The 57,671-nt window shown below is 41.3% G+C and carries 51 protein-coding genes, 1 tRNA gene, 2 pseudogenes and 1 riboswitch (1 of these 55 only partly in view); of the genes and pseudogenes, 46 read left to right on the top strand and 8 right to left on the bottom strand.

Translation table 11 applies throughout. The features are described 5' to 3' along the window. Both HMPREF2607_RS07580 and HMPREF2607_RS07575 read left to right on the top strand, forming a co-directional pair. On the top strand, nt 1–38 hold the 3' end of the coding sequence (locus HMPREF2607_RS07580; protein ID WP_070476552.1) for an ABC transporter ATP-binding protein. The gene continues 1,699 nt to the left of window position 1, outside the view; only the last 38 of its 1,737 coding nucleotides appear in the window; the start codon falls outside the window, past its left edge; the stop codon is at nt 36–38. Nucleotides 39–50: 12 nt separating this feature from the next. After that, a complete protein-coding gene (locus HMPREF2607_RS07575; RefSeq protein WP_070476550.1) occupies nt 51–1,838 on the top strand; it encodes an ABC transporter ATP-binding protein in 1,788 nt (595 codons plus the stop codon). Nucleotides 1,839–1,934: 96 nt separating this feature from the next. Here HMPREF2607_RS07575 and queA read toward each other — a convergent pair whose 3' ends face one another. Next, nucleotides 1,935–2,978: a tRNA preQ1(34) S-adenosylmethionine ribosyltransferase-isomerase QueA gene (gene queA / locus HMPREF2607_RS07570; protein ID WP_070476548.1), complete on the bottom strand. Its 1,044-nt coding sequence runs from the start codon at nt 2,976–2,978 to the stop codon at nt 1,935–1,937. Between the two features lie 150 nt (nt 2,979–3,128). Between queA and HMPREF2607_RS07565 the strand changes: the two genes are divergently transcribed. The 16 genes from HMPREF2607_RS07565 (at nt 3,129) to fni (ending at nt 19,725) form a co-directional block, all read left to right on the top strand. After that, entirely contained in the window at nt 3,129–3,830 is a 702-nt protein-coding gene (locus tag HMPREF2607_RS07565; RefSeq protein ID WP_070476564.1) for a glucosamine-6-phosphate deaminase, read from the top strand. A 189-nt stretch (nt 3,831–4,019) separates the two neighbouring features. Further along, entirely contained in the window at nt 4,020–5,003 is a 984-nt protein-coding gene (locus tag HMPREF2607_RS07560) for an oxygen-dependent tRNA uridine(34) hydroxylase TrhO (protein WP_070476546.1), read from the top strand. Nucleotides 5,004–5,120: 117 nt separating this feature from the next. Further along, the gene (locus HMPREF2607_RS07555; protein ID WP_002890291.1) at nt 5,121–5,804 is read left to right on the top strand and encodes a VIT1/CCC1 transporter family protein; all 684 of its coding nucleotides are present in this window, start codon (nt 5,121–5,123) and stop codon (nt 5,802–5,804) included. Between the two features lie 132 nt (nt 5,805–5,936). Further along, a complete protein-coding gene (locus HMPREF2607_RS07550) occupies nt 5,937–6,656 on the top strand; it encodes a 16S rRNA pseudouridine(516) synthase (protein ID WP_038675531.1) in 720 nt (239 codons plus the stop codon). A 246-nt stretch (nt 6,657–6,902) separates the two neighbouring features. Continuing rightward, entirely contained in the window at nt 6,903–8,042 is a 1,140-nt protein-coding gene (locus tag HMPREF2607_RS07545; protein WP_070476544.1) for an amidohydrolase, read from the top strand. A 453-nt stretch (nt 8,043–8,495) separates the two neighbouring features. Next, nucleotides 8,496–9,608 carry an alanine dehydrogenase gene (ald, locus tag HMPREF2607_RS07540; RefSeq protein WP_070476542.1) on the top strand — a complete coding sequence of 371 codons (1,113 nt, stop codon included), beginning with the start codon at nt 8,496–8,498 and terminating at the stop codon, nt 9,606–9,608. Nucleotides 9,609–9,785: 177 nt separating this feature from the next. After that, nucleotides 9,786–10,427 carry a hypothetical protein gene (locus HMPREF2607_RS07535; RefSeq protein ID WP_045768994.1) on the top strand — a complete coding sequence of 214 codons (642 nt, stop codon included), beginning with the start codon at nt 9,786–9,788 and terminating at the stop codon, nt 10,425–10,427. A gap of 4 nt (nt 10,428–10,431) precedes the next feature. Beyond that, complete coding sequence (locus HMPREF2607_RS07530) at nt 10,432–11,466, top strand: hypothetical protein (protein WP_045768993.1); 1,035 nt, start codon at nt 10,432–10,434, stop codon at nt 11,464–11,466. Between the two features lie 14 nt (nt 11,467–11,480). Next, nucleotides 11,481–12,848, top strand: a complete 1,368-nt coding sequence (locus HMPREF2607_RS07525) for an AAA family ATPase (RefSeq protein ID WP_045768992.1) — start codon at nt 11,481–11,483, stop codon at nt 12,846–12,848. 131 nt (nt 12,849–12,979) lie between these two features. After that, nucleotides 12,980–13,342, top strand: coding sequence for a hypothetical protein (locus tag HMPREF2607_RS07520; protein ID WP_070476540.1), 363 nt, complete (start codon nt 12,980–12,982; stop codon nt 13,340–13,342). A 35-nt stretch (nt 13,343–13,377) separates the two neighbouring features. Continuing rightward, nucleotides 13,378–14,178, top strand: coding sequence for an alpha/beta fold hydrolase (locus HMPREF2607_RS07515; protein ID WP_070476538.1), 801 nt, complete (start codon nt 13,378–13,380; stop codon nt 14,176–14,178). 141 nt (nt 14,179–14,319) lie between these two features. Beyond that, the gene (locus HMPREF2607_RS07510; protein ID WP_070476536.1) at nt 14,320–15,636 is read left to right on the top strand and encodes an FAD-containing oxidoreductase; all 1,317 of its coding nucleotides are present in this window, start codon (nt 14,320–14,322) and stop codon (nt 15,634–15,636) included. A 242-nt stretch (nt 15,637–15,878) separates the two neighbouring features. After that, entirely contained in the window at nt 15,879–16,757 is an 879-nt protein-coding gene (gene mvk / locus HMPREF2607_RS07505) for a mevalonate kinase (protein WP_070476533.1), read from the top strand. After that, nucleotides 16,739–17,683 carry a diphosphomevalonate decarboxylase gene (gene mvaD / locus HMPREF2607_RS07500; RefSeq protein WP_070476531.1) on the top strand — a complete coding sequence of 315 codons (945 nt, stop codon included), beginning with the start codon at nt 16,739–16,741 and terminating at the stop codon, nt 17,681–17,683. Before mvk ends, mvaD begins: the two co-directional genes overlap by 19 nt. After that, nucleotides 17,676–18,671 carry a phosphomevalonate kinase gene (locus HMPREF2607_RS07495; protein ID WP_070476529.1) on the top strand — a complete coding sequence of 332 codons (996 nt, stop codon included), beginning with the start codon at nt 17,676–17,678 and terminating at the stop codon, nt 18,669–18,671. Before mvaD ends, HMPREF2607_RS07495 begins: the two co-directional genes overlap by 8 nt. Before the next feature lie 49 nt (nt 18,672–18,720). Then, nucleotides 18,721–19,725, top strand: coding sequence for a type 2 isopentenyl-diphosphate Delta-isomerase (gene fni / locus HMPREF2607_RS07490; protein WP_070476527.1), 1,005 nt, complete (start codon nt 18,721–18,723; stop codon nt 19,723–19,725). On the opposite strand, the gene HMPREF2607_RS10545 is transcribed toward fni, so the two are convergent. Continuing rightward, nucleotides 19,709–19,855, bottom strand: coding sequence for a hypothetical protein (locus HMPREF2607_RS10545; RefSeq protein ID WP_186821388.1), 147 nt, complete (start codon nt 19,853–19,855; stop codon nt 19,709–19,711). The genes fni and HMPREF2607_RS10545 overlap by 17 nt on opposite strands. Nucleotides 19,856–20,047: 192 nt before the next feature. Here HMPREF2607_RS10545 and HMPREF2607_RS07485 point away from each other — a divergent pair, with 192 nt between their 5' ends. From HMPREF2607_RS07485 to HMPREF2607_RS07425, 13 genes and pseudogenes are all read left to right on the top strand, one after another. Continuing rightward, the gene (locus HMPREF2607_RS07485) at nt 20,048–20,509 is read left to right on the top strand and encodes a hypothetical protein (RefSeq protein ID WP_070476525.1); all 462 of its coding nucleotides are present in this window, start codon (nt 20,048–20,050) and stop codon (nt 20,507–20,509) included. Between the two features lie 299 nt (nt 20,510–20,808). Continuing rightward, a riboswitch (M-box (ykoK) riboswitch) is annotated at nt 20,809–20,962 on the top strand. A 225-nt stretch (nt 20,963–21,187) separates the two neighbouring features. Further along, on the top strand, nt 21,188–23,848 hold the full coding sequence (gene mgtA, locus HMPREF2607_RS07480; RefSeq protein WP_070476523.1) for a magnesium-translocating P-type ATPase: 2,661 nt from the start codon (nt 21,188–21,190) through the stop codon (nt 23,846–23,848). A 285-nt stretch (nt 23,849–24,133) separates the two neighbouring features. Then, a pseudogene (glmU, locus tag HMPREF2607_RS07475) lies at nt 24,134–25,516 on the top strand (bifunctional UDP-N-acetylglucosamine diphosphorylase/glucosamine-1-phosphate N-acetyltransferase GlmU). A gap of 79 nt (nt 25,517–25,595) precedes the next feature. Beyond that, a complete protein-coding gene (locus HMPREF2607_RS07470) occupies nt 25,596–26,144 on the top strand; it encodes an NUDIX domain-containing protein (RefSeq protein ID WP_002886219.1) in 549 nt (182 codons plus the stop codon). A 3-nt stretch (nt 26,145–26,147) separates the two neighbouring features. Then, entirely contained in the window at nt 26,148–26,408 is a 261-nt protein-coding gene (gene macP, locus HMPREF2607_RS07465; RefSeq protein WP_002886128.1) for a cell wall synthase accessory phosphoprotein MacP, read from the top strand. A 66-nt stretch (nt 26,409–26,474) separates the two neighbouring features. After that, nucleotides 26,475–27,167: a 5'-methylthioadenosine/adenosylhomocysteine nucleosidase gene (locus HMPREF2607_RS07460; RefSeq protein ID WP_002886153.1), complete on the top strand. Its 693-nt coding sequence runs from the start codon at nt 26,475–26,477 to the stop codon at nt 27,165–27,167. A gap of 392 nt (nt 27,168–27,559) precedes the next feature. Further along, nucleotides 27,560–30,586, top strand: coding sequence for a Spy0128 family protein (locus tag HMPREF2607_RS07455; protein ID WP_021144522.1), 3,027 nt, complete (start codon nt 27,560–27,562; stop codon nt 30,584–30,586). Nucleotides 30,587–30,716: 130 nt separating this feature from the next. Continuing rightward, nucleotides 30,717–31,715: an LTA glycolipid anchor biosynthesis glycosyltransferase, IagA/BgsA family gene (locus HMPREF2607_RS07450; RefSeq protein ID WP_021144521.1), complete on the top strand. Its 999-nt coding sequence runs from the start codon at nt 30,717–30,719 to the stop codon at nt 31,713–31,715. After that, a complete protein-coding gene (locus HMPREF2607_RS07445) occupies nt 31,716–33,038 on the top strand; it encodes a glycosyltransferase family 4 protein (RefSeq protein ID WP_021144520.1) in 1,323 nt (440 codons plus the stop codon). 458 nt (nt 33,039–33,496) lie between these two features. Then, nucleotides 33,497–33,889, top strand: coding sequence for a hypothetical protein (locus HMPREF2607_RS07440; protein WP_021144519.1), 393 nt, complete (start codon nt 33,497–33,499; stop codon nt 33,887–33,889). A gap of 48 nt (nt 33,890–33,937) precedes the next feature. Further along, nucleotides 33,938–35,884: a threonine--tRNA ligase gene (gene thrS, locus HMPREF2607_RS07435; RefSeq protein ID WP_002890325.1), complete on the top strand. Its 1,947-nt coding sequence runs from the start codon at nt 33,938–33,940 to the stop codon at nt 35,882–35,884. Nucleotides 35,885–35,933: 49 nt separating this feature from the next. Continuing rightward, nucleotides 35,934–36,872 carry an alpha/beta fold hydrolase gene (locus tag HMPREF2607_RS07430; protein WP_070476521.1) on the top strand — a complete coding sequence of 313 codons (939 nt, stop codon included), beginning with the start codon at nt 35,934–35,936 and terminating at the stop codon, nt 36,870–36,872. Nucleotides 36,873–36,901: 29 nt separating this feature from the next. Then, a complete protein-coding gene (locus HMPREF2607_RS07425; RefSeq protein ID WP_022495921.1) occupies nt 36,902–37,960 on the top strand; it encodes a DUF3114 domain-containing protein in 1,059 nt (352 codons plus the stop codon). A 73-nt stretch (nt 37,961–38,033) separates the two neighbouring features. Here HMPREF2607_RS07425 and HMPREF2607_RS07420 read toward each other — a convergent pair whose 3' ends face one another. The 5 genes from HMPREF2607_RS07420 to HMPREF2607_RS07400 all read right to left on the bottom strand — a co-directional run bounded on the left by HMPREF2607_RS07420 (nt 38,034) and on the right by HMPREF2607_RS07400 (nt 42,009). Then, nucleotides 38,034–38,225 (bottom strand): PspC domain-containing protein, encoded by a 192-nt coding sequence (locus HMPREF2607_RS07420; protein ID WP_070476519.1) that lies wholly within the window; start codon nt 38,223–38,225, stop codon nt 38,034–38,036. A gap of 56 nt (nt 38,226–38,281) precedes the next feature. Continuing rightward, on the bottom strand, nt 38,282–38,959 hold the full coding sequence (locus tag HMPREF2607_RS07415) for a PAQR family membrane homeostasis protein TrhA (protein WP_002886236.1): 678 nt from the start codon (nt 38,957–38,959) through the stop codon (nt 38,282–38,284). Beyond that, on the bottom strand, nt 38,952–39,401 hold the full coding sequence (locus tag HMPREF2607_RS07410) for a DUF1836 domain-containing protein (protein ID WP_002885964.1): 450 nt from the start codon (nt 39,399–39,401) through the stop codon (nt 38,952–38,954). The genes HMPREF2607_RS07415 and HMPREF2607_RS07410 overlap by 8 nt, the downstream gene beginning before the upstream one ends. Before the next feature lie 168 nt (nt 39,402–39,569). Then, nucleotides 39,570–40,841 carry a hydroxymethylglutaryl-CoA reductase, degradative gene (locus HMPREF2607_RS07405; protein ID WP_070476518.1) on the bottom strand — a complete coding sequence of 424 codons (1,272 nt, stop codon included), beginning with the start codon at nt 40,839–40,841 and terminating at the stop codon, nt 39,570–39,572. Nucleotide 40,842: 1 nt separating this feature from the next. After that, a complete protein-coding gene (locus HMPREF2607_RS07400) occupies nt 40,843–42,009 on the bottom strand; it encodes a hydroxymethylglutaryl-CoA synthase (protein ID WP_070476516.1) in 1,167 nt (388 codons plus the stop codon). A gap of 471 nt (nt 42,010–42,480) precedes the next feature. Between HMPREF2607_RS07400 and HMPREF2607_RS07395 the strand changes: the two genes are divergently transcribed. From HMPREF2607_RS07395 to HMPREF2607_RS07360, 9 genes are all read left to right on the top strand, one after another. Next, the gene (locus HMPREF2607_RS07395; RefSeq protein WP_070476514.1) at nt 42,481–43,341 is read left to right on the top strand and encodes a thymidylate synthase; all 861 of its coding nucleotides are present in this window, start codon (nt 42,481–42,483) and stop codon (nt 43,339–43,341) included. Nucleotides 43,342–43,448: 107 nt separating this feature from the next. Beyond that, nucleotides 43,449–43,952, top strand: a complete 504-nt coding sequence (locus HMPREF2607_RS07390) for a dihydrofolate reductase (RefSeq protein ID WP_013990945.1) — start codon at nt 43,449–43,451, stop codon at nt 43,950–43,952. 4 nt (nt 43,953–43,956) lie between these two features. Further along, the gene (locus HMPREF2607_RS10395; RefSeq protein ID WP_002886174.1) at nt 43,957–44,127 is read left to right on the top strand and encodes a hypothetical protein; all 171 of its coding nucleotides are present in this window, start codon (nt 43,957–43,959) and stop codon (nt 44,125–44,127) included. 17 nt (nt 44,128–44,144) lie between these two features. Further along, a complete protein-coding gene (clpX, locus tag HMPREF2607_RS07385) occupies nt 44,145–45,371 on the top strand; it encodes an ATP-dependent Clp protease ATP-binding subunit ClpX (RefSeq protein WP_002890340.1) in 1,227 nt (408 codons plus the stop codon). A gap of 9 nt (nt 45,372–45,380) precedes the next feature. Then, entirely contained in the window at nt 45,381–45,980 is a 600-nt protein-coding gene (gene yihA, locus HMPREF2607_RS07380; protein ID WP_002885996.1) for a ribosome biogenesis GTP-binding protein YihA/YsxC, read from the top strand. 129 nt (nt 45,981–46,109) lie between these two features. Next, on the top strand, nt 46,110–47,486 hold the full coding sequence (locus HMPREF2607_RS07375) for an amino acid permease (protein ID WP_070476511.1): 1,377 nt from the start codon (nt 46,110–46,112) through the stop codon (nt 47,484–47,486). Between the two features lie 11 nt (nt 47,487–47,497). Further along, a complete protein-coding gene (mmuM, locus tag HMPREF2607_RS07370; RefSeq protein WP_070476509.1) occupies nt 47,498–48,448 on the top strand; it encodes a homocysteine S-methyltransferase in 951 nt (316 codons plus the stop codon). Between the two features lie 112 nt (nt 48,449–48,560). Continuing rightward, a complete protein-coding gene (locus HMPREF2607_RS07365) occupies nt 48,561–48,815 on the top strand; it encodes a DUF1912 family protein (RefSeq protein ID WP_002886199.1) in 255 nt (84 codons plus the stop codon). A gap of 74 nt (nt 48,816–48,889) precedes the next feature. Continuing rightward, complete coding sequence (locus HMPREF2607_RS07360) at nt 48,890–49,267, top strand: helix-hairpin-helix domain-containing protein (protein ID WP_002885939.1); 378 nt, start codon at nt 48,890–48,892, stop codon at nt 49,265–49,267. Nucleotides 49,268–49,384: 117 nt separating this feature from the next. Here the strand turns inward: HMPREF2607_RS07360 and plsY are convergent, their stop codons facing one another. Further along, nucleotides 49,385–50,026, bottom strand: coding sequence for a glycerol-3-phosphate 1-O-acyltransferase PlsY (gene plsY / locus HMPREF2607_RS07355; protein ID WP_013990943.1), 642 nt, complete (start codon nt 50,024–50,026; stop codon nt 49,385–49,387). A gap of 137 nt (nt 50,027–50,163) precedes the next feature. Between plsY and parE the strand changes: the two genes are divergently transcribed. The 6 genes and pseudogenes from parE to HMPREF2607_RS07325 all read left to right on the top strand — a co-directional run bounded on the left by parE (nt 50,164) and on the right by HMPREF2607_RS07325 (nt 57,570). Next, entirely contained in the window at nt 50,164–52,113 is a 1,950-nt protein-coding gene (gene parE / locus HMPREF2607_RS07350; protein ID WP_013990942.1) for a DNA topoisomerase IV subunit B, read from the top strand. A 155-nt stretch (nt 52,114–52,268) separates the two neighbouring features. Beyond that, nucleotides 52,269–52,817: a hypothetical protein gene (locus tag HMPREF2607_RS07345; RefSeq protein WP_037602101.1), complete on the top strand. Its 549-nt coding sequence runs from the start codon at nt 52,269–52,271 to the stop codon at nt 52,815–52,817. Between the two features lie 618 nt (nt 52,818–53,435). After that, the gene (parC, locus tag HMPREF2607_RS07340; protein ID WP_021144501.1) at nt 53,436–55,892 is read left to right on the top strand and encodes a DNA topoisomerase IV subunit A; all 2,457 of its coding nucleotides are present in this window, start codon (nt 53,436–53,438) and stop codon (nt 55,890–55,892) included. 156 nt (nt 55,893–56,048) lie between these two features. Then, nucleotides 56,049–57,080 (top strand): annotated as a pseudogene (locus HMPREF2607_RS07335) (branched-chain amino acid aminotransferase); the annotation flags it as partial. 118 nt (nt 57,081–57,198) lie between these two features. Next, the gene (locus HMPREF2607_RS07330) at nt 57,199–57,429 is read left to right on the top strand and encodes a DUF2969 domain-containing protein (protein ID WP_002886057.1); all 231 of its coding nucleotides are present in this window, start codon (nt 57,199–57,201) and stop codon (nt 57,427–57,429) included. 60 nt (nt 57,430–57,489) lie between these two features. Continuing rightward, nucleotides 57,490–57,570: transfer RNA gene (locus HMPREF2607_RS07325), tRNA-Tyr, on the top strand. Nucleotides 57,571–57,671 lie beyond the last annotated feature (101 nt).

Here is a 57,671-nt window from a genome sequence, read left to right as displayed (position 1 = left end):
ATTCACAATTGAATCAAAAGAGTCTTACGGAAGACTAGAAGGAGGTCAAAATGAAGAAAAATAAAATGAAAACAAGTCATTCCTCAAGTTTTGGCCGCCTTTGGTCCTACTTGCAGGCTTATCGTTTCCCACTTTACCTAGCCATTTTCCTGAAAATTGTTAGTGTTATCATGAGTGTCCTTGAGCCAGTGGTCATTGGTTTAGCTATTACCGAGTTGACTAAAAATACGCTGGCCATCATGAAGGGTGTCGAAGGTGCTCATATTAACGTTTACTATGTTGGTTGGGTTCTGGTTGTTTATCTCTTGCGTGGTCTTATTTATGAGTTGGCTGCCTACTATTCCAACTATTTCATGACCAATGCTGTGCAAGCAACGGTTCAAGATATGCGAAATGAGATGACCGAGAAAATCAATCGTACCTCAGTGTCATACTTTGATAAGCACCAGTTTGGAGACCTCTTGGGACGCTTTACCAGTGACGTCGAGACAGTATCTAATGCCTTGCAGCAGTCATTCTTGCAGGTTGTTAATGCCGTCTTTACTCTAGCCTTGGTAATTGGAACAGTGCTTTACCTTAATCTTCAATTGGGAGCTATAGTTGTCATCACTATTCCGATTACATTCTTTGGTGCCCGCTATATCATGAGTAAGTCTCAGCCCTACTTTAAACAACAAGCTGATGCTCTAGGTACTCTTAATGGTTTTGTTCAAGAAAATCTGACCGGCTTCAATGTGCTTAAGCTATTTGGCCGTGAGGATAGATCCTTGGACGACTTTAAGAAAATTACGGAAGACCTTCAGAAGGTAGGCTTTAAGGCTAACTTCATTTCAGGACTCATGATGCCAGTTCTTAACGGTTTATCTGACTTGACCTATCTAATTGTCGCTGTTTTGGGTGGTCTGCAAGTTTTGGCTGGTCGCTTGACGATTGGTAATATGCAGGCCTTTGTTCAGTACGTTTGGCAGATTAACCAACCTATTCAGAACTTGACTCAGTTGGCTGGACAATTGCAGAGTGCTAAATCCTCTTTGGACCGTATTTTCCAACTGATGGATGAACCAGACGAGGCTAATGATGCTACTGAAGTGCTAGAGGGAGATTTGACTGGCCAAGTTAGCTTTAAGCATGTGGACTTCCAGTATGTGGCCGATAAACCTTTGATTCGTGACTTTAATCTTGAGGTTAATCCTGGTGAAATGGTCGCCATTGTCGGCCCAACTGGTGCCGGAAAATCAACGATTATCAATCTTCTCATGCGTTTCTATGATGTGACGGCTGGTTCTATCTCGGTTGATGGTCATGATATTCGTAACTTATCACGTCAGGATTATCGTAAACAGTTTGGTATGGTGCTTCAGGATGCTTGGCTCTTTGAAGGAACTATCAAGGAAAATCTTCGCTTTGGTAATCTTGAGGCGACTGACGAAGAAATTGTTGAAGCTGCTAAGGCAGCCAATGTGGACCACTTTATCCGTACACTACCTGGTGGTTACAACATGGAAATGAACCAGGAATCAAGTAACATCTCACTAGGACAAAAGCAACTTTTGACCATTGCGCGTGCGCTTTTGGCTGATCCTAAAATCTTGATTTTGGACGAGGCAACCTCATCGGTTGATACCCGTCTGGAACTCCTGATTCAAAAAGCCATGAAGACCCTTATGCAAGGTAGAACAAGCTTTGTCATTGCCCACCGCTTATCAACGATTCAAGAAGCAGACAAGATTTTGGTCCTTAAAGATGGTCAAATCATCGAACAAGGGAACCATGAATCCCTCCTTGCAGATAAAGGCTTCTATTACGACTTGTATAATAGCCAGTTTGCAGAGAAATAAATAAAAAATCCATCAGTTCATAGCTGGTGGATTTTTTCTGAATTTGACGAGCAATAAAAGAGACTTCTCCTATAGGGAAAAGTCTCAAAATCAATATTATTTCTCAGCAGGTCGTGTGACGAACATGGCATCTCCGAAACTGAAGAAGCGGTAGCGTTCTTGGACGGCGTGTTTATAGGCATCAAGGACGAATTCACGGCCAGCAAAGGCTGAAACCAACATCACCAAGGTTGATTTTGGAAGGTGGAAGTTGGTTGAAAAGGCATCTACGACTGTGAATTGGTAGCCTGGTTTGATAAAGATATTGGTCCAGCCTGAGTCGGCTTGGAGTTGACCATCGTATTTATTGCCGATTGTCTCAAGTGTTCGTATTGAAGTGGTTCCTACTGCAATGATGCGGCCTCCAGCGGCTTTGACGCTATTAAGGGTATCGGCAGCGTCTTGGCTGAGGGTGTAAAATTCTGAGTGCATCTCATGTTCGTCGACATTATCGACAGAAACAGGTCGGAAGGTTCCCAGTCCAACGTGAAGGGTGAGGTAGACCAATTTTACACCTTTAGCTTCAATCTTTTGAAGTAATTCAGGAGTGAAATGGAGGCCAGCTGTAGGAGCAGCGGCAGAGCCATTTTCCTTGGCATAGACCGTTTGGTAACGGTCGCGGTCTTCCAATTTTTCATGGATATAAGGTGGCAATGGCATCTCACCCAAGCTTTCCAAAACCTCAAGGAAGATACCGTCGTAGCTAAATTCTACGATACGGCCACCGTGATCCAGTTCCTCAGTAACAGTGGCGGTCAAGCGTCCATCACCAAAACTAACTTTAGCACCTACTTTAAGGCGTTTGGCTGGTTTGGCTAAAACTTCCCATTGATCGCCTTGGGTATTTTTCAAAAGGAGAAATTCCACATGGCCGTGGGTATCAGGCTTTTCACCGTAGAGGCGGGCAGGAAGCACGCGCGTATTGTTCATGACCAAGGCATCGCCAGGGTTAAGCTGATCGATGATGTGGTCGAAGTGGGTGTCAGTCATTTCCTTAGTTACAGGATCAATGACCAAGAGTTTAGAGGCGTCACGTTGCTCCAATGGGGTTTGAGCAATCAGTTCCTCTGGCAATTCAAAATCAAAATCGTTTGTATTCATTTCTTTCCTCGTTTAAAAATTTTCAGCCTTTTTATTATAGCACGATATAGGGCGACCGTCATTAAAGGAGTTGAGTGAAAGCGCTTGACAAAAAAGATAAAAAAGGAGATAATAAAGAAAATGGTATATACCAATATTGAGGTGAATAGAATGAAAAAGATTTTAGTTAAGAATCAAGTTGAGGGAGGCAAAGTTGCCCTTGATCTTCTTAAAGAGAGCCTTGCAGCAGGTGCTCAAACCTTGGGATTGGCTACAGGTAGTTCCCCTATCGCCCTTTACCAAGAGATGGTTGAGAGTGACGTGGATTTTTCAGAACTTTACAGCGTCAATTTGGATGAATACGTCGGACTAGCACCAGACCATGAGCAGAGCTACCATGCCTTTATGAAGGCTCAACTCTTTGATGCCAAGCCATTTAAGGAGAGCTTCTTGCCTGACGGCATGGCTGAGGACTTGGAGCAGGCGGCTAAGGATTACGATGACGTTTTGGCACAACATGCTATTGATTTGCAAATCCTAGGAATCGGAAGTAATGGGCATATTGGTTTTAATGAGCCAGGTACGCCTTTTGATAGTCAAACTCATGTGGTCGACTTGACTGACAGCACCATTGAAGCCAATAGCCGTTTCTTTGCTAGTCGTGATCAGGTTCCTACTAAGGCTATTTCGATGGGAATTGCTTCTATTATGGCTGCTAAGAAGATTATCTTGTTTGCCTATGGCGACAAGAAGGCAGATGCCATTTTCAAGATGGTCAAGGGTCCGGTGACAGAGGAAGTACCAGCTAGTGTTTTGCAAAATCATCCAGATGTGACTCTCATCTTAGATGAGGCAGCTGCTGCGAAATTGTAATACTATCTTTTGAAAAACAATCTTACGAAACTCAGGTTGAGGCATTTGACACTCAGCCTTTTTCTTTTGTGAAAATGTGCTTCCAAACAAATCAATTGCCTAGCCCTCTTTGATAGCGCTATAATAGTTAAGTTGACTTTGACTATCAAACAACAGATATAGATATTTCATAAAGAAAGAGGATATACAATGGCAAAACCTATTCGAGTATTGCTTTATTATAAATACCTTCCCATCGAAAACGCTGAGCAATTTGCGGCAGACCACTTGGCTTTCTGTAAGTCAATCGGTTTGAAAGGACGTATCTTGGTGGCTGACGAGGGAATCAATGGAACGGTTTCTGGCGACTACGAAACCACTCAAAAATACATGGACTACGTTAACAGCCTTCCAGGGATGGAAGACCTCTGGTTCAAGATTGATGAGGAAGAAGAGCAAGCCTTTAAGAAGATGTTTGTGCGTTACAAGAAGGAAATCGTTCACCTTGGCTTAGAGGATGATAACTTTGACAGCGACATTAATCCGCTTGAAACAACGGGTGCTTACTTGTCACCAAAAGAGTTTAAAGATGCCCTTTTAGATGAGGACACTGTTGTCCTTGACACACGTAATGACTATGAGTATGACCTTGGTCACTTCCGTGGAGCCATTCGTCCAGATATTCGCAACTTCCGTGAATTGCCACAATGGGTTCGCGACCATAAAGAAGAGTTCATGGACAAGCGCGTGGTTGTGTACTGTACTGGTGGTGTCCGCTGTGAGAAATTCTCAGGTTGGATGGTCCGTGAAGGCTACAAAGATGTTGGTCAATTGCACGGTGGTATCGCGACTTACGGTAAAGATCCAGAGGTTCAAGGGGAGCTTTGGGATGGTAAGATGTATGTCTTTGACGAGCGTATTGCCGTTGACATCAACCATGTAGACCCTGTCGTTGTCGGTAAGGATTGGTTCGATGGGACGCCTTGCGAACGCTATGTCAACTGCGGTAACCCATTCTGTAACCGTCGTATCCTTGCCTCAGAGGAAAATGAAGATAAATACCTCCGTGGCTGCTCACATGAATGCCGTGTTCACCCACGTAACCGTTATGTCTCTGAAAATGGTTTGAGCCAAGAAGAAGTTGTCTCACGCCTTGCGGCTATTGGTGAGAGTTTGGATGTAACACCGGCCTAAGTTTAAATAGAGAAGAAGCTGAGAGAAATCTTGGCTTTTTCAACCTTCTTATTTGTAATCATTCTAAATAACTGTTATAATATTTTTTAGAATGATTCTAAATAAGGAGTAATAAAATTGGAAGATAAGAATTTTGCAGAACGTTTAAATATTTTGAGAGCTGGTGTCTTGGGGGCCAATGATGGTATCATTTCCATTGCGGGAGTGGTTATCGGTGTGGCCAGTGCGACATCAAACATTTGGTTCATCTTGATTTCTGCCTTGTCAGCGATTTTTGCCGGTGCCTTTTCGATGGCAGGTGGCGAATATGTCAGTGTGTCAACGCAAAAAGATACTGAAGAAGCTGCTATCGCTAAGGAACAAGCCCTCTTGGACCGCTCTCCTGAGGCAGCTAGAGAGAGTTTGTATCAAACCTTCCTCAGTCAGGGGGATTGCGAAACAGCAGCTGAAGTTAAGGTTAATCAAGCCTTCAATAAGAATCCGATTAAGGTCTTAGTTGAGGAAAAATATGGGGTGGATTTAGATGAAATTACGAATCCATGGCATGCTGCTGTCTCTAGTTTCCTGGCTTTTTCAGTTGGTTCCTTGCCACCAGCACTAGCTATTATGCTGTTCCCAGAGCCTTACCGTATTCCTGTAACAGTGGTCGTGGTTGCCCTTACCTTGCTCTTGACTGGTTATATCAGTGCCAAGCTCGGAAAAGCACCTGTTAAACAAGCGATGTTGCGTAACTTGACAGTAGGCCTCTTGACCATGCTTGTGACCTTCTTGGTCGGGCATATCTTCCACGTGAATGTGTAAGTCTTAATAATGTGATAAGTCTATCTTTTAAGGTAGACTTTTTGCTTTCTCCAGCGTTCTTTTGAGACCTTTCTTATGTCCGTCTTTCGTTTTAGTCTGCTAGACCAGGCTTATCCGTGGTACAATAAGGTTATGCGTTTAGACAAATTATTAGGACAGGCGGGCTATGGTTCCCGCAATCAGGTCAAGAAGCTCATTCGTAGCCGTCAAGTTTATGTAGATGGTATCTTGGCGGATCGAGATAATCTAAATGTGGATGCTAGTCTTCAAACCATCACGGTTTCTGGTAAGGAACTGGAGCATACGCCAGAAGTTTACTATCTCATGAATAAACCAGCAGGTGTAGTGTCAGCTCGAAAGGACAAGAAGCACCAAACAGTCATTGATTTGATTAAGCCTGAAGATCAGCGAGACGGTCTCTATCCTGTGGGCCGATTGGATAGAGATACGGAGGGTTTGGTGCTGATTACCAACAATGGGCCTCTGGGCTTTGCCATGCTTCACCCCCGCTATCATGTAGCTAAGACTTATTATGTTGAGGTCAATGATGTTCTTGGGCCTGATGCACCTGCATTTTTTGAGTCGGGTGTTGTCTTTGAGGATGGTACTGTTTGTAAATCAGCTCAGCTAGAAATTCTAAGTTCTGCGAGTGACAAGAGTAGTGCTCACATTACGATTTCGGAAGGTAAATTTCATCAAGTGAAAAAGATGTTCTTGGCTTATGGAGTCAAGGTGACCTATCTTAAGCGGATTTCTTTTGGAGCATTTAAGCTTGATGAAGGGATAGCAGTAGGTTCCTACAGAGCCTTAACGGAAGCGGAAAAAGTGATTTTGCGTACTTATTTGGGCTAGTCATTTCTTCTTATTAAGGTATGATAGGAACTTTCAATCTCCTGATAGGTCCATCCTATCACTAGGATTAATACTGTAAGGCCCATAAGTACGGACTTTTCTAGGGGTATAAGTAAAACTTATGACATTCTATAAGTTTTTTTAATTTTTCAAGCCTTGTTTCTGGTGGTATGATGGTATCAATTCGATTGAGAACTTAAGTAAGTCAGGGCAGTGAGCAGGTCTAATCAGAAAGGGAGGTTCATTATGACAGAAGCATTTTATGATCATTTAGCAAAGACACGTCATCAGATTCACCAACATCCAGAGGTTTCTGAGGAAGAGCATGAGACGACAGTCTTTTTGAAAGGTTATTTGAAAAATCTAGGTATTGAGCCTTTAAATTATCCTTTGAAGACAGGACTCATCGCTGAGATTGGGTCAGGTCATCCGATTATTGCTTTGCGTGCTGATATTGATGCCCTACCGATTAAGGAAAAGACAGGACTTCCTTATGCCAGCGATAATGGGGCTATGCATGCTTGTGGTCATGACTTTCACCAGACCTCTCTGCTTGGAGCTGCTCAGCTTTTAAAGGAAAGAGAAGCAGAGCTTAAGGGGACCGTTCGATTGATTTTCCAACCAGCCGAGGAAAATTTCCAAGGGGCCTATCAGGTCATTGAAGCGGGTGGTCTTGATGGTGTGTCAGCTATCATCGGTTATCACAATAATCCTCACTTGAAACCTGGTCAGATTGGTCTTCGTTCGGGGGCCATCATGGCAGGCGTGGAGCAGTTTAGGGTTGATGTCAAGGGTGTTTCATCCCATGCAGCCCGTCCTGATTTGGGTGTGGATACGGTCTTGGTTACTACGACTATCATTAATAATTTACAGCAAATTGTTGCTCGGACGGTATCTCCCTTTGAATCAGCTGTATTGTCAGTCACTCATATCGAAGTTGGAAATACTTGGAATGTTCTTCCGGCAACCGGCTTTTTCGAAGGAACGATTCGAACCTTTGAGCCTAAGGTTCGGGAAGATGTCATTGCTCGTTTTGAAAAGGTCGTTCAGGCAACAGCAGACCAATTTGGTGCTCAGGCCGAGATTGTTTGGGGCAATTCTCCTTTTGTGACTTACAACGATTTGACGCTCACACCTCTCATCTTTGAACATTCTAAGGCTTTCGCAGAAGTGATTGAAACCTTGCCATCAACAGGGGGCGAAGACTTTGCGACTTATCAAAAGGAAATACCAGGAGTCTTTGCCTTTATTGGCTCAAATGGTGAAGATAATGCACCAGACTGGCACCATGATGATTTCCTTGTGAAAGATGAGGCCTTGCCAGTAGCTGTTAATTACTATGTGGAAAACGCCCTCTTCCTACTTGACTATTTTAAGGAGCAATAAAAATAACCATTCCCTTAATCGGTATTACTAGTAATGAAAAACCTGTCGAAGAAGGAAGTCCCATTTATAGGTGTTCAGTGGCATCCTGAGTTTCTCTTGGGACATAAGCAATTAGCAGACCAAGGACTCTTTGATTATTTTGTTATGAGTTTTAAATAAGGTTTTAGGACTTTAAATTGGTGCCACATTTGAAATTGAAAAGGAGGACGTGCCTAAGGAGAAATATTCTTTTGATCATTTAGTTTACACTTAAGAACCCAGCCGATTGGTTGGGTTCTTTTGTCGTATTTTCGAAGTAAGATTTCAGGACCTAAAAAGGGGTGAGAATTTTTCACTTGCTATTTTTGAGCTTTTTAGATAAAATGAAAGCGTTATCATTTCAAAAATAGATAGGAAGTGGTCAAGTCATCTTTATGATGTTTTACCTTATAACTTCCGAATAAGGAGAAACGTATGTTAATTGGTATTCCAAAAGAAATCAAAAATAACGAGAACCGTGTGGCTCTAACGCCTGCTGGTGTGCAAAGTCTTGTAGCTAAGGGACATGTCGTGTTAATCGAAACAAATGCAGGCCTTGGCTCTGGTTTTGCGGATGCAGATTATGCCAATCAAGGTGCTAAAATCGTTGCAACTGCTGCAGAAGCATGGGCAGCAGAACTTGTTGTTAAAGTTAAGGAGCCACTTGCTGAAGAATATGGCTTCCTTCGTGAGGATCTTTTACTCTTTACCTACTTGCACATGGCAGCAGCTCCAGAATTGGCAGATGCTATGGTCAATGCTAAGACAACAGGTGTGGCCTATGAAACAGTACGTGGCCAAGAAGGTCACCTACCACTTTTGGTTCCAATGAGTGAAGTTGCAGGACGTATGGCCGTTCAAATCGGTGCTCACTTCTTGACCAAACAAGAGGGTGGCTCTGGCGTTCTCCTAGGTGGGGTACCTGGTGTTCCTAAAGGGAAAGTGACTATTATCGGTGGTGGTGTCGTAGGGACACATGCAGCCCGCATTGCCCTTGGACTTGGAGCTCAAGTGACTATCCTTGATATCAGTGCTAAACGTTTGTCTGTCCTTGAGGAAGTCTTTGGTAGCCAAATTCAAACACTTATGTCAAATCCGCTCAATATTGAATCGAGTGTTCGTGATGCTGATGTGGTTATCGGTGCTGTTCTTATCCCAGGTGCTAAAGCACCGAAACTTGTTACTGACGATATGGTTAAACAAATGCGTCCAGGTTCTGTTATTGTTGACGTTGCCGTTGACCAAGGTGGGGTTGTTGCAACTGCGGATCGCGTGACCACTCACGATGAGCCCGTTTATGAAACACATGGTGTCCTTCACTATGCCGTTGCCAATATCCCAGGAGCTGTGGCACGTACGTCAACCATTGCCCTTACCAATGTCACTTTGCCTTATATCGAAGCCCTTGCAGGAAAAGGATTCAGAAAAGCCATTAACGACGACGAAGGTCTGCGTCAAGGGGTTACAACCTACCAAGGTCATATTACTAGCAAACCGGTTGCAAAGGGCTTAGACAGAGAGTATACCTCAATTGATGAATTGGCATAAATAAATTATTTAGCATAAACAAAGAGGAGTCGTACCATAAGTTGGTGTGACTTCTTTTGTATATAATTAGCAAAGCTAATTTTTTCCTGTCATTAATGATAGTGCTTTCGTGGTATAATGATGATATCAAATTGGCTTTCATATTGTAGAAAAGTTTATGAAAAGAATGGACATATAATGGATAAAAAAGAATTACTCAAAAACACAATTCTATCTCTTGATAGTGATAGTTTTTTTGAATTAAAAACTTATTTCTTTAGAGAATTTTTCGGATTTAATTTTCTTGATGATTCTGAAGTTACTCAGGTTTTTTTTGCTGAAAAACTTTATGATTACTTCGAGAAAGTAGAGTTAAGAAACAACAAGGATTTTCCTACTCTACTACAAAAATATATGCAATTTCTAGATGATAAAGTTTCAAAATATATAGAAAAAAGTCCTAGGAAAAAGAATACTGATACCGAGGATATCCCTAGAGCAAGAAAATATTATAATAAAATAATTGAGTTCAAAAAACAAAATGATATCAATTATAGTAGACTAAGGGATTATTCCCGAATTATGTTTTGTCTCTATGCTGAGATAATTAATCAAAATGATACTATCACTAATTTTGATTATTCTATTTCTAGTCTAACTTCTAGTAAACTTCTTCAGTCAATGAAAAAATCTAAGACCCCTAAAAACACTAAAAATATTTTTGAGACAAAGAATGTATTTTTTGTTCAAAATAAAGAATTTTCATTCGAGATGTGTAACTATATCATAGCGACAATAGTTTTATTTGAAATTATTAACCATAATATAGATGGAGAATAGTACTATGGAAGGTATTTTAAAAATAGAAACAATTGAGCAGTTACAAGCTTTCCTAAATAATGACAATATTATGGAAATCGTCATACGTGGCAGAAATAGTAAGTTTAAGGCATTTCAGAAGGTTGTATTAAATGGGCTTGAACAGAGTGAGGCAAAGAAGACTGCAGAAAAGATTATCAATATAGTTGCTCAGAATAATAATTTGCCTCAGGGTAATCTACAATTAATTCAGAGTGTTGCTAAATCACAAAATCTTGGTTTGATTCTTAATGGTTTAACTCTAGCTACCACTGCTGCTGGATTTGCTATTATGTATGAGAAACTTGATAAACTAAGTTTTGATATTACTAATCAATTAAATCAACTGCAAGATACAATGAAACAGGGGAATAACGTTAATACAAATTTTGAATTTGGTAAGGTACTTTCGGAATATACGGATATGCTTGATTGTAGAAAAAGACAAAAACCTTATTCTGAAGACAAAATGAGAGTTTTGGTTGATAATATATATAATGTGTTAAACCTTCTGTATGATAGTTTAAAAAAAGATATAGTCACAGATAAGCAAGAAACTATCTTTTCAATTTTCTCACTTTTATCAATGTTTACAACTTCAATTAAGTATTTTGATGAACTTTATTATCTTAATAATAGGGAAATCTTATCCGATGGTGATGCATGGCATTCGTCCCACTCTAAATGGATGAGTATATATAGTAAACTATCGATGCCCGATTTTATACAAAGACTTCAGGATCATGCCTTTTTTGAAGTAGGTTTTAATACTCTAGAGGTAGATATTTATTGTCAGGAATTATTTAATCAAGTTAATTGTCAAAAACAAGAAATTGAAGATAATCAAGAGTTAATTATGGCAATTAAGGACGGTGCTATTCTCAATAATCTTCGAGAGTTTAACATTAACGAATTAAAGCAGGATCTGGAAAATGCTTTAGAAGAAGCTTTTGAAGATAGGCAAACCGAGGAGACGTCAAGAGTATATAATGAAATACATAAGCAAATTGAATTATTATAATTAGGATTTTATTTATGAATATTGATATTAAAAATGCGGTAAACAATCTTCTGATAGCCTGTAATAGCATCAAGAAACATTCCTCTGGAGATGTCAGTATAAAATCTATAGATGAATTGGTTATCGTGGATATATTAACGTTTATAGATTATATTTCAAAAGATGAATCTAAAGATAGGATTTCATTCTTTAAATTGATGTATCTCGACACAAAATACAATCCCCTTCTCCCAAAAGCATGTAATAATGAATTACCGGAATCTTTTAAAATTTTATCTTTACTTGATATGAAAGTATTCAGCAATAAGGGAATTACCTTGTCATCCTTGTATGTGACAGTCATTGCTGAAATTGGAAAATATTATATTTCAAACAGTTTAGATAGGAATCATATTGATAAGAATAAATTTCTTAAATATTTGGCAATTGTAAATGATTATAAAGAAGATGCTAAAAAACTTAAAAAACAAGAAAAGTTAGATTCCTCGAAAAATCAAAATTACATAAAGGATACCGAAGGAATTACTCCGGATATTTCTTTAACTAGAGTGTCTTCTGAGGATATGGAATCAGAGCAATCATTAGAAGATCTTCAAAAAGAACTCGACTCTTTAATTGGACTTATGAGTGTAAAGAAAGAAATTTCGTCTTTGATAAATCTATTGAAAGTCAATAAGATTCGAAAAGAAAGAGGGTTAAGTACACCTAAGACTTCTAACCATCTGGTCTTCTTAGGAAATCCAGGAACAGGAAAGACGACAGTAGCCAGGCTGATTGCGAAGATTTATAAACAATTGGGTGTGTTAGAAAAAGGTCAACTTATTGAGGTTGATCGTTCTGGTCTGGTTGCAGGCTATGTTGGACAAACAGCCATTAAAACTCAAGAAAAAATCGATGAAGCTATGGGTGGGGTCCTGTTTATTGATGAAGCTTATTCCTTAGCAAAAGGTGAATCTGATTTTGGTCAGGAAGCTATTGATACTCTTCTAAAAGCAATGGAAGATAAAAGAGATGATTTTGTTGTTATTGTTGCTGGCTATACTAAACAAATGGAGGCATTTTTATTATCCAATCCTGGGCTGAAATCTAGATTTAATAAGAGTATTTTATTTGAGGATTATACTGAAGAAGAATTATTAGATATCTTCAATTTGTTTTGTCATAAGTATGGCTTAAGGTTATCAGAGGATGCGAAAAGAAATTTAGGGGTATTTTTAAGTACTATATGTTCTGAAAAAACAGAGAATTTTGCTAATGCTCGAGAGATAAGAAATTTATTTGAACGTAGTATTGTTAATCAGGCTAATAGATTGGGTGATTTGGAAACGATTAGCAATGATGAGTTAGGAGAAATTGTTTCCTCGGATCTTGATATTAGTTAAACAATAAATTATACATATTAATGTTTACACCATTTGAAATTGATTATTACTGATTAATACCATTATGACTTTCTTTGATTCAGAAGTTTTATGAGTACACAGAATTTTTTTTGTATTAAGGAGGCTTTACAATGGCCAACCATATTCGTGTAATTACAGCAATTGTTTTTTCTCAGCTTGTCGTTCTTTATTTTGGTTTTCGTATGGATGTGTCTTTGACCGGACTGCTAACTACAGTAGCTGTGGCATCCCTGGTTGAGATTATTTATCATGTGAGGCTTGTTCGTAAGATAGGAGCCGATATTTCTTTTGAAACTTTTTGGAAAAACTGTGACCAACTTTTTAGAAAAAATGCTGTGCTGTTGGCTATTTTACTTTGTAACTTGCTTATTTTTAAAGGTGGGGATTTCATGGCCTTCATTCTTTGGCAAGTTACCTTTGTTGTCTTGGTAAGTATTATCATCATGGCATCAAATAATGCACCGGACGCATGATAATACTTAAATCTTGCAATGAAAGAATTTAGATAATGTTTAGTATTCACAGAAATCATTTGTCAGACCAGGGCGTTGACTATGTCACTTTTGGTCGAGGAGATAAGGTTCTCGTTATCATTACGGGATTAAGTTTGCAAGGCTTAAGTGATATGTCTGACCTTGCCGTTTACTCGCTATTTTATCGATATGCTAAGGAGTATAAGGTCTATATTTTTGATAGAAAGAACCATGTCGAAGAAGGCATTTCTATTGAGAATATAGCTGATGACCTCTACCGGTCTTTTCAAGAATTGCATATTGCTAAGGCCTCTATCATAGGCATGTCACAAGGTGGTATGATTGCTCAGCTGTTTGCTATTAAGTATCCTCAAAAGGTGACTAGTCTGGTGTTAGCTCTGACATTCTCTCGAAATAATGATATCAGTAGAGACACCATCGAAGGCTGGATTGAGATGGCAGAAATGGGCGATATGGCTAAGCTCAATAAGGATTCAATGTGTAAAACATTTTCGTCTCCTATGTTAAAGAAATTATATGTGATTAATAAACTATTTTTGAAGACTGTGAGTGTTGAAAAACAAGAACGATTTGTCCGTTTAGCCAAGTCAATTCTTGAGTTTGATTGCCATAAGTCCCTTGATAAAATCACCTGTCCGACTCTTGTCTTGGGGGCTAAAAAAGATTTGGTTCTGGGAGTGGATGGTGCAAGGGAACTTGCAAATAGCATTCCAAATGCTTCCTATTATGAATTTAGCAAACAGGGTCACGCAGCCTTTATTGAAAGTAAGCAATTTAATAAAATTATATTAGAATTTCTGCGAGAAAACACTTAGGTAGTGGACTTAGGGATATCTATTAAAAACAAATGAGAAAGGGGTTACAATAAAAGCTGTAGCCTCTTTTTATTTCCGGTTCAATTGTGTGCAGTCTGAAAAATTAAATGATAGAATAGCGGTAGATAGGAGGATACAGAAATGTTAAACTATGATTTGATTGTTATCGGTTTCGGTAAAGCCGGTAAAACTCTGGCTGCTAAGATGAATGCAGCTGGTAAGAAAGTTGCTGTCATCGAGCGCAGTAAAGCGATGTATGGTGGTACTTGCATTAATATTGCTTGTATCCCAACTAAGACTATGATTGTAGCGGCTGAGAAGGGCTGGTCATTTGACGATACCATGAAGGAACGTGGTGCAGTGACTGGTCGTCTTAATGCTAAGAATTATAAAATGTTGGCAGACAATGGCGTTGATGTCATTGATGCAGAGGCACATTTTGTGTCAAATAAGGTTATTGAAGTAGTGGCTGGTGATGACCGCCAAGAGCTAACAGCTGAGACTATTGTCATCAATACAGGTGCCGTGTCTAATGTCTTGCCTATTCCTGGCTTGACAACAACTAAGCATGTTTACGATTCAACTGGTATTCAAACCCTTGAAGCCTTGCCAAAACGTTTAGGTGTCTTAGGTGGTGGTAATATCGGCCTTGAATTTGCTGGCCTTTATAACCGTTTGGGAAGTCAAGTGACTGTCTTGGATGCAGCGACTAGCTTCTTGCCACGTGTGGAGCCATCTATTGCTAAGTTGGCCAAGGAATACATGGAAGAGGACGGCATTGTCTTTGAGCAAGGTGTTAAAACTTCCGAAGTGAAAAATGACGGTGATGAAGTTGTCGTTGTTACTGACAAAGGCGAGTTCCGTTTTGATGCACTCCTCTATGCGACAGGACGCAAGCCTAATATCGAACCTCTTCACTTGGAAAATACTGATATTGCCTTGACTGAACGTGGTGGTATCCAGGTCAATAAACATTTGGAAACAAGTGTTCCTGGTGTCTTTGCAGTGGGTGATGTTAATGGTGGCCTTCAATTTACCTACATCTCACTAGATGATTTCCGTATTGTCTTTAATTACCTAACTGGTGATGGCAGCTATAACCTTGAAACACGTGGAGCTGTTCCAACTGCTATGTTCCTCAACCCACCTTTAGCTCAAGTTGGTCTTACTGAAGACCAAGCCAGAGCAGCAGGTGGACCGGTTGCTGTCAAGGAACTTCCAGTTGCTGGCATGCCTCGTGGCCATGTTAACGGTGATTTGCGTGGTGCCTTCAAAGCTGTGGTAAATCCTGAAACTAAGGAAATCTTGGGTGTGACCCTCTTTGGTCAAGAATCTCATGAAATTATCAATATAATTACCCTAGCTATGAATCATCACATTCCATACACAGATTTAGCTAAACAAATCTTTACTCACCCAACTATGGCTGAGAACCTAAACGATTTGTTTGCGATTTAAAATGACAAGAGCCGATAGGCTCTTTTTTTGGAAACATATCTCTAATGCAAAGCGACACTCTAGGTTAGATGTCGCTTTTTTTACGCTTTGATGATAAGATAGAAGTGACATAGGAAAATACCTTAGATTGGTGTTCTCTGTCTTCTTCAGATGCTGGATAGACCTTGAGTCACCACTAGAAACTGTATGAAAAACATAGAAAGATACTCGTATGCCAACTGGTCTGTGAGTGTGTATAGCTTATGACTAAGAAAGTAGGAGTGGGCAAGGCCCACAGTAAGATTATTTTGATGGGGGAGCACTCGGTTGTCTATGGTCATCCTGCCCTTGCTCTTCCTCTTAAGGATATTGAGGTTGTCTGTCAGATTCAGGCGGCTGAGATTCCTTTAACTCTTAAGGCTCAAGATCCCTTGACGACGGCTATTTTTTCAGCTCTTAACTATCTGAAAATCAAGAATCAGCCTATCAGTTATGATATTTCGTCTAGTGTCCCTGAAAAGCGTGGTATGGGGTCATCTGCTGCAGTGGCCATTGCGGCCATTCGTGCGGTTTTTGATTATTTCGACCAGGAACTCAGCCAGGAGACCTTGGAAATGCTGGTCCATCAGGCAGAGACTATTGCCCATAGTAAACCTAGCGGATTAGATGCCAAGACCTGCTTGAGTGACCAAGCCATTAGCTTTACGCGAAACATTGGTTTCAAGGAAATCGAGGTCAATCTAGGTGCCTATCTGGTCATTGCTGATACGGGCATCCATGGAAATACCCGTGAGGCCGTGGAAAAGGTTGAGGCTATAGGACTAGATGCCTTATCAGACCTGAACCGACTGGGCGAACTAAGTCAGCAGGCAGAAGAAGCCCTCAAAGCCAAGAATCAAAAGCTTCTCGGGCAACTCATGTCTCGAGCCCATAATCACCTTAAATCCTTAGGGGTGTCTTGTGATTTGTCGGACCTTCTAGTAGCAACTGCTCTGGAGCATGGTGCACTAGGTGCCAAGATGTCAGGCGGAGGACTGGGTGGCTGCATTATTGCCCTAACAAGTACCAAGGATCAAGCCCAAACGATTGCTAAAAAACTTCAAGAAAAAGGAGCCGTAAACACGTGGATAGAAAGCCTGTAAGCGTCAAATCGTACGCAAATATTGCTATTGTCAAATACTGGGGTAAGGCGGATGCGGAGCGTATGATTCCTTCAACCAGCAGTATCTCACTGACTTTGGAAAATATGTATACAGAAACCAAGTTATCTTTTCTGCCAGAGGATGCGACTGGTGATGTCATGTATATCGATGACGAGCTCCAAGGGGAAAAAGAAACAACCAAGGCCAGCAAGGTTTTAGATCTCTTCCGTACCAATCCCAACCACCATGTCAAGATTGAAACTTGGAACAACATGCCAACAGCTGCAGGCTTATCATCAAGTTCCTCTGGCCTTTCTGCCCTAGTTAAGGCAGCTAACGAGCTCTTCCAAGTCGGAAAAACGCAGTCTGAATTGGCTCAAATTGCCAAGTTTGCCTCAGGCTCCTCATCACGGTCTTTCTTTGGTCCATTGGCAGCTTGGGACAAGGATAGCGGTGAGGTTTACCAAGTTGAAACAGACCTCAAATTGGCCATGATTATGCTGGTTTTGACAGATCAAAAGAAACCCGTATCAAGCCGTGATGGTATGAAGTTGTGTACCGAAACATCGACATCCTTCCCAGAGTGGATTAAACAGTCCGAGCAGGATTACAAGGATATGTTAGGCTACCTCAAGGCTAATGATTTCCAAGCGGTCGGTGAGCTCACGGAAGCTAATGCCCTTCGTATGCACCAAACCACAAGTACGGCAAACCCTCCATTTTCATATCTGACGGATGCTTCCTATCAGGCTATGGACAAGGTTAAGTCCCTTCGTGCTTCTGGTGAGCAATGTTATTTCACAATGGATGCAGGACCAAATGTTAAGGTGCTTTGCCTGGAAGAAGACCTGGACCGCCTAGCTGACCACTTCCGTAAGGACTATCAGGTCATTGTTTCACGCACAAAGGAGTTGCCAGATGCCTAAGCAGTCGGTTAGTCGAGCCAGGGTAAAAACTGGCGGAAAACTCTACATTGCTGGAGAATATTCAGTTCTAACACCTGGTCAGACAGCCCTAATCCGGTTTATCCCTATCTTTATGTCAGCAGAGGTCAAGGAAGCACCAAGCACACAGCTATTTTCTGATATGTTTGACTATAGTGTTAGCCGTGAGCCAGACGCAAATTATGCCCTCATTCAAGAGGCCTTGAATACTTTTGAAGCCTATTGTGGTGAGAACTTGCCCGCTCTGGACCTTTCAATTACTGGAAAGTTGGAGCGAGATGGGGTTAAATTTGGTATTGGCTCATCTGGTTCAGTTGTGGTATTGACCCTCAAGGCCTTGGCAGCGGCTCTGCAGAAAGACTTATCCGAAGACATTCTCTTTAAATTAGCTAGTTACACCCTCCTCAAACAAGGAGACAACGGTTCTATGGGGGACCTAGCTTGTATCGTATACGAGGATCTGGTTTCCTATCGCTCTTTTGACCGTGCAAAAATAGCAGAGCTTATAGACCAAATGACTCTATCAGAACTTTTGGAGAAAGACTGGGGCTATCGTATCAGACCTGTAGTGCCAGCTCTCAAAGCTCATTTTTTGGTGGGGTGGACCAAACAAGCTGCTATCTCAAAAGACATGGTTAAGATGGCCAAATCTCGTATATCAAGCAAGTATCTAGGTGAAACCGAAGTTGCTGTTCAAGCTGCCATCAAGGCTCTGGAAACAGGAGATAAGAACTTGCTTAAGAGCAGCCTTCAAACTGTCAGTGACCAGTTGGAATCACTGAGTCCAGATATTTATGTGGACAAGCTGAAAAAACTCAAAGAAGCAGAGCAAGGACTCGATGCCATTGCTAAGTCCTCTGGAGCTGGAGGTGGCGACTGTGGTGTCGCCTTTGCCTTTGACCAAGCTAGCCGAGATGCTCTAGTTGAGCGTTGGCAACAGGTAGGAATAGAGCTCTTGTATGAGGTATAGGAATCAGCTTAGTAGATAATAATCACGCAAGAAAGTAAAGAAATAACCTATGACAAATCGTAAAGACGATCACATCCGTTATGCCCTTAAGTACCAGTCGCCCTACAATAGTTTTGACGATATGGAACTTATCCACAAGTCTCTACCAACTTATGATTTAGATCAGATTGACTTGTCCACACATTTTGCTGGACGAGATTGGGATTTTCCCTTTTATATCAATGCCATGACAGGTGGTTCCATCAAAGGTGGTGCAGTCAATCGAAAATTAGCCGAGGTGGCCAGTCGAACAGGTATTCTCATGGTGACGGGTTCCTACAGTGCTGCTCTAAAGGGAGAAGCACCAGAATCCTTTGACTATCGTCAGGAGTTTCCAGACTTAGACCTTGCGACCAATATCGGTGTGGATAAGTCTGTGGACATGGGGATTAAGACGGTGGAAGCCATGAACCCAGTCTTTTTACAGCTCCATGTTAATCTTATGCAGGAGCTTCTCATGCCTGAGGGAGAGCGTATTTTCCATACTTGGAAGGAAAATGTGGCGGCCTATGCACAGAAAATAGACTGCCCCCTTGTACTCAAAGAGGTCGGCTTTGGTATGGATGTGGAAACCATTCGTTATGCCATGTCTCAAGGCATCAAGACTGTGGATATCTCAGGTCGTGGTGGGACTAGCTTCGCCTATATTGAAAATAGTCGAGGCGGTAACCGCGATTACCTCAATGACTGGGGACAAAGCACCGTTCAGACCCTCTTGCAAGCCCAAGACCTTCGTGATAATGTGGAGATCCTAGCCTCTGGTGGCGTGCGAAACCCACTCGATATGGTCAAATGTCTGGTCCTAGGAGCAAAAGGTGTAGGGCTCTCACGAACAGTCCTTGAATTGGTAGAACGTTATCCTGTGGATAAGGTTGTGGCTATTGTCAATGGCTGGAAGGATGACCTTCCTCTCATCATGTGTGCCCTCGATTGTCGGACTATTGATGAGCTCAAATCTGTAGATTACATCTTACATGGTAAGCTGCAAGGGACATATATCAAGCAAGGAAAGTAGGAGAAGTTTGAGATAATTCTAAAAAGAAGCAAATTGTTTCTTTTTTTAAATCTTTCATTTTGTTTCTCAATCTTGGTTTGACAATTTTCATTGATTCGACCAAAAGCTCTAGTATGATTGTTTTTGTCATCGGGTGACTTTCTATTATCTATTTTCTCTTCAGTTGATTTAGGCTAAGATAACGCGACGAGAATTTTAATATACTTACTGTAAAATGATATTTTCTTTCTTTTGTTGTTATTTATAACACTTGAAATGTCTTTGAAACCTTGTTACAGCAAGGTTTTTATGTTATATTTGAAATTAAAGGAGAGTATATAAAATGACATTTAAAAAATTATTTTTAGCTGTTTTCTCAGTGCTTTTAGTGATTGGTTTAGCAGGATGTTTTGGCAAAAAAGACCTTTCTGAGACTGTTAGCCAACAGGCTTATAATTACGTTTGGAATAAAAGTAATGGGAAGACTATTAAAGGTGCTTTATATTTTGGAGTATCTGATAAGAACCAAGGTTATTACCGAAAATATTCTTATACTTTAGATCACACAGATGCCAATTTTGATAGTGATGTAAAAAAAGAAAAAAACACGTATTCTATTTCAAAAGATGGTAAAACAATTTCTCTAAGTGATGATGGTGATGGTAACAATAGTGGTATTGGTTCAAATGTTGCTGCGGTAATGTTAAAAGATGTCTCTATCAATGGTGATAAAATCACTGCAAGAGTATATTATTACGATGATGATGAGGGCGACATTACCTTAACACCAGTAAAGGATAAATAATGACTTTCTTGGTTTGACTTGCTTCTAGCGAGCAAAGCGAGCACTTAACGAGACTTTCCGCTGTGAGAAAAGTTCTAGAAATACTTGTATTTCTAGAACTCGGAATTTTTGAGACCTTAGGCTCAAAAATTAGTCATGGAGCTTCGAAGAAGATCGCTGACGTCCGTACTCACTTCAGGAAAGTCTCAAAAGAAGATTTCATCTAAGTATAAAAAGAGCGGAAGCTCTTTTTTATTATCCAATCAAGCAAAAAGTCAACTTTCCCCTTGACAAGTCACTGCCTTAGGAGTAATATTTTCAGTGACATACGGTAGGTGAGGCTACCACAAGGATACGGATGACTACCGCAAAGCAGTGGAGACACTACTCGTTGGTCAACAGTCCTGATCGCCAAGGTCAAGACTAAGCTCATTTCATCGCCTTGCGGAGCTAAAGCTTGAACGGTCCATTTTTTGACAGAATCTATTAAAAAATCCACCTCGAGTTTATAGAGTCTTACCTGTATATGGGTAGGACTCTTTTCATTTGTCCGAGGTCCACCCACCATCAAAAAATTGAAAGGAGAAACCTATGAGACTAATCGACGATCACCCCGAACCGCACCTAACCAGTCAATCGCTGATTAGTGTCTTAGGGACTCCATAAGTGATTGGCTCTTGATTAAATAAGGAGATTCCAATGTCAACAAATAAAGAAAGACTTATTGCTGCTCTTCAAGAGCCACTTGAAACAACCCTTACTCGCTACAAGACTCATTTGGATGGCTTGAAGGAAGACCAAGTAGAAGAAAACCGCGACCTTTATGGGGAAAATGTCATTACCAAAGGACAAGAGGATTCTATCATCAAAAAGATTTATGAATCTATCATCAATCCTTTCACTGTTATCCTCTTAGTCATCGCTTTGGTTTCCTTTATCACCAATGTCTGGCTTGCTAAACCAGGTGAAGAAGATCCAACGACGTCTATCATTATCGTCACTCTGGTTCTCATATCTGGTGGCATCCGTTTTATTCAAGAACTTCGTAGTGACAAGGCTGCCAGCAATTTGTCTCGTATGATTGTCAATACAGCAACAGTACTTCGAGATGGCAGTGAGCAAGAAATCCCAATCGATGAAATTGTGGTTGGAGATGTGGTCAAACTGAGTGCGGGAGATATGATTCCTGCGGATGTGGTCTTGCTAGACTCTCGTGATTTCTTTGTTCAACAGTCTGGCTTGACAGGTGAAAGCGATGCTGTGGAAAAGGCTTGTTTGGCTAAGGCGGATGGTCAAAATCTAGAGAGTTTGCTTGAAAGTGAGAGCCTTGCTTTCATGGGAACTAATGTTATCTCTGGCCGTGCAACAGCCTTGGTTTTAGTTGTTGGTGATGACACCATGATGGGAGCTATCGAGCAGACCATCAATACTTATGACGAACCAACTTCATTTGAACGTGAGATGAACTCCATTTCTTGGCTCTTGATTCGACTCATGTTGGTCATGGTTCCTGTTGTTTTTGTGATTAACGGTTTAACAGATGGGGACTGGCTTGAAGCCGGCGTCTTTGCCCTTAGTGTGGGAGTCGGTTTGACCCCAGAAATGTTGCCGATGATTATCACAGCCAGTCTTGCCAAGGGTTCTATCATTATGGCCAAGGAAAAGGTGGTCATCAAAAAACTTAATGCTATTCAAGACCTAGGGGCTATCGACATCCTTTGTACGGATAAGACAGGAACCCTGACTCAAGATGAAATCGTTCTTGAGTACCCTCTTGATATCCATGGCGACCTTGACCTTTCAGTGCTTCGGAGAGCCTATCTTAACTCTTATTTCCAAACTGGCTTGAAAAATCTTATGGACCGTGCCATTATTAGTCGAACTGAGAGAGAAGCTAAGAAACACGAGATCGTTCGTGACCTTGACCAAACCTTCCACAAGATTGATGAGCTCCCTTTTGATTTTGAACGCCGTCGCATGAGTGTCATTGTTAAAGACAATGATGGCTTTGTCAGCATGGTGACAAAAGGTGCCCTTGAAGAAATGCTCTCTGTTTCTAACTATGTGGAATACAAGGGTGACATTATCTCATTAACCGACGATGTTCGCGAGGAGGTCCTTGCGGAAGTCGCACAGTTGAATGAACAAGGTTTGCGTGTTCTCGGTGTTAGCTACAAATCAGAGCTTAATGAAAATGACGTCTTTAGTGTCGAAGATGAAAGTGACATGATTTTGACGGGATATCTTGCCTTTCTTGACCCGCCAAAACCATCAGCAGCACCTGCTATTAAGGCTTTGGCAGAGTATGGTGTGACCACAAAGATTTTGACTGGAGACAATGATAAGGTGACACAGGCTGTCTGTGAAAAAGTTGGTCTAGATGTGAGACACATCCTACTTGGTAGTGATCTTGATACCATGTCAGATCAAGATTTGGCTAAGGCTGTGGAAACGACAACAGTCTTTGCTAAGTTATCCCCAGACCAAAAGGCTCGAATTATCCTAAGTCTTAAGGAAAATGGCCACAAGGTAGGCTATATGGGTGATGGAATCAACGATGCCCCATCTATGAAGGTGTCAGATGTGGGTATCTCTGTGGATACAGCTGTTGATATTGCCAAAGAAACTGCAGATGTTATCTTGCTTGATAAGGATCTAATGGTCTTGGAAAAAGGGCTGGTTGAAGGACGTAAGGTCTATGCCAATATGACCAAGTATATCAAGATGACCGTTTCTTCAAATTTCGGTAATATCTTTTCTCTCCTCTTTGCCAGCATCTTCCTACCATTCCTGCCAATGGCACCTGTGCATTTGATTGTCCTTAATCTTGTCTATGATATTTCTTGTATCGCTCTTCCATTTGACAATGTGGACAAGGAATTTCTTAAAGAGCCACATATCTGGGAAGCTAAATCAATCATGCGTTTCATGGCTTGGTTTGGACCTATTTCGTCTGTATTTGATATTTTGACTTACATCTTGCTCTACTTTATCATTGTGCCAATGATTTTGGGGCATGGCTATGTTCATGGTTCACCAGAAGCAGCAGCCTTTATCATCATTTTCCAAACAGGTTGGTTTATCGAATCTATGTGGTCTCAAACCATGGTTATCCACATGTTACGTTCACCAAAACTACCATTTATTCAAAGCCACCCAGCACTATCTGTTGTTGTGACAACCCTATTTGCTGCTGTCTTTGTAACCTCTCTTCCATACAGTCCTTTGGCTAGTCTCTTAAAACTTAGCCATCTAAATGGTCTCTATTTCATTCTCTTGTTTGTTATTATCGTTTTGTATATGCTTAGTGTTACCTTTGTGAAGCATATCTATATTAAGAAATATAAAGAATGGTTGTAGGATAACTATCCTTAGAAAAAAGAGCGTTAGCTCTTTTTTCATTACCTTTCATTCTGCCAAAACCTTTTCATTTATGGTATAATAGGGCGATTATAGATAATCAGAGGCCCTAAAAAACGTCAGTTAGGAGGACATATTTTCTAAGAAATAAGAGACTATGTTTTTAAGGCCCCTTTCTTTCGTAGGCTATCCCAGTGGGAGGTGGAGGCCCTGAGATTTGGGGCTCAAGGCTAAGACCGCCACGAAGGAAACCATCACAAAAAAATCTTAAGAAGGAAAAAGAAAATGAGTAATTACGCAATTATCCTTGCTGCGGGTAAAGGAACTCGCATGAAATCAGATCTTCCAAAAGTATTGCACAAGGTTTCAGGCATCACTATGCTTGAGCATGTCTTCCGTGCAGTTTCAGCCATTGATCCAGCTAAAAACGTTACTGTTATTGGTCACAAGGCTGAACTTGTTCGTGAGGTTTTGGATGGTCAATCTGCCTTCACTATGCAAACTGAGCAGTTGGGGACTGGTCACGCAGTAATGATGGCTGAAGATGAGTTGGCTGGACTTGAAGGTCAAACGCTTGTTATTGCTGGTGACACGCCTTTGATTACTGGTGAAAGCCTTAAAAACCTTATTGATTTCCACGTTAATCACAAAAATGTTGCCACTATCTTGACTGCAACTGCGGACAATCCATTTGGTTATGGTCGTATCATCCGTAACGAAAATGGCGAAGTGACTAAGATTGTTGAGCAAAAAGATGCCAACGAATTCGAACAACAAGTCAAAGAAATCAATACAGGGACTTACGTTTTTGACAATAAACGTCTCTTCGAAGCACTTAAAAATATCAACACTAACAACGCTCAAGGGGAATACTATTTGACTGATGTCATTTCTATTTTCCGTGAGAATGGTGAAAAAGTAGGTGCCTTCACCCTTCGTGACTTTGAAGAAAGTCTTGGGGTTAATGACCGTGTTGCCCTAGCTACGGCAGAAGATGTTATGCGTCGTCGTATCAACAAGGCTCACATGGTCAACGGTGTTACTTTCCAAAATCCAAACGCTACTTATATCGACGTGGATGTGGAAATTGAGCCAGATGTTGTCATTGAAGCTAATGTGACACTTAAAGGACAAACTAAGATTGGTGCAGAGTCAGTGCTTACTAATGGTACTTATATTGTTGATTCAACTATCGGTGCCAAAACGGTTATCACTAACTCTATGATTGAGCACTCAGTGGTTGAAGAAGGTGTTACCGTTGGTCCATTTGCCCATGTTCGTCCAGATTCAATCCTCAAAAAAGATGTTCATATCGGTAACTTCGTTGAGGTTAAGGGGTCTACTATCGGTGAAAATACCAAAGCTGGTCACTTGACCTACATTGGTAATGCGGAAGTTGGTTCTGACGTTAACTTTGGTGCCGGAACAATTACCGTAAACTATGATGGACAACACAAGTTCAAGACACAAATTGCTAACAACGTCTTTATCGGAAGCAATCAAGGTTGAATTGCACCGCTTGAAATTGGAGCTAACGCCCTCACAGCGGCTGGTTCAACCATCACAGATGATGTGCCAGCTGACAGCGTAGCCATTGGACGTGGCCGTCAGGTCAATAAAGAAGGCTATGCCATTAAGAAACCTCACCACCCAAGCCAACAAAAGTAGGCTTAAGGCTATCTGAGCTAGATTCTCTTGTAGAGTAGATGTAGCTTAGAATGAGGTCAGAAGTAAAAGGAGTCAATTCATGGATTTTGAAGAAAAAACACTCAAACGTGAGTCAAAATTTAAGGGACATATTTTTGAAGTTGCAGTAGACGAGGTCCTCTTGCCAGACGGTAAGACAGCTGGTCGTGAACTCATCTTCCACAAGGGAGCAGTAGCTGTTTTAGCGGTTACCCCAGAAGGAAAAATCATTATCGTCAAACAATACCGTAAGGCTATTGAGGCGGTTTCTTACGAGATTCCTGCAGGTAAACTGGAAGTCGGTGAAGCTGGCGATGAGATGGCTGCAGCAGCGCGTGAACTTGAAGAGGAGACTCAATACAAGGGTGATCTCGAATTGATTTATGAATTTTACACAGCTATTGGCTTTTGTAATGAGAGAATCAAACTCTATGTCGCAACCAACCTTAAACCTGTGGAAAATCCACGTCCACTTGATGATGATGAGTTCCTTGAACTCTATGAATTGACCTATGAAGAGTGTATGGAACTTGTAGCGTCAGGGGCTATCCAGGATGCCAAAACTATCATCGCCCTCCAATACTATGCACTTCATTTCGGAGGAAAATAAGCTATGGGAAAACCACTTTTGACCGACGATATCATTGAGCAGGCCAAGCGTGGGGAAATCGATTTAGAGGAATATCCTTATTATGAGGACTATGAACAAGAGTTCTACGATGAGGATTATGAGGCTGATTACCAGCCTTCTGCCTACAAGAGCCGTCGAATTGAGAATGCCAAACGCAATCAATTTCAACACAAGCTTAATCGCATCCTCTTTTGGGTTGTGGTCCTCTTGATTATTCTCTTCATTGCTGTCTTTTATTTCTAAGAACTCTATGAGTCAGATAGCCCTAGCTACTGATTCAGGAAAGATTACAAGCTGAAAAGGAACTATATGAAAATCGGAATTATCGCTGCCATGGAGCAGGAGTTAGTGCTTCTAGTGGAGCAATTGGAAAATAAGGTTGAAGAAACTGTTCTTGGCAATACCTACTACACAGGACGCTTAGGAAAACATGATGTTGTTTTGGTGCAATCAGGTGTTGGTAAGGTTATGTCAGCCATGTCTGTGGCTGTCTTGGCAGACCATTTTGGCGTTGATGCCCTCATTAACACTGGTTCTGCTGGAGCAGTAGCACCTGGACTTAAAATTGGAGATGTGGTTGTGGCGTCAAAATTAGCCTATCACGATGTTGATTTGACAGCCTTTGGCTATGATTATGGGCAAATGTCTATGCAGCCACTTTACTTTGAAAGTGACTCTACCTTCGTAGAGACTTTCGAAAAGGTCTTGGCTCAGGCTTCCATTGATTCTAAGATTGGGCTTATCGCTACGGGTGATAGCTTCATTGCGGGTCAAGACAAGATTGATGCTATTAAGGGGCATTTTCCAGAAGTCTTGGCTGTAGAGATGGAGGGAGCAGCTATTGCTCAAGCCGCACACAGTGTCAAAAAGCCTTTCATCGTTGTACGTGCCATGAGTGATACAGCTGCTCATGATGCTAACATTACCTTTGATGAATTCATTATTCAGGCGGGAAAACAATCAGCTGCTATCTTGGTTGAGTTTCTCAAAGAACTTGCCTAAAATACATTAAATGAGTGCTTATGCTCATTTTCTTAATTAATTTAAAGACGACTGCTATTCATTTAAGAATGGCAGTTTTTTTCTGCTTTTAGATAAGAAAACCTTCTCATTTTTTAAAGAAAAAATCTGAATTTTAGCATTTTTCAGACGGAAATTTAATTAAAATTATGTCAATAAAATGAGAAAGAAAAACAATATTAAAAGAGAGACTCCGATAGAAAGCTTATAATATAAGGGTTTGAAAATTTCACTATCTATTGATATCTTAGAAAGCTTTACAAAACCTCCAAAGGGGTAAATAATTATCTTGCAAAGTTCTGAAAATAGTGTATAATTCAGAATGAAAAGGGTTACAAAAATGTTAAGATTTGTAAAAATGGGAGGATAGAATCATGAATAACCGATTCGGTGATTCGAGGCAGCGTTTCTCCATCCGTAAGTTTACGGTGGGCGTTGCTTCGGTCTTACTTTCGTCTGCAGTTTTTGGTGTAAGTACCGCCAAAGCAGATCAAGCTGAAGAGCCTAAAGGCCAACCAGCGACGAGTGTGCTTGAGGAAGCCAGTGAGTCTGATGGTGGGGGCCAAAGGACAAGCACTAGTGCCTCAAGTCAAGAAGTGACAGCTGAACCTACCGTTCAAGCAGAAAGTACCAGTGCTATCTCAGTGACTGCTGTTTCTAGTGAAGTTGCGCTTCAAGAGCAAACGGTTGCAAGCTCTGAACAAAAGAGTACATCACAAGATAAGACTAGTGAGGGGCTCAGTGAGAAGCCAGTTACAGTCAATGAAACACGAGAAGCTAGCGCTAGCGACCTCGCTGCAGCAAACAATACGAGTTCCGCTTCGTCAGATAATTTCGGACTTAAGGTTACCAACCTAAGTCGCCCGATTCCAGCGGATGTCAAGGTGACAAAGACAGGAACTGAAATCACTGTTCAAAATCCTGATGTGGAAATGGAATTTCCGAACGGAAATAGTAAGTACGCTACTAGCAAGGTTGTCTACCACAATATTCCTTTCCCTGATGATATGACCATCAATGAAGGGGATCAGGTCATTTTTAATTTGCCTGAGCAGTTGCGATTCCGTACTAGCTACGATATCAATGTCTATAATCCAGACAATCAAATTGTAGGTCTGGCTCAAATTGATCCTGAGAAGAATCGTGTCACTACGACCTTTAATAACTATTTCCAAACACATCCTAACAATAAGCTCATGAGTTTGGAGTTGGATACCCTTTATTCTGAAGAAGTAGATGAAGGGGAACATCTTACTCTTGATTTTGAGGGACGTATCATTCATGTTTCAGTGGGTAAAGTGCAGTCACCTCCTCCAGGTCAAGAGGTTATTTCTAAGTGGGGTAGTCAAGACAAGCATGATCCAACTATCCTAAATTGGCAGATGCGTCTTAATTACTCACGACGTCTCCTTAACAACTTGAAACTGGTTGATACTTGGTCTGACAATCAAAGATTTGTGGACGGTTCTTTGCAACTTCGCTACATTGATTCGGCAGATCCTTGGATTGACAAGGGTTCAGCTATGGATTTGATTAAGAGTTTCTCTTATGATGATAGCCATTTTGAGCTTAAACTCAATCAGTTGGACCGCATGGTTTATGTTTGGTATCAAACCCGTTTGACACAACCTGTTGAAGAATCCACTAACCCTGTCAACCGTATTAAACTTCATGCTGATGTTGTTTCCGATTCTTACAAGTCAACCATTCGCTTGGTAGGTGGCCGAGGAGATGCCATCGGAGATAACCTCGCTCATTTCAATCTTGAGCTTGAGAAGGACTTGACGGGTAGAGACCTTAAGGATAAAGAATTTACATTTAAATTAGTTGATGTGACTGATAGTGCCAATCCTGTTGACTTAGGGGAAACCACTAATGATGGCAAGGGTAAAATCGTCTTTTCAGATCTCTCACTCAGTAAGCCAGGTATCTATCATTATCGTGTGACAGAGGTTCCAGGTAATGACGAAGATGTGGTCTATGACAAACTAGAAGCCAATATCACCATTCAGGTTGTTCGTGAAACTGTGGACAATCAAGTCAGATTGGTTGCCAAGGTTGCCTATCCAGAAGACATTATCTTTAACAATAAATTGGTAACACCAGCCAAGGCCAAAATTGCATTTGGTAAGGAATTGACCAAGGCAGGTGTTAAGCAAGATCTAAAAGCAGATCAATTCCAATTTGTTCTCAAAGACCGTTTTGGAAAAGTCCTTGAGACTGTTGGCAATACAGCTGATGGTCAGGTTGCCTTTAGTGAGTTAACCTTTAACAAGGTAGGTACTTACAACTACACTGTTGAAGAGCTTGCAGGTAAGGATGATGCAATTGTCTATGACAGCATGAAAGCTGCTGTTTCTATCACGGTAACACGTGATGGCGACGCTCTTGTTTCAACTGTAGTTAATCCTAAAGACACTATCTTTAACAACAAGTTTGTGACGCCAGCTAAAGCTGCCATTCAGTTTAGTAAGGAATTGACTAAGGCAGGTGTCAACCAAACTTTGACTGCTAATGAGTTCCAATTTGTCCTCAAAGATAGTGCCGGTCATATTGTCGAAACTGTTGGTAATACAGCTGATGGGCGTGTTGCGTTTAGTGAACTTCATTTTGATAAGGCAGGAACTTACACTTATACTGTTGAAGAAGTTAAGGGAACTAACGAAGATATCATCTATGATGGTATGAAAGCGACTGTCTGGATTACAGTGACCCGAGATGGTAATGCTTTGGTATCAACGGTTGCTAATCCAAAAGATACTGTTTTCAATAACTATGTGAAAGACGTGCAACCAGCCAAGGCTAAATTTGAATTGACCAAGGTTCTTACGGGTCGTAACCTCAAAGATGGTGAGTTTAGTTTCGTCCTCAAGGACGACAAGGGTAATGTTATCCAAACAGTGACCAATAATGCACAAGGAAACATTAGTTTTGAAAACATTGTCTACGACAAACCAGGTGTTTACTACTACACTGTTGAAGAAGTCAAGGGCAATGAAGCCGACGTGGTTTATGATAACATGGTGGCTAAATTCCAGGTGACCGTTACTAAGACTGTAGGTGAAAAGGAAAATCTGCTCGTAGCAGCCGTTCTCCTTCCTTTGGATACAGAATTTAACAATAGTTACATTCCTCCAAAACCTCCTACGCCACCAACTCCGCCAACACCACCAAGTGTCCCACCTAAACCACCAGTGGTTCCGCCAACACCACCAACTCCGCCTACTCCACCGGTGACTCCAAAACCAGCTAAGCCAGTTCAATCCTCTGAGAAATCAGGACCTCAACTTCCAGAGACTGGTCAAGCTAATGATACTGCTTTGCTTGCCCTTGGTGTGGCAGCAGAAGTGGCAGCAGTCATGGGTGTAGCATATAGCCATCGTCGCCGTAAAGACGTTTAAGATGATGACCTAGAAGATCGAGTATTCTCGATCTTTTTTAGTATTTGGCCGCCTATCTCATTTAATGAGAAATCAAGATAAAGCCAACTGCAGGATGAAATTTCTGCTAAATTAAGCTATAATGAAGAGTATGAAAGTTCTACTTTATCTTGAAGGAAAATCGGTTCTTGAAAAATCAGGAATCGGACGGGCTCTCCACCATCAGATGCATGCCTTGGACTTGGCGGGGATTCCCTATACAACGGACATCTTGGGTGATTATGATGTCGTTCATATTAATACTTATGGGCCACGCAGCTTGATGTTGTTGCATGCTGCAAAACGCCGTGGCAAGAAGGTCATCATGCATGGTCATTCGACACGTGAGGACTTTGAGAATTCATTCATCGGTTCTAACCTTTTGGCTCCACTTTTTGGAAAATACTTGGCCCACATGTATCAAAAGGCCGATTACGTGATTACGCCATCTGAGTATTCCAAAAAATTGATTCAGTCTTACGGAGTTACGACACCAATCATTGCTGTTTCAAATGGGATTGATTTGAAAAAATACGGTAAGGATCCACGTAAGGAAGAAGTTTTCCGAGACTACTTTGGTATCAAGGAAGGACAGCCAGTGGTGATTTGTGCGGGTCTTTATTTCCAACGCAAGGGAATTGAAGATTTCGTCAAGGTTGCCGAAAAGATGCCTCATGTTCGTTTTATTTGGTTAGGTAGTATCAGCAAATGGTTGATTCCTAAGAAGATTCGAGACATTGTCAATGGTAAGCATCCTGATAATGTCAGCTTCCCAGGTTATTTCAAGGGAGCCGTCTTCCAGGGAGCCATGAGTGGTGCTAATGCTTTCTTTTTCCCATCTTACGAGGAAACTGAAGGGATTGTGGTGCTAGAAGCCTTTGCCAGTCACCAGCATGTAGTTTTGCGTGATATTCCTGTTTATGAAGGCTGGGTTGATGACAAATCGGCCTCATTTGGGCACAACGTGGACGAATTTGTAGTAGCCTTGCAAGATATTATCGATGGTAAAGTGGACAAACGTGAAGAAGGCTATAAGGTTGCAGAAAGTCGCTCGATTGATGATGTCGCCCAAAAGCTTGTTGAAGCCTACAAAGAAGTATTGGAGATTTAAATGCGTATCGGATTGTTTACAGATACCTATTTTCCACAGGTATCAGGTGTTGCGACTAGTATTCGCACGCTGAAGACGCAGTTGGAAAAAATGGGACATACAGTCTTTATCTTTACCACGACTGATAGAGATGTTGGCCGCTATGAAGACTGGCAGATTGTCCGTATTCCGAGTGTGCCTTTCTTTGCTTTTAAGGATCGCCGTGTAGCTTATCGTGGCTTTTCCAAGGCACTAGAGATTGCTAAACAATATAAGCTTGATATTATTCATACGCAGACAGAGTTTTCATTAGGTCTGCTAGGGATTGCCATTGCACGCGAACTTAGGATTCCTGTTGTGCATACCTACCATACTCAGTATGAAGACTATGTCCGCTATATTGCCAAAGGTATGGTTATCCGTCCAAGTATGGTTAAGTACATTGTTCGTGGCTTTATGAGCGATTTGGATGGAGTCATCTGTCCGAGTGAGATTGTTTATGACCTTTTGCTCAAGTACAAGGTTGCAGCTGAAAAACGTGTCATTCCAACTGGAATTGAACTTGAAAAATTCCAACGTCCAGAGATTACTGAAGATGATGTGGCAGACTTGAGATCCAAGCTTGGTATCGCCTCTGATGAGACCATGTTGTTGAGCCTCTCTCGTGTGTCCTATGAGAAAAACATCCAGGCTGTGCTGGCTGCTCTCCCTTCTGTTTTGGAGGAAGACGACAAGGTGCGTTTGGTTGTGGCTGGTGACGGTCCTTACCTACCAGATCTTAAGTCTCAAGCCAAAAAACTAGGTATTCAGGACAAGGTGGTTTTCACTGGTATGATTGCGCCTAGTGAGACAGCTCTTTATTATAAGTCTGCTGATTTCTTCATTTCGGCTTCAACCAGTGAGACTCAAGGCTTGACCTATCTGGAAGCCTTGGCTAGTGGTACCCCAATCATTGCTCACGGAAATCCTTATTTGGATAATGTGATTACAGACCAGATGTTTGGAACGCTTTATTATCATGATAATGATTTAGCTGGGGCCATTTTGGAAGCAGCCATTGCAACACCAGAAAAAGACGAAACTAAGTGGGCTGACAAGCTTTATGAAATTTCTGCGGAAAACTTTGGAAAACGTGTCTATGAGTATTACTTGGACCTTACGATTTCTAAGGATTTCCACAATGATTTGAATGGTGAAGATAGTACCATGAAACGCTTGACGCGTATGGTAACTTATTTGCCGACTAAGGCTATTACCTTGCCTGTTAATGGCTCTGTTCGTATCCTTAAAGGATCAGCCAAACAGGTCAAGAAAATCAGAAATATCACGAAACTTTTGGATTAGGAAAGCTACCAGATTTTCCTAGTCAGATAAAATCTTAGAATTGATTAATAAAAGAGATAATTAGCTTGAAAAATTACAGTTTCATGCTATAATAACGCATAGAGACATATCAGTCATGGGAAATCTTTCAGAGAGCGTGTGGTGCTGGAAATCACGCAGAGGACATGATTGGGACTACTCGATTAACTTTTTATGCAAACATAAAACGGTGGCCACGTTAGAGCCAATCAGAGGTGTAGGACAGACTCGTTTTTTGTCGTACATGAACTAAGGTGGAACCACGTTGCGACGTCCTTTTTAGGATGTCGCTTTTTATATTGTTTGGTATGCTTTACAATTTTTAGAATGTCTAGTTTAGATAGAAAAGCTTTACTTTGTGACTATATATTTTCTCTTTGATTACTAAAAGGATTGTTTAGAACGAGGTGACACTATCTTTTTAGGTGAGGGAGAATTTTATGGGGTTCAAATATGAAGCTATCAAGGCCTACTTGATTGACCACGGTGTAGATGCTAGTCTTGCTGAGACTATGCATGCTATCTATGCTACCCAAAGACTTGGTGGAACAGCCAATGCTTATTTTCTTATTGTTTTTACAGAAAAAGAGGTTTTCATTATCTCGATTACTCCTTTAGGAAAATTAGGAAAGATTATCGCTACACTTCCTGAAGAGATGATTAGGTCCTATCAGTTTAAGAAACGTTTGTTCATTGGTTACAAACTTCGTTTCGTTCTAACTGATGATAGGGAGCTAGACTTTAATATCAACAAGATGATGATTGGTGCAGGTTGGCATAAGACAGAATTGCAAAGCATCCTAGAAACAAATTATTACAACAAAAATAATTAATATAGAAAGGACGAAAGGGCTCGACCTTTAGAGCTCTACATCTTAATTATGATTAACATTACTTTCCCAGATGGCGCTGTTCGTGAATTTGAATCTGGCGTTACAACTTTTGAAATTGCACAATCTATCAGCAACTCTTTGGCTAAAAAGGCACTTGCTGGTAAATTTAACGGTAAATTGATTGACACAACTCGTGCCATCACTGAAGATGGAAGCATCGAAATCGTGACACCTGATCACGAAGACGCTCTTCCAATCTTGCGTCACTCAGCGGCTCACTTGTTTGCCCAAGCAGCTCGTCGCCTTTTCCCAGATATTCATTTGGGTGTTGGTCCAGCCATCGAAGATGGTTTCTACTACGATACTGACAATGAAGCTGGTCAAATTTCTAACGAAGACCTTCCTCGTATTGAAGAAGAAATGAAGAAAATCGTTAAAGAAAACTTCCCATCAATCCGTGAAGAAGTGACTAAAGACGAAGCGCGTGAAATCTTCAAAAATGACCCATATAAATTGGAATTGATTGAAGAGCACTCAGAAGACGAAGGTGGTTTGACTATCTACCGTCAAGGTGAGTACGTTGACCTTTGCCGTGGCCCACACGTACCATCAACTGGTCGTATCCAAGTCTTCCATCTTTTGAATGTTGCAGGTGCTTACTGGCGTGGAAATAGCGATAATGCTATGATGCAACGTATCTACGGTACAGCTTGGTTCGATAAAAAAGATCTCAAGGCTTACCTTAAACGTCTTGAAGAAGCTAAAGAACGTGACCACCGTAAACTTGGTAAAGAACTTGATTTGTTCATGATTTCTCAAGAAGTTGGTCAAGGTCTTCCATTCTGGTTGCCAAACGGTGCGACAATCCGTCGTGTCTTGGAACGCTACATCGTGGACAAGGAAGTAGCAGCAGGCTACCAACACGTCTACACTCCACCAATTGCCTCAGTTGAGCTATACAAAACTTCAGGTCACTGGGATCACTACCGTGAAGATATGTTCCCAACAATGGATATGGGAGATGGTGAAGCCTTTGTCCTTCGTCCAATGAACTGTCCTCACCACATCGAAGTTTACAAACACCATGTGCACTCTTACCGCGAATTGCCTATCCGTATCGCTGAAATCGGTATGATGCACCGTTATGAAAAATCTGGTGCCCTTACAGGACTTCAACGTGTGCGTGAAATGTCACTTAATGACGGTCATACTTTCGTAACACCAGAACAAATCAAAGATGAGTTCCAACGTACGCTTCAATTGATTATCGACGTTTACGAAGATTTCAACTTGACTGACTATCGTTTCCGTTTGTCATACCGCGACCCTAAAGATACTCACAAATACTTTGACAATGACGAAATGTGGGAAAATGCTCAAAGCATGTTGAAATCAGCCATGGATGACATGGAACTCGACTACTTTGAAGCAGAAGGTGAAGCTGCCTTCTACGGTCCAAAACTTGATATCCAAGTGAAGACTGCCCTTGGTAATGAAGAAACACTTTCTACTATCCAATTGGACTTCTTGCTTCCAGAACGCTTTGACCTTAAATACATCGGAGCTGATGGGGAAGAACACCGTCCAGTTATGATTCACCGTGGGGTTATCTCAACAATGGAACGCTTTACAGCTATCCTTATTGAAAACTATAAAGGAGCCTTCCCAACTTGGTTGGCACCTCAACAAGTAACTGTTATCCCAGTTTCAAATGAAGCCCACACAGATTACGCTTGGGAAGTTGCTAAACAACTTCGTGACCGTGGTATCCGTGTTGAAGTGGATGAACGTAACGAGAAAATGCAATACAAGATTCGTGCGTCTCAAACACAAAAAATCCCTTACCAATTGATTGTTGGTGATAAGGAAATGGAAGACGGAACTGTTAACGTTCGTCGCTATGGACAAAAACAAACACACACTGAAGCTGTGTCAGAATTTGTAGAAAATATCCTTGCTGATATTGCTCGCAAATCACGCCCAGATGCCGAATAATTCAGAAAGTCGGTTAGCTAAGCTAGCTGACTTTTTAGTAGGATAAACCATGCACGTTTTTAGGAAAAGACTTTTATTTCTGCTGGGAGCAGTCCTGCTCTTGTTACTGTCTAGCTTTACTTATCACAGATTAGCCTTGCAAAGAGAGAAGGCTTCCCTCAACCCTATGGGACAAATGGTGTCTGTCAATGGCCATGACATGAGCGTCTTTGTAAAGGGGGAGGGGCCACAAACTCTAGTTTTTCTTTCTGGTGCTGGAACAGCCTCTCCCATTCTAGATTTTAAAGACTTGTATGATGGGCTTTCGAAGCAGTATAAGATAGTCGTTGTTGAAAGGGGTGGCTATGGTTACAGCGAGGACACGTCTAAGTCCCGAGATGTTTCTGAGGTTCTTTCAGAGACACGTCAAGCCCTAGCCAAGGCCCATGTATCAGGTCCTTATATTATCCTCTCCCATTCGATGGCCTCCTTAGAGACACTTCTGTGGCAGGAAAAATACCCTAGTGAAGTGAAAGCTATCATTGGTTTAGATTGGGCCCTACCAGAAAGTTATGCACATTTAACAATACATCCCCAGATTTTACGTATGGCTCGTTGGGGAAGTCAATTAGGCTTATTAAGGTATTTACCGGGTCGCTTATATGTGCCTAATGCCAATCTCAGTAGTAGTGACCACCGCCTCTATCAACGGATAGCCTATCGTCAAATTTTGTCAAAGGCTATGTTAAATGAGAGCCTGTCTGTTAAGGAAAATGCGAAAAAGGTTACTTCTAGCATTGATTCACAAATTCCAACCTTACTGATGGTCTCGAATGGTGGGGGTACTGGTTTTAGCCAGAAGGACTGGCGGCATTATGCGACTAGCTTTGCAAAGGACCAGAAAAATATCGAAGTGACTTTTTATGATGCTCCGCATTATCTTTATCACTATCAGACCAAAGAGGTGGCCGAGAAGATAGAGGAGTTCATCAAAGAGACGACTGAATGAATTTACATATATTATCGAGGAGGGATGTGATGCTCATTGGTTCAAAAGCCTTTCGACACTTATGGGAGGACTGGCGAAGGGACTACCAGCCATTGCAAGTACTAAAGCTATTGTTAGCTTATATAGGGATGCCAGAGGATTTATCGGGAGAGCTTGAAGAAACCCAACACCTTTTATCTTATTTTGATCCTGACTTGGCACCGCATGATTCCTTCTGGAAGGATGTCGTTAAATTGGTAGACCTGGCTTTTCCTGGTGATAGTTTGTCTAAGAATGCCTCTATTGAGAGACAAATCCATCAGCTACGTTACCTGATTTCTAGTCAACAGGCTCAGTATGTGCGGACGCATTATAAAAAGCCAGGGATGACAGATAAAGAAGCTTTGGCTGTCTATCTGAGATGGAAGCCTTTCACCATGTTTGATCAGGGACGTTTGCACCAGAAGGTTTCTATCTGTGATGGCAAGGCGGTTTATCCTGATGGGATTCCAAGTGTTAATCTAAAAATTCTTCTCTATAATCGGATTGAGTTTATTCTGGATAGTCAGGGAAACTTTCTCAATGAGGTCGATGCGGAGCAGGTGACCGAGAGTGGGGTGGTTAATGGTGCCAGTTTTAACTATGGTAATTTCAAGCGCCACTGGCAATTGGATGTGGAGCCGGTCCAACCACATGACCCTGATTTTCGTAATCGAATGACTAGGGGCTTTCGTTCACCCAACAAATTGAAAAAACGTTGGGGACAGCAAGCGCCTGAACAGTTTGATAAATCTTTCTACAATCCAAAAGGCATCTATGCTCAGTCTCATAGGTCTTTGGCAAATGATGTCAAACGCCAAGCCAGACTTTTTCTCGCTCTGGTTTATGGCTTTAAACCGGATCAGACCAAGCAATCAAAGGAGGTTCATATGTCTAAACAACCACAAAACAATAAGGGAACAGCAGTTCTAGGCTCACTAGTCTTTATGGCCTTATACGCCCTAGGTATTTGGCACAATGCTGTCCGAGGAAATATTCCCTTTCTCATTCTTTGGAGTGTTTTACTCCTTGTTAATGTCAGCTATTTTATTTTCCGCTTGAGAAAATAAAAAAGAAAGTGATACAGACCTAAATAGTAAGAAATTTAGGTCTGTATCACTTTTTTGTATATTCAATGATAACTTACCACTTGCTTTCTTCTGGGATAATAATCCAGCAGATGATGTTGAAAAGAAAGCCTGTTCCGAATAAGAAAATCGCTGCAGCCCAAATGAGGCGAATAATGACAGGGTCGATGTCAAGATATTTAGCGATACCAGAACAAACACCGGCAATGATTTTGTTGTTTGGATCTCGTCTGAGTTCTTTTTTCATATGATTTACCTCCGTATGCCTTATTATACCATAACACCTAGAAGTCTAGTATTAGCTTAAGGAAGCATGAAGTAGACGATACCCAGATATTGGAGTGCTGAAGCCAGCATGATGAAGAGGTGCCAAATCATGTGGAAGTATGGTTTTTTCTTAGCGTAAAAAGCTGCTCCAACCGTGTATGACAATCCTCCAGCAAGCATGAGCCCCCAAAAGGCTGGTCCTGTCTTAGTGACGATAGCTGGAATAATGAAGATAACTAACCATCCCATCATCAGATAGAGGAAGAGGGAGAACTTTTCATTGATTTTTTTAGCAAAGATTTTATAGAGAATACCAAAAATTGTTGTTCCCCATTGGAGGATGATGATGCTATAGCCTAGCCATCCGCCAACCAGTGAGAGGGCAACAGGGGTGTAGCTTCCAGCAATGGCGATATAAATCATGCTGTGGTCAATAATTCTTAAAACCATCTTGTGGGGTGAATTGTAATCCATAGCATGGTAGATGGCTGAGCTCAAAAACATGAGGAATAGGCTGATAACGAAAACAGACATCCCGACAGCAGCTGTCATGCCGTAGCCATTATTGGCATGAACAGCAGTAATTGGCAGTAAGACTAGCATGGCCACAGCACCGACGGCGTGTGTCACGCTGTTTGCCACTTCCTCACCAAAGCTAAGTTTTTTACTGAGTTTGAGGTTGGGAGAAGTATTAAAAGTAGCAGTATTAGACATTATTTCCTCCTTCAAGGTCGTTCAAAAGTTGATGGGTAGCTCGGTAGCATTGAAGCGTCTGACAGGCTGAGAGTATGACTTGTGGAGCTTCTTGAGGAAACTGACCATTCATACAGGCTACAAAGTCATTGTAGTAGCTCTTTTGGCTTTCAGCATCTGTTCGTAGGATTTCTAAGGTTTTAGCAATCTCAGAAATCTCAAAGACGGTCTTTAGACTAGTGATGACAATAAGTCTAGCTACCTGAGCAGCATTATATTTTTTCTTGATGGGTTTTGCGACATGGCCATGTTTGACGTAATTATTGACCATAGAGGCGGTTAGTCCCTTATCGTTTGGTCCCAAAGTGCTTTGGGTGACCTGATTGACATAGAGCAAAACCTGATCCAAATAGAGTTCAATCTCTGGTAATTCTTCCCAGAGAGGGTATTGTTGTGTTGTCAAATTATAAAAACCTCTTTATCTAGTTTTCATAACTAGATTATAACATTATAGAAATTCAAGTCAAGTCAGAACTTGTGAGATATGAAAAAGATGTTGAGATAACATTTCCAACATCTTTATTTTTTATGTGATAAGGCAGAGTGATTTTTTATGCTTTTGAATCACTTCTTATGGGGTTCTGAGTTTCTCCAAAATTGCTTGTGCAGTTTCTTGGTTCATATGTTTGGCCTTGAGAAGTTCAGCCAAAACCTGAGGCATTTCTTCAGGACTAGCCCCAGCTAACAAGGCCAGAGATTTGGCTTGGAGTTTCATATGTCCTGCTTGGATTCCTGTTGAAGTCAGAGCTTTCAGAGCAGCCAGATTTTGTGTCAAACCAAGAGAGACGATGATACTGGCTAGGGTTTTGGCATCTGGATTTTTAAGCAAATCATGGGCGATAGAAGCACTAGGGTTAAGTCCAATTGAACCACCACGGGTTGCGATTGGCATGGGGAGGGTTAATTCTCCAACTAGTTCCTTAGCTTCCTGATCATAAGTCCATGTGGACAGACCACGGTAGCTACCATCCTTGCTTGCATAGGCATGGCTACCGGCCTCAACTGCTCGCCAATCGTTTCCGGTCGCGATAACTAGGGCATCGATACCATTGAAAATTCCCTTATTATGGGTAGCTGCTCGGTAGGGGTCCACCTGAGCCAATTGGCTGGCCATCTCCATTTTCTTGGCTAGGTCATGTGCCTCTTCCTTATTTCGACTGAGGAAGCGCGTGCTAAGACGACAAGTAGCTGTCACAAGACTTTCAGTGGCTAGATTTGAGAGAATAGCCATGAGGCTTTGACCTTTTGAGAGGTTTTCCAATTCTGGCACCAGGGCTTCCATCATGGTGTTGACCATATTGGCTCCCATGGCTTCTTGGGTATCAACGGCTAGATAGACAATGAGGAAGTCTCCCTTAGTCTCAGTCCAGAGCTTGCGGGGGCCGCCTCCACGCTTAACAATAGAAGGGTGAGCCTCTTTGGCAATCTCTATAAGTTCCTGACTGACTGCTTGAATTTTGCTTGAAGCAGAAACCTTATCAGGGACATCAAAGAGGGCGACTTGGCCAATCATCTGACGGTCATGAATCGTAGTTGTGAAACCGCCAGAGCGCTTAATGAGCTTGCTAGCATAGGAAGCAGCAGCCACAACTGAAGGTTCCTCGGTAACCATGGGAACCTGATAGGTCACACCATCTACCAATACATCTGGGCAAATGGCAAAGGGGAGTGTGAATCGACCAATGACATTTTCAGCCATTTGATTGGCTGTTTCAAGGGTAAGTTGTTGGTCCTTATCCAGAAGATTTTGATTTTCCTGAGACAAAAGAGCATTCGTTTTCAAATGCTCTTTACGTTCTTGCGGTGTCTTCTTGGAAAAACCAGTCCAAGAGAGTTTTGTCATATTAATTTCCTTTATAGATACGTTGGTGTTCAGAGATTTCAGCTAAACGGAAAGCTCCGGTTTGGTAATCAGCGAATTGAGTAGAACCAGTGTCATCCAACTGAGCCTCTTCATAGAAAAGTTTTTCATAATCAGCAACGCTCAAGTGTTGACGTTTGGCAAAGGTATCTAGGCGGTCCGAACGAAGCAGGTCTTTGTATCCTTCAACCAGACGTCCTGAGAAAATCTCAGAGACAGCTCCAGAACCGTAAGAGAAGAAGCCAATCTTATCTCCGGCTTTAAGGTCTTGCGACTGTTCAAGCAAAGAAAGAAGTCCAAGATAGAGTGACCCTGTATAGATATTTCCAATTTGACGACTATAGGTAATTGAAGCATCAAAGTTGTTTGTCAAACGCTCTTTATTCTCTGGATTCAACTCTTTTGGAATAATCTTGTTAAGTCCCTTGAGTGCCAACTTAGGATAAGGCAGGTGGAGACAAAAAGCGGCAAAATCAGCAAAGTCAGCCTGATGGCGTTCTTGATAGGCTGCCCAAGTTGTCTTCAAACTGTCAAGGTACTGTTTGGTTGAGTAGATGCCTTGAACATAAGGCGTTGAACTGTAGTTGGGACGCCAGAAGTCCATGACATCACGAGTTTGTGCCACATTATCATCAGCAAGCTCCAAGATACGTGGATTCTGACTGACCAGCATAGCTACGGCGCCAGCTCCCTGGGTAGACTCACCAGAGGAACCCACACCATAGCGGGCAATATCACTAGCGATAACCAGAACCTTGCTATCTGGGTGAGTTGCCACGTGCAATTTAGCATAGTTAAGTCCAGCCGTTGCAGCGTAACAAGCTTCCTTCATTTCAAAAGAACGGGCAAAAGGCTGAATACCCAATAGACTGTGAACATAGACAGCAGCAGCTTTAGACTGGTCAATGGAAGACTCAGTAGCCACGATGACCATATCGATAGCTTTTTTGTCGTTGTCATTTAAAATATCAGCCGCCGCATCAGAGGCAAGCGTCACGATATCTTCTGTAATCGGCGTAATACTGGTTGCATCAAGCATCAGCCCCTTGCTGAATTTTTCAGGCTCCGCCCCACGGGCAAGAGCGAGATCAGCCATGTTTAGAACATATTGACTGGTCGCAAAACCAATCTTATCAATTCCAATAGACATATGATGTTTCCTTTTTTCTTCATTGTAGAGTATCCAGAAGATACTAATCTATAGTGATTTTACCATAAAAGAGCGCTTTCGCCTTGAAAAAACTTTGATAGTTAGTTATATCTCATTTTTTGATAGGAACTAGGGGATTTTAAACGACTTACTTTTACTATTCCCATAGCTTATATTTCTCATTTACACCAGAATAAGGTAAAATTGAAGTGGTAATCTACTTGTTTTTTAGCTATGTTAGAAAAGTAAAATTGTTGTTATATATTGAAATCATTGCGAGCGTTAAGTGAGACTTTCCGCTGTGAGATAAGTGTCTGTAAATAAAGTGTTTTGTTTACAGACACTCGGAATTTTTGAGACCATAGGCTCAAAAATTAGTCTTGGAACTTCGAAGAAGTTCGCAGACGTCCGTAATCACTTAAGGAAAGTCTCAAAAAATACTTTGTTTTCAATAGAATAAAGAGGAAAATCATGACAAAAGCAGACACTATTTTTAAAGAAAATATCACTAAAATCATGGAAGAAGGCGTTTGGTCGGAGCAAGCACGTCCTAAATACAAGGATGGCACCACAGCCAACTCCAAATACATCACTGGAGCTTTTGCAGAATATGACTTGAGCAAGGGAGAGTTTCCAATTACCACTCTTCGTCCTATCGCTATCAAATCTGCCATCAAAGAAGTGTTTTGGATTTATCAAGACCAGACAAACAGCCTAGATGTCCTTGAAGACAAATACAATGTCCACTATTGGAATGACTGGGAAGTTGAAGGCGTGCCTGCCAATAATGGGGACAAGCGTTCGATTGGTCAGCGTTATGGAGCGATTGTTAAGAAGCACGATATCATTAACCGTTTGCTGGCACAGTTGGAGGCTAATCCGTGGAACCGTCGCAATGTCATTTCCCTTTGGGATTACGAGGCCTTCGAGGCGACAGCAGGACTTCAGCCTTGTGCCTTCCAAACTATGTTTGACGTTCGCCGTGTGGGCGAGGACATTTATTTGGACGCCACTTTGACGCAACGTTCTAACGATATGTTGGTGGCTCATCATATTAATGCCATGCAGTATGTGGCTCTTCAGATGATGATTGCCAAGCACTTTGGTTGGAAAGTTGGTAAATTCTTTTATTTCATCAATAACCTCCATATCTATGACAATCAATTTGAGCAAGCTGAGGAACTTCTCAAACGTCAGCCAGCTGATTGCCAACCACGTTTGGTCCTCAACGTTCCTGATGGAACGAATTTCTTCGATATCAAACCGGAAGATTTTGAATTGGTTGACTATGATCCTGTTAAGCCTCAACTCAAATTTGACTTAGCAATTTAATAAATGCTTATGGTTTAAGCCCTTAAAGAGCTGGCAAAGTTTTTCCAAGCTCTTTTTCTCTTTTTTTGTTAGAATGGATTGTAAACTTAAAAAGAAAAGGAAATACTGTGTCTAAACAACTCATTGCTATTTGGGCGGAAGCTCATAACCATGTTATTGGGAAGAATCACACCATGCCTTGGCATTTGCCTGCTGAACTGGCACATTTCAAGAAAACGACCATGGGCTCAGCAATTCTCATGGGGCGTGTGACCTTTGATGGCATGAACCGTCGTTGTCTACCAGGACGTGAAACCTTGATTTTGACACGAGACAAGGACTTCGACTGTGAGGGTGTAACGACCGTTACGAGTGTTGAGGAAGCCCTAGCTTGGTTTGAACAGCAAGATAAGGATCTCTATATTGCTGGTGGTGCTGGTGTCTACAAGGCTTTTGATGGGCATTATGATGCATTCATCAAGACAACTATTGAGGCTGATTTAGAGGGAGATACGTATTTTCCACAACTAGATATGACGGCATTTAAAGTGGTATCACACGAACGTGTGGCCAAGGATGATAAAAATGCCTACGACTTTAGCATAAGTCGCTATGAAAAAGAAGGAGACTAGGTTCATGCAACGTAGTGTTTTTGGGTTATTTACTGCATTATTGGGAGTACTTTGTGTGCTCTCTGCCATTCCTGCCTTTCGCAAGAAACGTTATGGGTTAGCAGTTTTTCTCTTTTTAAATGCTTTTACCAACCTTGTCAATACTATTCACGCCTTCTATGGCACCCTATTTTAGAAAAGAGTGAGGAATAAATGGCTGGAAATCGTAATGAAGAAATGGTTTATTGTTCATTTTGTGGCAAAAACCAAGAAGAAGTAAAGAAAATTATCGCTGGGAATGGCGTCTTTATCTGTAACGAATGTGTGGCCTTGTCACAAGAAATCATTCGTGAGGAAATGGCAGAAGAAGTTTTGGCTGACTTGGCTGAAACACCAAAGCCAAAAGAACTTTTGGATATTTTGAACAACTATGTCGTGGGGCAAGACCGTGCTAAACGTGCCTTGGCGGTAGCTGTTTACAACCACTATAAACGTATCAACTTCACAGAAAGTCGTGAAGACAATGATGTGGATTTGCAAAAATCAAATATTCTCATGATTGGACCAACTGGTTCAGGGAAGACTTTCTTGGCTCAGACCTTGGCTCGTAGCTTGAATGTTCCTTTCGCGATTGCGGATGCGACATCATTGACAGAGGCAGGTTATGTGGGTGAGGACGTGGAAAATATCCTCCTCAAACTGATTCAAGCGGCAGACTTCAATATTGAACGTGCGGAACGTGGGATCATCTATGTCGACGAGATTGATAAGATTGCTAAAAAAGGTGAAAACGTATCAATCACTCGTGACGTTTCTGGTGAAGGGGTTCAACAAGCCCTCTTGAAGATTATCGAAGGAACAGTAGCTAGCGTTCCACCTCAAGGTGGCCGTAAACACCCTAACCAAGAGATGATTCAAATTGATACGAAGAATATTCTCTTTATCGTGGGTGGTGCTTTTGATGGTATCGAAGATATCGTTAAGCAACGTCTTGGTGAGAAAATCATTGGTTTTGGTCAAAATAATAAGGCTATTGATGATGACTCATCATACATGCAGGAAATTGTGGCTGAAGATATTCAAAAATTCGGTCTTATCCCTGAGTTTATCGGACGTTTGCCAGTCCTTGCTGCCCTGGAACAGTTAACGGTGGACGACTTGGTTCGTATCTTGACAGAGCCTAGAAATGCCTTGGTTAAACAGTACCAAACCCTTTTGTCTTATGATGGGGTTGAACTTGAGTTTGACCAAGATGCTCTTGAAGCTATTGCAAGTAAGGCGATTGAACGTAAGACTGGTGCGCGTGGGCTTCGCTCTATCATTGAAGAAGTCATGATGGATGTCATGTTTGAAATTCCTAGCCAGGAAGATGTGACTAAGGTTCGTATTACCAAAGAAGCTGTTGACGGTACAGCTGCTCCAGTTTTGGAAACAGCGTAAGGAGGACTTATGGCTGAAGAACAAGTCCTAAATACGCACAATGCTGAGATTTTACTCAGTGCAGCAAATAAGAGTCACTATCCGCAAGATGACCTCCCTGAGGTTGCCCTAGCAGGACGCTCGAATGTTGGTAAATCAAGCTTTATCAATACCCTTCTTGGTCGTAAAAACCTCGCACGTACATCTGGGAAACCAGGAAAAACTCAGTTGCTCAATTTCTACAATATTGACGACAAGCTACGCTTTGTGGATGTGCCAGGTTACGGTTATGCCCGTGTGTCCAAAAAAGAACGTGCCAAATGGGGGAAAATGATTGAGGAGTATCTCGTGACTCGAGACAATCTTCGTGTGGTTGTTAGCTTGGTTGACCTCCGACATGAACCAACTCAAGACGATATTCAAATGTATGAATTTCTTAAGTATTATGAAATTCCAGTGATCGTTGTGGCGACTAAGGCTGACAAGATTCCTCGTGGAAAATGGAACAAGCACGAATCTATCATTAAGAAAAAACTCAATTTTGATAAAAATGACCATTTCATCGTCTTTTCATCTGTCACACGTGACGGTTATGATGAAGCATGGGATACGATTTTGGCAGAATTGTAAGAAAAGCTCGGAGAAATCCGAGTTTTTTTCATGTGATAGTCTTTAACTATCTCTTTGATAGTTTTCACTTATTATCCAAGGGGATAATATTGTGATAAGCTTGTTTTATCACATATATTGGAGGAATCTATGGAAAACCATAATTATGAAAATGAGGGTCAGTTCCAACGGAAGATGACTTCTCGACACCTCTTTATGCTATCGCTGGGTGGTGTCATTGGTACTGGTCTTTTCTTGAGTTCAGGCTATACGATTGCACAAGCTGGACCCCTTGGAGCTATCCTATCTTATCTTGTGGGAGCTATTGTTGTTTACTTGGTCATGCTTTCATTAGGTGAGCTAGCTGTTGCCATGCCAGTAACGGGATCCTTTCACACCTATGCTACTAAATTTATCAGTCCGGGGACCGGCTTTACAGTAGCTTGGCTTTATTGGATTTGTTGGACGGTAGCCTTGGGAACAGAATTTCTCGGTGCTGCCATGTTGATGCAACGTTGGTTTCCATCGGTTCCGGCTTGGATTTTTGCGGCCTTCTTTGCCTTGGTGATTTTTGGGATTAATGCTCTGAGTGTGAGGTCATTTGCGGAAGCGGAATCCTTCTTCTCGTCAATAAAAGTCATTGCTATCCTGGTTTTCATTATTCTGGGGCTAGGGGCTATGTTTGGGTTGGTGAGTTTTGATGGGCACCATGAGGCCATTATGTTCAAGCACTTGACAGCCAATGGTCTCTTTCCAAATGGCGGTATTGCCATTGTGTCAGTTATGTTGGCTGTTAACTATGCCTTTTCAGGAACAGAGTTAATCGGTATAGCGGCTGGTGAAACGGACAACCCTAAAGAGGCAGTTCCTCGGGCGATTAAAACAACTATTGGTCGTTTGGTAATCTTCTTTGTACTGACGATTGTTGTATTAGCTTCGCTACTTCCAATGAAAGAAGCAGGAGTCTCTTCAGCACCTTTCGTTGATGTCTTTGATAAGATGGGAATTCCATTTGCGGCGGACATCATGAACTTTGTTATCTTGACAGCTATCCTTTCTGCTGGAAATTCTGGACTTTATGCGTCAAGTCGTATGCTGTGGTCTTTGGCCAATGAGGGGATGCTCAATAAAAAGCTAGTGAAAATTAATAAGCATGGTGTTCCAATGACAGCTCTTTTGATTTCTATAGCAGGAGCAGTTTTATCGCTCTTTTCAAGTATCTATGCAGCAGATACAGTTTACCTAGCTTTGGTATCAATCGCTGGTTTTGCAGTTGTTGTTGTCTGGCTCTCTATTCCTATGGCACAAATCAACTTCCGTAAACAGTGGAATTTAGAACATTCTGATGATGAGTTGGATTACAAGACGCCTTTTAATCCAATCCTACCTTATATCACAATCATTCTGTTGGCCATTTCTGTTCTTGGTATTGCTTGGGATAGTTCACAACGGGCAGGACTTTATTTTGGTATTCCTTTTATGATTTTCTGCTACCTCTATCACTACCTTCGTTTTAAGAAATGGTAAGGAGGCCTTGCATGGCAATATTTAAAGACTATTTAGAGAATAAATCTCCCCTCATTCTTCATGGGGCTCTGGGAACAGAGATGGAGAGCTTGGGTTATGATATTTCTGGGAAACTCTGGTCAGCCAAGTACCTGCTTGACAAGCCAGAAGTTATTCAAAAAATCCATGAAACCTATGTAGCTGCTGGGTCTGATTTGATTACCACATCGTCTTATCAGGCAACCTTACCAGGCTTGATAGACGCTGGACTTACTGAGAAAGAAGCGGAGCAGATTATTGCCTTGACAGTTCAGTTGGCAAAGAATGCACGCGATAAGGTCTGGGCAACTTTGGATGACAGTGAGAAAGCTAAGCGTCCTTATCCATTGATTTCTGGTGATGTCGGTCCTTACGCAGCCTATTTGGCCAATGGTTCTGAGTACACTGGTGATTATGGTCGGATAACTATCAAGGAACTTAATGAGTTTCATCGCCCTCGCATTCAAATTCTCCTAGATCAGGGTGTCGATTTATTGGCTTTGGAAACCATTCCTAATCATCTGGAAGTACAAGCTTTGATTGAACTTCTGGCTGAAGAATTTCCAGAAGCAGAAGCTTATATCAGTTTTACAGTCCAAGAACCAGGAACTATCAGTGATGGGACTTCTTTAGATGAGATTACCCAGCTTGTTTCCCAGTCAGACCAAATCTTGGCTCTAGGAATCAACTGTAGTTCGCCTCTGCTATATAATCAGGCTCTTACTATTCTTAAAAATGCTGGAAAAGCTCTCATTACTTACCCCAACTCAGGTGAGGTTTATGATGGTAGTACGCAGACTTGGAAACCTAAGGACAAGGATGCTCTGACCTTAGTGGAACACAGCAAGGATTGGCATGATCAGTTTGGAGTTAAGATTTTAGGTGGTTGCTGCCGCACACGTCCAAATGACATTAAAGCCTTATATGCAGAGTTTAGAACCTAGTCAAATTTCTAATTATTTGTTATAATAGGAGACTGTAAGGCTATGAGCTCTACACACTATTAGTAGAAAATGAAGCCAGCGTTAAGCTGGTTTTTAAAATGAAGAGGAAAATATGACCTACGAACAAGAATTTCTAAAAGACTTCGAAGCCTGGGTTGTTACCCAAGTTAAAGTAAACGAAACGGCCTTGGCCGCTAGCAAGAAAATCTGGGAAGAAGATGGCGATGAGCGTGCACGTGATGCAAGTTACCGTTATGAAGCCAAATTGGATGCTTACAATTTCCTAATTGGTAAGTTTGCCAACTATCGTGCTGGCAAAGGTTTCCATGATATGCCAGATGGCTTGTTCGGGGAACGTCACTATTAATAGAGGATGAAAAAGAAAATGGCGACAGTACTTTATGGAAAGGTGTCGCCGATTAAAATAGGAGAATACTAAACATGGCTAAAGTAAAAAATAAAAAGAAAGCTTTTAAACACCGTTTGAAAAAACAAGGACTTTTCAATAATGTTAAAGCCCCTGTCCCACCAGTTGCGCCTGTTCCACCAGTGCCACCAGTAGCACCACAACCTGTTGCTGAAACTAAGACAGTTGCTAAGGAAGAAGTAGCAGCTAAAGACCTTAGTCTTGAAGCTTTTGCAGAACTTCCAGAAGTTGAAGGCCTTCGTTCAAACCTTGTAGAGACTCTTTACAATGAAGGTTTGACTTCAGCAGAGGCTTTTGCTACTGTGACTGAAGAAGAAGTTCTTGCCCTCAAAGGTGTAGGACCTGCGACAGTTAAAAAATTGAAAGAAAATGGTGTCAGCTTTAAAGCTTAAGCCTAAAAAAGATCCGAGGTGTAGACTTCGGATCTTTATTCTTTGACTTGGAAAGCATTGTTTGATTAGGAGAACAAGAAAACCACTAGCTTTTTGCTAGTGGTTGATAGATCTGTATTATTTATTTGGATTTTGTTTGGTTAAATTAAGTCCAAAAGGTACCAAGTTTTCTTGATGCCTACGGATTCGCCCCATATTTTCAGTGTGGCGGAAGATAATAATCAAAGCCATGATGGTAAGGACCCCAGTGAAAATAAGGTCATAGCCATCTAGCAAGAAGTGGATGGCTGGAAACACAGCCAAGGTAATCAGTCCAACAATTGCAGCAGTGACACTAGAAAATGAGATCATGCTGGTTAGATAGAGTGTTAGGGCAAAGACCAAGAGTAGGAAGACACAGTAGAGTGGGGCGAAACCAAGAAGCACCCCAGCACTTGTCGCAACGGCCTTCCCACCTTTAAATCCAGCAAAGATTGGAAAAACATGTCCGATAATGGCAAAGAAACCAATGACTAGAGGTGAAACCTCTGTAACACCAAGCCAGATAGGAAGAAGAACAGCCAAGGTACCCTTGAACATATCCACCAAGAAGGTGATGGTACCAGCAGTCTTACCTAGAACACGAAAGGTATTGGTTGTTCCAGTATTTCCAGAGCCATGCTCACGAAGATTGGTATGGAAGAAAAGTTTCCCAATCCAGAGGCCGGTCTGAATGGAACCTAGCAAGTAGGCGATTAGGATTAACAATAAGATTTTCATGAGATAATTATAGCATACAGCCTAGTAATTGACAAAGTCAGTCAGCCTTAAGATATCTTTTGAACTTTCTTGATTTCTTTTGCAAATTCTTCTGAAAACTTATAAAATAATAAGGATGAAAATTTTGGAGGTCACTCTTGGCTAAAAAAGAAATTAATGTAAATAATTATAATGATGATGCCATTCAGGTACTAGAAGGGTTGGATGCGGTTCGCAAGCGCCCTGGAATGTACATTGGCTCAACAGATGGAACAGGACTTCACCACTTAGTTTGGGAGATTGTCGACAATGCGGTCGATGAAGCTCTTTCTGGTTTTGGTGATGTTATCGCTGTTACCCTAAATAAGGATGGTTCTGTTTCTGTTTCTGACTCTGGACGTGGGATGCCGACAGGTATGCATGCCATGGGTAAACCAACAGTTGAAGTTATTTTCACCGTTCTCCACGCGGGTGGTAAATTTGGACAGGGTGGTTATAAGACTTCTGGAGGTCTTCACGGTGTGGGTTCCTCAGTTGTTAATGCGCTGTCTAGTTGGCTTGAGGTAGAAATTACCCGTGACGGTAGTGTTTATCGCCAACGATTTGAAAATGGTGGTCACCCTGTAACAGGGCTTGAAAAGATTGGTAAAGCGCCTAAGTCTAAGACAGGTACAAAAGTTACCTTTATGCCTGATGCGAGCATCTTTTCAACAACTGACTTTAAATTTAACACTATCTCAGAGCGTCTCAAAGAATCAGCCTTTCTTCTTAAGAATGTCACTATGACATTGACTGACTTGCGTGGCGAAGAAGAAGTTCGTGAAGAATTCCACTATGAAAATGGGGTTCAAGACTTCGTGTCATACCTGAATGAGGACAAGGAAACGTTGACACCAGTTATCTATATTGATGGAGATCAGCAAGAATTTCACTTGGAATTAGCCCTTCAGTATAATGACGGTTACTCTGACAATATCCTTTCCTTTGTCAATAATGTCCGTACTAAGGATGGAGGGACCCACGAAACAGGCTTCAAGTCTGCCATTACCAAGGCTCTTAACGATTATGCGCGTAAGACGGGTCTTCTCAAAGAAAAGGATAAGAACCTCGAAGGGTCAGATTACCGTGAAGGTTTATCAGCAGTTATTTCGCTTTTGGTTCCTGAAGAACACCTTCAGTTTGAAGGACAAACCAAGGACAAACTTGGCTCTCCTTTAGCTCGTCCGATTGTTGATAGTATTGTTTCAGAGCATCTGACTTACTTCCTTATGGAAAATGGGGACTTAGCTTCTAACTTGGTGCGTAAGGCTATCAAGGCCCGTGATGCCCGTGAGGCTGCTAGAAAAGCGCGTGATGCTAGTCGAAACGGGAAGAAAAATAAAAAAGACAAGGGGCTCTTATCAGGGAAATTAACGCCAGCTCAGTCTAAAAATGCTAAGAAAAATGAACTCTATCTGGTCGAGGGTGACTCTGCCGGTGGATCAGCCAAACAAGGCCGTGATCGTAAATTCCAGGCTATCCTGCCTCTTCGAGGTAAGGTCCTAAACACTGAGAAAGCTAAAATGGCAGATATTCTCAAAAATGAAGAGATTAATACCATGATTTACACTATTGGTGCAGGTGTTGGAGCTGATTTTAACCTTGACGATATCAACTACGATAAGATTATCATCATGACCGATGCCGATACCGATGGGGCTCACATTCAGACCTTGCTACTTACTTTCTTCTATCGTTATATGCGTCCACTGGTTGAAGCAGGACACGTTTATATTGCTTTGCCTCCTCTTTACAAGATGTCTAAAGGAAAAGGCAAGAAGGAAGTTGTTGAATATGCTTGGACGGATGGGGAACTTGAGGAACTTCGTCAAAAATTTGGTCGTGGAGCTATTCTTCAACGTTACAAGGGGCTTGGTGAGATGAATGCTGACCAGCTTTGGGAAACAACCATGGATCCAGAGACAAGAACCCTTATCCGAGTGACTATTGACGACCTAGCGCGTGCCGAACGTCGTGTCTCCGTTCTTATGGGAGATAAGGCAGCACCACGCCGTCAATGGATCGAAGATAACGTTAAATTTACCTTGGAAGAAAGTGGCGCATTTTAGGTTGCAGGCCAGAAGGGAATGTAATAAGATAGAACTAGGGAGAGCGTTTACAATCAATAGAAACTTGGGATTATAAAGAAACAAGTTGATTATTTTCTACATCGTTTATTAACTATTTGCAGTGTCATTGACTAGAAATCAATGGAGGTAGAAAAATGGATTTTAATGTTATCGATTACCTAGCTTACCATGCAGATGTAGCTATTCCGGCTATTATTCTTATGGTTATTGTTTCTGCTATATACTTATTTTTTTATGGTATACGTCCTATAAAAACACGCTTTTTGATCCTCTTTCTCTTATCTATAGTCTCCCTCATAATCTTCGTGCTGGATAACCCCCTCTATTATTATTTGGGTAGTCCATACTCAGGCTTATTATTTGTTTTTTACTACCTGATGGTCTTTTCAGTGTTTTATGTACCATTCTCACTAATAGCTTTTATAAAGAGTCTTCTACATTTAACACGCTTTCAAACCAATTATTCAATCTTATTAGCGATTAATAGTTTTTTCGCCACATTACTGGCTTTCCTCAACCTACTTTTCTTACAAGGGGCTTTGGAATTTCTCCCAAATTCATCCATGTACCTTATTTTTATCCTCCTAGCGGCAAGTGGTATTGCTCAAACTATAATAGGGAGAAAGGAAAACGAAAAAAATAAAGATTATATGGTTGAGTCAGGAAAAGACAATGTGAGGTAGACCTATGTTATCTAAGGTATTAAGTTTTTTACTTCACTATTCTCAAGTAGTCTTTCCTGTTTGTGGGGGAGCAATAGCTTATTTAAGCGTTTATAAAAAGAGACCAATAAAAACACGCTTTTTAACCCTGCCTATACTAGTTGTGATAACCTTCCTTCTATCTTTGATAGATAATCCCTTCTCAGATAGAACCTATTCGGGTTTGTTATTTGCTTTCTATAATGTGTATGTTTTTACTCCTTTAAGTGTTGCGTGTAGTATCACATCACTTTTCAAAAGTATCTATCATTATAGATTGTTTCGTATACCGCTAGCTACTGTTCTCGTAATCAACGCCTCTTTAATGACTTGTTTATCACTCTTAAACTTTATCTTATTCTTTGGGGAACTTTCTACTTCATTGACACTATCTTGTGTATTTTTCATTTTAATTGTGATAAGTACAGTCGTTCAATTTGTGGTTGGTGAAATAGAAATTAGGAAGGTGAAAACCATTCTTCTACAGTTGCAAAGTCAAGGAAAGACATTATGAAGCGTGGCAGTTAGGTAGGAAAGTTACTATTTGTCTTTCACATTATTTCAAATCATTACTTAAACTAAAAAATAAAGAGAAATCTTATGTCTAATATTCAAAACATGTCCCTTGAGGACATCATGGGGGAGCGTTTTGGACGCTACTCCAAATACATTATTCAGGAGCGTGCGCTTCCTGACATTCGTGACGGTTTGAAACCCGTTCAACGTCGTATTCTTTATTCCATGAATAAGGATGGCAATACCCATGACAAGGGCTATCGTAAATCTGCCAAGTCGGTGGGTAACATTATGGGTAATTTTCACCCACATGGCGATAGTTCCATTTATGATGCCATGGTGCGTATGTCTCAGGACTGGAAGAATCGTGAAATCTTAGTTGAGATGCACGGTAACAACGGTTCTATGGATGGTGATCCGCCAGCGGCTATGCGTTATACAGAGGCGCGTTTGTCAGAGATTGCTGGCTACCTTCTTCAAGATATTGATAAAAACACCGTTCCTTGGGCTTGGAACTTTGATGATACAGAGAAGGAACCAACCGTTTTACCTGCAGCCTTTCCAAACCTCTTGGTTAATGGTGCTACAGGGATTTCTGCTGGTTATGCCACAGACATTCCACCGCATAATCTGTCAGAGGTCATCGATGCCGTTGTCTATATGATTGACCATCCATCTGCTAAACTGGATAAATTGATGGAATTCTTGCCTGGTCCAGATTTCCCAACAGGGGCTATCATTCAGGGCAAGGATGAGATTCGTAAGGCCTACGAAACCGGTAAGGGTCGTGTCGTTGTGCGTTCACGTACTGAGATCGAACAACTCAAAGGTGGTAAGGAACAAATCATAGTTACTGAAATTCCTTACGATGTCAATAAGGCAGTTCTTGTTAAAAAAATCGATGATGTTCGTGTTAATAACAAGGTTCCAGGTATTGCAGAAGTTCGTGACGAGTCTGACCGTACAGGGTTGCGTATTGCTATTGAACTTAAGAAGGATGCTGACAGCCAAACTATTCTTAACTACCTTTTGAAATATACGGATCTTCAGGTCAACTATAATTTCAACATGGTGGCTATTGATAATTTCACCCCACGTCAAGTGGGCTTGCAAAAGATTTTATCTAGCTACATTGCCCACCGTCGTGATATTATCGTTGCTCGTTCAAAATTTGACAAGGAAAAAGCTGAAAAACGTCTTCATATTGTTGAAGGATTGATTCGTGTTATTTCTATTTTGGATGAGGTTATCGCTCTTATCCGAGCTTCTGAAAATAAGGCTGATGCTAAGGAAAATCTTAAGGTCAGCTATGATTTTTCAGAAGAACAAGCAGAAGCTATCGTGACCTTGCAACTTTATCGTTTGACCAATACGGATATTGTCACTCTCCAAAATGAGGAAGCTGATTTACGTGAACAAATCGCGACCTTGGCTGCTATCATTGGTGATGAGCGTACCATGTTTAATGTCATGAAACGTGAACTCCGTGACATTAAGAAGAAATTTGGTAATGACCGTCGTTCAGAGTTGCAAGCAGAAACCAAGACCATTGAAATTGATACTGCAAGTTTGATTGTTGAAGAAGAAACCTATGTCAGCATCACTCGCGGTGGCTATGTCAAACGTACAAGCCCACGTTCTTTCAATGCTTCAACGATTGACGAAGTCGGAAAACGTGATGATGATGATTTGATTTTGGTTCAGCAAGCTAAGACGACACAACACCTCTTGATTTTCACTAATCAGGCCAATGTGATTTATCGTCCAATCCATGAGTTACCAGACATTCGTTGGAAGGATTTGGGAGAGCATTTATCACAAACTATCACCAATTTATCTAAGGATGAAGAAGTGCTTTACGCAGAAATCCTGGATGATTTTGAAACAGGTACTTACCTAGCAGCTACCAAGCTGGGTCAGATTAAACGTTTCGAACGCAAGGAATTTACGCCATGGCGTACCTACAAGTCTAAGTCGGTTAAATACGCTAAACTCAAGGATGATAGTGATTTTATTGTTACGGTTACGCCAATTCAATTGGATGATATCATGATTATCACTCAAAAGGGTTATGCCCTTCGCTTTAACGCGGACGAAGTGCCAGTAGTTGGTGCCAAGGCAGCAGGTGTTAAGACAATCAATCTTAAGGATGATGATACCGTTCAGGCTGTTTTTGTAGCAAATACTCAAAGTTTCTACCTTCTGACACAAAGAGCTAGTCTCAAACGTGTAGCTACAGCAGATATTCCACAGGCTAAGCGAGCTGGTCGAGGTCTCCAAGTTCTTCGTGAGCTTAAGACGAAACCACACCGTGTCTTCACTGCGGGTCCAGTCTTTACGGAAAATGCTGGTGGCGAGATAGATCTTCTAGCAACACCAGTGGAAGAGACTCCTCAGACCTTGCTTGTAACAGCTACAACAGGTGAAACGGCAGAGGTTGACTTGTCCCTTCTAAATCTTTCAGACCGTACTAGCAACGGTAGCTTCATTGAAGGATTAGCAGACAAAGAAGTCTTTTCTGCCAAGATTATTGAAAGATAAAGATAAGAAAGCTTTGTTCTCTTATTAGAGGGCAGAGTTTTTTTCTTTGATGGGCAAAATAAGTGTTTTAAAAAGAATTGTCAGAATTTTGCAACATAACCTTGAAATTTTCAATGAAAAGGACTATACTAGAAAGCACATAGTAACAGAAAAGAGGATATACACATGACAGTTGATTTAGACTGGGAAAATCTAGGATTTAATTACAGTAAACTTCCATTCCGTTATATCTCATATTACAAAGACGGTAAATGGGATGAGGGGCAATTGACTGAGGATGCGACTTTGCATATTTCAGAAGCATCTCCAGCCCTTCACTATGGTCAAGAAGCTTTTGAAGGCCTCAAGGCTTACCGTACTAAAGATGGCTCTATTCAATTGTTCCGTCCAGATGAAAATGCTAAACGTTTGCAACGTACTGCGGATCGTCTTTTGATGCCACAAGTTCCCGTTGACAAATTTGTAGATGCATGTAAACAAGTTGTACGTGCAAATGAAGAATATGTTCCACCATATGGTACAGGTGCAACACTTTATCTCCGTCCATTGTTGATTGGGGTTGGTGATATCATTGGTGTGCATCCAGCAGATGAGTATATCTTTACCATTTTTGCTATGCCAGTAGGTAACTACTTCAAAGGTGGTTTGGCTCCAACAAACTTCCTTATCCAAGATGATTATGACCGTGCTGCTCCACATGGTACAGGTGCTGCTAAGGTGGGTGGTAACTACGCAGCAAGTATGTTGCCAGGTAAGATTGCACATGATCGTAACTTCTCAGATGTGATCTACCTTGATCCAGCAACTCACACTAAGATTGAAGAAGTGGGTTCTGCAAACTTCTTTGGTATCACAGCCGATAACGAATTCGTTACACCACTCAGCCCATCTATCTTGCCATCTATCACTAAGTTCTCATTGCTTTACTTGGCTGAAAATCGCTTTGGCATGAAAGCTATCCAAGGTGATGTTAAGATTTCTGAATTGGATAAATTTGTCGAAGCAGGTGCCTGTGGTACAGCTGCCGTTATCTCACCAATTGGTGGGGTACAACATGGTGATGACTTCCATGTCTTCTACTCAGAAACAGAAGTAGGTCCTGTAACACGTAAACTTTATGATGAGTTGACAGGTATCCAATTTGGTGATGTTGAAGCACCAGAAGGATGGATTGTCAAAGTTGACTAATTCCTAATAGATAAACGATTATTTTAAGGCTTGCTCTTGCAAGCTTTTTTCTTTTTCGGTAGAATTAAGAAGATACATTAAGAAAGGATGGCTCGAGCCAAGGATCGGGTATAAATCTATGAGTAAAAAAGATAAAAAAATTGAAATCCAAATTAATGATGCTAAAGTAGTCGTCAATAAAGCAACTATCGAAGGTTTTGAACTTCTTGTTGGTAAGAAAGTCATCGGACAAATTGTGGAAATTGATGGTAAGTTTGCCGTTGTTGACAAGGAAAATGTTGTAGGTTTCCACAAGAAAATGGATGATGCAGTAGCTGCCATTATTGAATCATACAATCTTAATCATTAAAATCCAAAGTAAAGGCTTGCTTTGGTCAAGAAACTGTGATATACTATTTCTTGTTCTTAAGGAGAGATAGCGAAGAGGCTAAACGCGGCGGACTGTAAATCCGCTCCTTCGGGTTCGGGGGTTCGAATCCCTCTCTCTCCATGTCTAAGAAACTGAATCGGGATAGTCGATATCAAGTACTTAGATGTTTTTTTATAGCATTTTGCTATTGGGGTATAGCCAAGCGGTAAGGCAAGGGACTT

This window comes from Streptococcus sp. HMSC078H03, assembly GCF_001808655.1.
Classification (GTDB): Bacteria; Bacillota; Bacilli; order Lactobacillales; family Streptococcaceae; genus Streptococcus; species Streptococcus salivarius_G.
This window is presented reverse-complemented; position numbering and strand designations above follow the sequence as displayed.

Coding starts and splice junctions, on each gene's coding strand:
- HMPREF2607_RS07375 (WP_070476511.1), top strand. CDS start 46,110: ATGGAAAACCATAATTATGAAAATGAGGGTCAGTTCCAACGGAAGATG.
- HMPREF2607_RS07455 (WP_021144522.1), top strand. CDS start 27,560: ATGAATAACCGATTCGGTGATTCGAGGCAGCGTTTCTCCATCCGTAAG.
- HMPREF2607_RS07360 (WP_002885939.1), top strand. CDS start 48,890: ATGGCTAAAGTAAAAAATAAAAAGAAAGCTTTTAAACACCGTTTGAAA.
- HMPREF2607_RS07400 (WP_070476516.1), bottom strand. CDS start 42,009: ATGTCTATTGGAATTGATAAGATTGGTTTTGCGACCAGTCAATATGTT.
- queA (WP_070476548.1), bottom strand. CDS start 2,978: ATGAATACAAACGATTTTGATTTTGAATTGCCAGAGGAACTGATTGCT.
- HMPREF2607_RS07530 (WP_045768993.1), top strand. CDS start 10,432: ATGGAAGGTATTTTAAAAATAGAAACAATTGAGCAGTTACAAGCTTTC.
- HMPREF2607_RS07395 (WP_070476514.1), top strand. CDS start 42,481: ATGACAAAAGCAGACACTATTTTTAAAGAAAATATCACTAAAATCATG.
- HMPREF2607_RS07560 (WP_070476546.1), top strand. CDS start 4,020: ATGGCAAAACCTATTCGAGTATTGCTTTATTATAAATACCTTCCCATC.
- HMPREF2607_RS07440 (WP_021144519.1), top strand. CDS start 33,497: ATGGGGTTCAAATATGAAGCTATCAAGGCCTACTTGATTGACCACGGT.
- parC (WP_021144501.1), top strand. CDS start 53,436: ATGTCTAATATTCAAAACATGTCCCTTGAGGACATCATGGGGGAGCGT.
- HMPREF2607_RS10545 (WP_186821388.1), bottom strand. CDS start 19,855: ATGACAAAAACAATCATACTAGAGCTTTTGGTCGAATCAATGAAAATT.
- HMPREF2607_RS07330 (WP_002886057.1), top strand. CDS start 57,199: ATGAGTAAAAAAGATAAAAAAATTGAAATCCAAATTAATGATGCTAAA.
- HMPREF2607_RS07485 (WP_070476525.1), top strand. CDS start 20,048: ATGACATTTAAAAAATTATTTTTAGCTGTTTTCTCAGTGCTTTTAGTG.
- thrS (WP_002890325.1), top strand. CDS start 33,938: ATGATTAACATTACTTTCCCAGATGGCGCTGTTCGTGAATTTGAATCT.
- HMPREF2607_RS07550 (WP_038675531.1), top strand. CDS start 5,937: ATGCGTTTAGACAAATTATTAGGACAGGCGGGCTATGGTTCCCGCAAT.
- HMPREF2607_RS07425 (WP_022495921.1), top strand. CDS start 36,902: ATGCTCATTGGTTCAAAAGCCTTTCGACACTTATGGGAGGACTGGCGA.
- HMPREF2607_RS07575 (WP_070476550.1), top strand. CDS start 51: ATGAAGAAAAATAAAATGAAAACAAGTCATTCCTCAAGTTTTGGCCGC.
- clpX (WP_002890340.1), top strand. CDS start 44,145: ATGGCTGGAAATCGTAATGAAGAAATGGTTTATTGTTCATTTTGTGGC.
- mmuM (WP_070476509.1), top strand. CDS start 47,498: ATGGCAATATTTAAAGACTATTTAGAGAATAAATCTCCCCTCATTCTT.
- HMPREF2607_RS07365 (WP_002886199.1), top strand. CDS start 48,561: ATGACCTACGAACAAGAATTTCTAAAAGACTTCGAAGCCTGGGTTGTT.
- HMPREF2607_RS07420 (WP_070476519.1), bottom strand. CDS start 38,225: ATGAAAAAAGAACTCAGACGAGATCCAAACAACAAAATCATTGCCGGT.
- mvk (WP_070476533.1), top strand. CDS start 15,879: ATGACTAAGAAAGTAGGAGTGGGCAAGGCCCACAGTAAGATTATTTTG.
- HMPREF2607_RS07415 (WP_002886236.1), bottom strand. CDS start 38,959: ATGTCTAATACTGCTACTTTTAATACTTCTCCCAACCTCAAACTCAGT.
- HMPREF2607_RS07515 (WP_070476538.1), top strand. CDS start 13,378: ATGTTTAGTATTCACAGAAATCATTTGTCAGACCAGGGCGTTGACTAT.
- HMPREF2607_RS07565 (WP_070476564.1), top strand. CDS start 3,129: ATGAAAAAGATTTTAGTTAAGAATCAAGTTGAGGGAGGCAAAGTTGCC.
- HMPREF2607_RS07470 (WP_002886219.1), top strand. CDS start 25,596: ATGGATTTTGAAGAAAAAACACTCAAACGTGAGTCAAAATTTAAGGGA.
- HMPREF2607_RS07450 (WP_021144521.1), top strand. CDS start 30,717: ATGAAAGTTCTACTTTATCTTGAAGGAAAATCGGTTCTTGAAAAATCA.
- HMPREF2607_RS10395 (WP_002886174.1), top strand. CDS start 43,957: ATGCAACGTAGTGTTTTTGGGTTATTTACTGCATTATTGGGAGTACTT.
- fni (WP_070476527.1), top strand. CDS start 18,721: ATGACAAATCGTAAAGACGATCACATCCGTTATGCCCTTAAGTACCAG.
- yihA (WP_002885996.1), top strand. CDS start 45,381: ATGGCTGAAGAACAAGTCCTAAATACGCACAATGCTGAGATTTTACTC.
- HMPREF2607_RS07525 (WP_045768992.1), top strand. CDS start 11,481: ATGAATATTGATATTAAAAATGCGGTAAACAATCTTCTGATAGCCTGT.
- HMPREF2607_RS07520 (WP_070476540.1), top strand. CDS start 12,980: ATGGCCAACCATATTCGTGTAATTACAGCAATTGTTTTTTCTCAGCTT.
- HMPREF2607_RS07445 (WP_021144520.1), top strand. CDS start 31,716: ATGCGTATCGGATTGTTTACAGATACCTATTTTCCACAGGTATCAGGT.
- HMPREF2607_RS07430 (WP_070476521.1), top strand. CDS start 35,934: ATGCACGTTTTTAGGAAAAGACTTTTATTTCTGCTGGGAGCAGTCCTG.
- HMPREF2607_RS07345 (WP_037602101.1), top strand. CDS start 52,269: ATGGATTTTAATGTTATCGATTACCTAGCTTACCATGCAGATGTAGCT.
- HMPREF2607_RS07460 (WP_002886153.1), top strand. CDS start 26,475: ATGAAAATCGGAATTATCGCTGCCATGGAGCAGGAGTTAGTGCTTCTA.
- macP (WP_002886128.1), top strand. CDS start 26,148: ATGGGAAAACCACTTTTGACCGACGATATCATTGAGCAGGCCAAGCGT.
- mgtA (WP_070476523.1), top strand. CDS start 21,188: ATGTCAACAAATAAAGAAAGACTTATTGCTGCTCTTCAAGAGCCACTT.
- HMPREF2607_RS07510 (WP_070476536.1), top strand. CDS start 14,320: ATGTTAAACTATGATTTGATTGTTATCGGTTTCGGTAAAGCCGGTAAA.
- HMPREF2607_RS07495 (WP_070476529.1), top strand. CDS start 17,676: ATGCCTAAGCAGTCGGTTAGTCGAGCCAGGGTAAAAACTGGCGGAAAA.
- plsY (WP_013990943.1), bottom strand. CDS start 50,026: ATGAAAATCTTATTGTTAATCCTAATCGCCTACTTGCTAGGTTCCATT.
- HMPREF2607_RS07545 (WP_070476544.1), top strand. CDS start 6,903: ATGACAGAAGCATTTTATGATCATTTAGCAAAGACACGTCATCAGATT.
- HMPREF2607_RS07405 (WP_070476518.1), bottom strand. CDS start 40,841: ATGACAAAACTCTCTTGGACTGGTTTTTCCAAGAAGACACCGCAAGAA.
- ald (WP_070476542.1), top strand. CDS start 8,496: ATGTTAATTGGTATTCCAAAAGAAATCAAAAATAACGAGAACCGTGTG.
- HMPREF2607_RS07535 (WP_045768994.1), top strand. CDS start 9,786: ATGGATAAAAAAGAATTACTCAAAAACACAATTCTATCTCTTGATAGT.